Origin of the sequence: Streptomyces sp. NPDC127108 (genome assembly GCF_042677545.1) — a bacterium.
In the GTDB taxonomy this organism is placed as follows: domain Bacteria; phylum Actinomycetota; class Actinomycetes; order Streptomycetales; family Streptomycetaceae; genus Streptomyces.
This window is the reverse complement of the sequence record NZ_JBHXTE010000010.1, coordinates 132,490-190,160: the sequence shown is the minus strand read 5'-3', so window position 1 is coordinate 190,160 and position 57,671 is coordinate 132,490. Positions and strand designations below refer to the sequence as shown.

39 protein-coding genes and 2 pseudogenes (2 of these 41 only partly in view) are annotated in these 57,671 nt (G+C 72.8%); 19 read left to right on the top strand and 22 right to left on the bottom strand.

Going from position 1 to position 57,671, the window contains the following annotated elements; translation table 11 throughout:
* On the top strand, positions 1 to 1,108 hold the 3' portion of the coding sequence (locus ACFVHO_RS11220) for a serine hydrolase domain-containing protein (protein WP_385712398.1). It extends 35 nt beyond the left edge of the window; only the last 1,108 of its 1,143 coding nucleotides appear in the window; its start codon lies off the left edge, out of view; its stop codon occupies positions 1,106 to 1,108.
* Positions 1,109 to 1,138: 30 nt separating this feature from the next.
* On the opposite strand, the gene ACFVHO_RS11215 is transcribed toward ACFVHO_RS11220, so the two are convergent.
* Together ACFVHO_RS11215 and ACFVHO_RS11210 are read right to left on the bottom strand one after the other, a co-directional pair.
* Positions 1,139 to 2,800, bottom strand: a complete 1,662-nt coding sequence (locus ACFVHO_RS11215; protein WP_385712396.1) for an FAD-dependent monooxygenase — start codon at positions 2,798 to 2,800, stop codon at positions 1,139 to 1,141.
* A gap of 114 nt (positions 2,801 to 2,914) precedes the next feature.
* The gene (locus tag ACFVHO_RS11210) at positions 2,915 to 3,973 is read right to left on the bottom strand and encodes an MBL fold metallo-hydrolase (protein WP_385712394.1); all 1,059 of its coding nucleotides are present in this window, start codon (positions 3,971 to 3,973) and stop codon (positions 2,915 to 2,917) included.
* Positions 3,974 to 4,049: 76 nt separating this feature from the next.
* Between ACFVHO_RS11210 and ACFVHO_RS11205 the strand changes: the two genes are divergently transcribed.
* The 3 genes and pseudogenes from ACFVHO_RS11205 (at position 4,050) to ACFVHO_RS11195 (ending at position 9,172) form a co-directional block, all read left to right on the top strand.
* Positions 4,050 to 4,748: a TetR/AcrR family transcriptional regulator gene (locus ACFVHO_RS11205; RefSeq protein ID WP_385712392.1), complete on the top strand. Its 699-nt coding sequence runs from the start codon at positions 4,050 to 4,052 to the stop codon at positions 4,746 to 4,748.
* Positions 4,749 to 5,553: 805 nt separating this feature from the next.
* Positions 5,554 to 7,224, top strand: a pseudogene (locus ACFVHO_RS11200) (M4 family metallopeptidase); the annotation flags it as partial.
* 304 nt (positions 7,225 to 7,528) lie between these two features.
* Positions 7,529 to 9,172 (top strand): M4 family metallopeptidase, encoded by a 1,644-nt coding sequence (locus ACFVHO_RS11195; protein WP_385712390.1) that lies wholly within the window; start codon positions 7,529 to 7,531, stop codon positions 9,170 to 9,172.
* 156 nt (positions 9,173 to 9,328) lie between these two features.
* On the opposite strand, the gene glgP is transcribed toward ACFVHO_RS11195, so the two are convergent.
* The gene (gene glgP, locus ACFVHO_RS11190) at positions 9,329 to 11,959 is read right to left on the bottom strand and encodes an alpha-glucan family phosphorylase (RefSeq protein WP_385712388.1); all 2,631 of its coding nucleotides are present in this window, start codon (positions 11,957 to 11,959) and stop codon (positions 9,329 to 9,331) included.
* Positions 11,960 to 12,159: 200 nt separating this feature from the next.
* Between glgP and ACFVHO_RS11185 the strand changes: the two genes are divergently transcribed.
* Positions 12,160 to 14,742, top strand: a complete 2,583-nt coding sequence (locus ACFVHO_RS11185; RefSeq protein WP_385712386.1) for a protein kinase — start codon at positions 12,160 to 12,162, stop codon at positions 14,740 to 14,742.
* Between the two features lie 102 nt (positions 14,743 to 14,844).
* Positions 14,845 to 17,175 (top strand): protein kinase, encoded by a 2,331-nt coding sequence (locus tag ACFVHO_RS11180; protein ID WP_385712384.1) that lies wholly within the window; start codon positions 14,845 to 14,847, stop codon positions 17,173 to 17,175.
* Between the two features lie 10 nt (positions 17,176 to 17,185).
* Here the strand turns inward: ACFVHO_RS11180 and ACFVHO_RS11175 are convergent, their stop codons facing one another.
* Complete coding sequence (locus tag ACFVHO_RS11175) at positions 17,186 to 17,575, bottom strand: VOC family protein (protein WP_385712432.1); 390 nt, start codon at positions 17,573 to 17,575, stop codon at positions 17,186 to 17,188.
* A gap of 84 nt (positions 17,576 to 17,659) precedes the next feature.
* Positions 17,660 to 18,136 (bottom strand): annotated as a pseudogene (locus tag ACFVHO_RS11170) (hemerythrin domain-containing protein); the annotation flags it as partial.
* A gap of 715 nt (positions 18,137 to 18,851) precedes the next feature.
* On the opposite strand from ACFVHO_RS11170, the gene ACFVHO_RS11165 reads away from it, so the two are divergent.
* The 5 genes from ACFVHO_RS11165 to glgB all read left to right on the top strand — a co-directional run bounded on the left by ACFVHO_RS11165 (position 18,852) and on the right by glgB (position 28,469).
* A complete protein-coding gene (locus ACFVHO_RS11165) occupies positions 18,852 to 20,051 on the top strand; it encodes a S8 family peptidase (protein WP_385712382.1) in 1,200 nt (399 codons plus the stop codon).
* A 288-nt stretch (positions 20,052 to 20,339) separates the two neighbouring features.
* Positions 20,340 to 22,451 carry an alpha-1,4-glucan--maltose-1-phosphate maltosyltransferase gene (locus tag ACFVHO_RS11160; protein WP_385712380.1) on the top strand — a complete coding sequence of 704 codons (2,112 nt, stop codon included), beginning with the start codon at positions 20,340 to 20,342 and terminating at the stop codon, positions 22,449 to 22,451.
* Complete coding sequence (gene treS / locus ACFVHO_RS11155; protein ID WP_385712378.1) at positions 22,448 to 24,166, top strand: maltose alpha-D-glucosyltransferase; 1,719 nt, start codon at positions 22,448 to 22,450, stop codon at positions 24,164 to 24,166. The genes ACFVHO_RS11160 and treS overlap by 4 nt, the downstream gene beginning before the upstream one ends.
* 169 nt (positions 24,167 to 24,335) lie before the next feature.
* Positions 24,336 to 25,829, top strand: coding sequence for a maltokinase (locus tag ACFVHO_RS11150; RefSeq protein ID WP_385712376.1), 1,494 nt, complete (start codon positions 24,336 to 24,338; stop codon positions 25,827 to 25,829).
* A gap of 81 nt (positions 25,830 to 25,910) precedes the next feature.
* A complete protein-coding gene (gene glgB / locus ACFVHO_RS11145; RefSeq protein ID WP_385712374.1) occupies positions 25,911 to 28,469 on the top strand; it encodes a 1,4-alpha-glucan branching enzyme in 2,559 nt (852 codons plus the stop codon).
* A 77-nt stretch (positions 28,470 to 28,546) separates the two neighbouring features.
* Here the strand turns inward: glgB and ACFVHO_RS11140 are convergent, their stop codons facing one another.
* Positions 28,547 to 29,071 (bottom strand): GtrA family protein, encoded by a 525-nt coding sequence (locus ACFVHO_RS11140; protein ID WP_385712372.1) that lies wholly within the window; start codon positions 29,069 to 29,071, stop codon positions 28,547 to 28,549.
* A gap of 390 nt (positions 29,072 to 29,461) precedes the next feature.
* On the opposite strand from ACFVHO_RS11140, the gene ACFVHO_RS11135 reads away from it, so the two are divergent.
* The gene (locus ACFVHO_RS11135) at positions 29,462 to 30,622 is read left to right on the top strand and encodes a serine hydrolase domain-containing protein (RefSeq protein ID WP_385712370.1); all 1,161 of its coding nucleotides are present in this window, start codon (positions 29,462 to 29,464) and stop codon (positions 30,620 to 30,622) included.
* A 170-nt stretch (positions 30,623 to 30,792) separates the two neighbouring features.
* Here the strand turns inward: ACFVHO_RS11135 and ACFVHO_RS11130 are convergent, their stop codons facing one another.
* From ACFVHO_RS11130 to ACFVHO_RS11080, 11 genes are all read right to left on the bottom strand, one after another.
* Positions 30,793 to 33,045: a HelD family protein gene (locus ACFVHO_RS11130; RefSeq protein ID WP_385712368.1), complete on the bottom strand. Its 2,253-nt coding sequence runs from the start codon at positions 33,043 to 33,045 to the stop codon at positions 30,793 to 30,795.
* A gap of 199 nt (positions 33,046 to 33,244) precedes the next feature.
* Positions 33,245 to 33,589: a thioredoxin family protein gene (locus tag ACFVHO_RS11125; RefSeq protein WP_385712366.1), complete on the bottom strand. Its 345-nt coding sequence runs from the start codon at positions 33,587 to 33,589 to the stop codon at positions 33,245 to 33,247.
* The gene (locus tag ACFVHO_RS11120; RefSeq protein WP_385712364.1) at positions 33,586 to 34,038 is read right to left on the bottom strand and encodes a MerR family transcriptional regulator; all 453 of its coding nucleotides are present in this window, start codon (positions 34,036 to 34,038) and stop codon (positions 33,586 to 33,588) included. Before ACFVHO_RS11120 ends, ACFVHO_RS11125 begins: the two co-directional genes overlap by 4 nt.
* A gap of 66 nt (positions 34,039 to 34,104) precedes the next feature.
* Entirely contained in the window at positions 34,105 to 35,019 is a 915-nt protein-coding gene (locus ACFVHO_RS11115; RefSeq protein WP_385712362.1) for an NAD(P)-dependent oxidoreductase, read from the bottom strand.
* Positions 35,020 to 35,061: 42 nt separating this feature from the next.
* Entirely contained in the window at positions 35,062 to 36,003 is a 942-nt protein-coding gene (locus ACFVHO_RS11110; protein ID WP_385712430.1) for a carbohydrate kinase family protein, read from the bottom strand.
* A 91-nt stretch (positions 36,004 to 36,094) separates the two neighbouring features.
* Entirely contained in the window at positions 36,095 to 37,273 is a 1,179-nt protein-coding gene (gene metK, locus ACFVHO_RS11105; protein ID WP_385712360.1) for a methionine adenosyltransferase, read from the bottom strand.
* Between the two features lie 75 nt (positions 37,274 to 37,348).
* Positions 37,349 to 38,137, bottom strand: coding sequence for a CPBP family intramembrane glutamic endopeptidase (locus ACFVHO_RS11100; protein WP_385712358.1), 789 nt, complete (start codon positions 38,135 to 38,137; stop codon positions 37,349 to 37,351).
* A gap of 5 nt (positions 38,138 to 38,142) precedes the next feature.
* Positions 38,143 to 40,716 carry an MMPL family transporter gene (locus ACFVHO_RS11095; RefSeq protein ID WP_385712356.1) on the bottom strand — a complete coding sequence of 858 codons (2,574 nt, stop codon included), beginning with the start codon at positions 40,714 to 40,716 and terminating at the stop codon, positions 38,143 to 38,145.
* The gene (locus tag ACFVHO_RS11090) at positions 40,713 to 41,645 is read right to left on the bottom strand and encodes a class I SAM-dependent methyltransferase (protein ID WP_385712354.1); all 933 of its coding nucleotides are present in this window, start codon (positions 41,643 to 41,645) and stop codon (positions 40,713 to 40,715) included. The genes ACFVHO_RS11095 and ACFVHO_RS11090 overlap by 4 nt, the downstream gene beginning before the upstream one ends.
* Before the next feature lie 345 nt (positions 41,646 to 41,990).
* Positions 41,991 to 42,707 (bottom strand): hypothetical protein, encoded by a 717-nt coding sequence (locus ACFVHO_RS11085; RefSeq protein ID WP_385712352.1) that lies wholly within the window; start codon positions 42,705 to 42,707, stop codon positions 41,991 to 41,993.
* The gene (locus tag ACFVHO_RS11080) at positions 42,704 to 43,855 is read right to left on the bottom strand and encodes an aminotransferase class I/II-fold pyridoxal phosphate-dependent enzyme (RefSeq protein WP_385712350.1); all 1,152 of its coding nucleotides are present in this window, start codon (positions 43,853 to 43,855) and stop codon (positions 42,704 to 42,706) included. The genes ACFVHO_RS11085 and ACFVHO_RS11080 overlap by 4 nt, the downstream gene beginning before the upstream one ends.
* 709 nt (positions 43,856 to 44,564) lie before the next feature.
* Here ACFVHO_RS11080 and ACFVHO_RS11075 point away from each other — a divergent pair.
* From ACFVHO_RS11075 to ACFVHO_RS11060, 4 genes are all read left to right on the top strand, one after another.
* The gene (locus tag ACFVHO_RS11075) at positions 44,565 to 45,185 is read left to right on the top strand and encodes a TetR/AcrR family transcriptional regulator (protein WP_385712348.1); all 621 of its coding nucleotides are present in this window, start codon (positions 44,565 to 44,567) and stop codon (positions 45,183 to 45,185) included.
* Positions 45,185 to 45,511: a DMT family transporter gene (locus ACFVHO_RS11070; RefSeq protein ID WP_385712346.1), complete on the top strand. Its 327-nt coding sequence runs from the start codon at positions 45,185 to 45,187 to the stop codon at positions 45,509 to 45,511. The genes ACFVHO_RS11075 and ACFVHO_RS11070 overlap by 1 nt, the downstream gene beginning before the upstream one ends.
* Positions 45,511 to 45,987, top strand: a complete 477-nt coding sequence (locus tag ACFVHO_RS11065) for a DUF5360 family protein (protein ID WP_385712344.1) — start codon at positions 45,511 to 45,513, stop codon at positions 45,985 to 45,987. Before ACFVHO_RS11070 ends, ACFVHO_RS11065 begins: the two co-directional genes overlap by 1 nt.
* A gap of 103 nt (positions 45,988 to 46,090) precedes the next feature.
* Positions 46,091 to 47,887 (top strand): WD40 repeat domain-containing serine/threonine protein kinase, encoded by a 1,797-nt coding sequence (locus ACFVHO_RS11060; RefSeq protein ID WP_385712342.1) that lies wholly within the window; start codon positions 46,091 to 46,093, stop codon positions 47,885 to 47,887.
* Between the two features lie 37 nt (positions 47,888 to 47,924).
* On the opposite strand, the gene ACFVHO_RS11055 is transcribed toward ACFVHO_RS11060, so the two are convergent.
* Positions 47,925 to 49,592, bottom strand: coding sequence for an AAA family ATPase (locus tag ACFVHO_RS11055; RefSeq protein ID WP_385712340.1), 1,668 nt, complete (start codon positions 49,590 to 49,592; stop codon positions 47,925 to 47,927).
* A gap of 271 nt (positions 49,593 to 49,863) precedes the next feature.
* Here ACFVHO_RS11055 and ACFVHO_RS11050 point away from each other — a divergent pair, with 271 nt between their 5' ends.
* Entirely contained in the window at positions 49,864 to 51,321 is a 1,458-nt protein-coding gene (locus ACFVHO_RS11050; protein ID WP_385712338.1) for a glycoside hydrolase family 16 protein, read from the top strand.
* A 25-nt stretch (positions 51,322 to 51,346) separates the two neighbouring features.
* Here ACFVHO_RS11050 and ACFVHO_RS11045 read toward each other — a convergent pair whose 3' ends face one another.
* Positions 51,347 to 51,754 carry a hypothetical protein gene (locus ACFVHO_RS11045; RefSeq protein ID WP_385712336.1) on the bottom strand — a complete coding sequence of 136 codons (408 nt, stop codon included), beginning with the start codon at positions 51,752 to 51,754 and terminating at the stop codon, positions 51,347 to 51,349.
* A 74-nt stretch (positions 51,755 to 51,828) separates the two neighbouring features.
* A complete protein-coding gene (locus tag ACFVHO_RS11040) occupies positions 51,829 to 53,055 on the bottom strand; it encodes a serine hydrolase domain-containing protein (protein WP_385712334.1) in 1,227 nt (408 codons plus the stop codon).
* Positions 53,056 to 53,319: 264 nt separating this feature from the next.
* Between ACFVHO_RS11040 and ACFVHO_RS11035 the strand changes: the two genes are divergently transcribed.
* A complete protein-coding gene (locus ACFVHO_RS11035) occupies positions 53,320 to 54,051 on the top strand; it encodes a helix-turn-helix domain-containing protein (protein WP_385712332.1) in 732 nt (243 codons plus the stop codon).
* An 84-nt stretch (positions 54,052 to 54,135) separates the two neighbouring features.
* Here the strand turns inward: ACFVHO_RS11035 and ACFVHO_RS11030 are convergent, their stop codons facing one another.
* Positions 54,136 to 55,824, bottom strand: coding sequence for an MFS transporter (locus ACFVHO_RS11030; protein WP_385712330.1), 1,689 nt, complete (start codon positions 55,822 to 55,824; stop codon positions 54,136 to 54,138).
* Positions 55,825 to 56,003: 179 nt separating this feature from the next.
* Between ACFVHO_RS11030 and ACFVHO_RS11025 the strand changes: the two genes are divergently transcribed.
* Positions 56,004 to 56,777 (top strand): TetR/AcrR family transcriptional regulator, encoded by a 774-nt coding sequence (locus ACFVHO_RS11025; RefSeq protein ID WP_385712328.1) that lies wholly within the window; start codon positions 56,004 to 56,006, stop codon positions 56,775 to 56,777.
* Between the two features lie 94 nt (positions 56,778 to 56,871).
* Here the strand turns inward: ACFVHO_RS11025 and ACFVHO_RS11020 are convergent, their stop codons facing one another.
* Positions 56,872 to 57,671 carry the 3' end of a helix-turn-helix domain-containing protein gene (locus tag ACFVHO_RS11020; RefSeq protein ID WP_385712326.1) on the bottom strand. The gene runs 949 nt beyond the window's last position, so only the last 800 of its 1,749 coding nucleotides appear in the window; its start codon lies off the right edge, out of view; it ends in the stop codon at positions 56,872 to 56,874.

Genomic DNA, 57,671 nt, shown 5'->3' with positions numbered 1-57,671 from the left:
GGCGCCCTCCGCGACCGCCGCCCCCCTGGCGACCTCCGCGCCCCTGGCGACCGCGGCGCCCTCCGCCACCGCGACGCCCGAGCCCGACCCCGTACAACACAGCCTCGACCGACTGGTGCGCGCCGACCACATGCCCGCGGCGCTCGCCGCCGTCAAGAAGGCCGGCGGCCCGACCCGGGCCAGCACCGCCGGGGTCGGTGACCTGGCCACCGGCGCGAAGGTGCCGAAGAACGGTCAGATACGGATCGGCAGCAACACCAAGACGTTCACGGCTGTCGTCATGCTGCAGCTCGTCGCCGAGAAGAAGGTCCGCCTGGACGCCCGGGTCGACACCTACCTGCTCGGCCTCCTGCGCGGTGACGGCATCGACGGGCGGCGCGTCACCGTCCGCCAGCTCCTCCAGCACACGAGCGGCCTGCCCGACTACATGGCGTCCCCGCGGCTCGCGGACTTCGTCGCCGTACAGCACCGGTACTTCGAACCCCGCGACCTCCTCGACCTGGCCCTGGCGCGGAAGGCCGACTTCGCTCCGGGCGAGAAGTGGGAGTACAGCAACACGAATTACCTGGTCGCCGGTCTCATCGTCCAGAAGGTCACCGGCCGTCCGGTCGGCGAGGAGATCACCCGCCGCGTCATCGACCGCGCCGGACTGCGCCACACCTACTTCCCCGCCCCCGGGGACACCACCATCCACGAGGCCCACCCCAAGCACTACTTCAAGAAGGCCGACGGCTCCCTGCACGACTTCACCGACATGGACACGTCCACGGCCTGGGCGACGGGCGCGATCGTCTCCACCAACGCCGACCTCAACCGCTTCTTCACCGTGCTCCTGCGCGGCGACCTGCTCGCCCCGGCGCAGCTCCGGCAGATGCGCGCCACCGTCCCCACGGACACCCCGGGCGAACGGTACGGCCTCGGCCTGCAGAGCAACGTTCTCTCGTGCGGCGGCGTCTACTGGGGCCACGGCGGTACGACTCCGGGCTCACGGACCCGTGGCGGTGTCACCGAGGACGGCCGCGAGGCGAGCATCACCGTGACCACCATTCCGACCGGCGCCGCCGCGCGGCACTTGGAGGACACCGTGGACAAGGCCCTGTGCCGGTGACCCGCGCGGGACCGGCCGGGGCGCGCCGCGTCAGGCGCGCGCCGGGCCGGTCACGGTGGCGAGGGCCTGGTGGAGGGCGTTGTCGGCTGCGGGCCCCGCGGGCCAACGGGCCGCGATATGGCCGTCGGGGCGGATGAGCAGGGCTCCCCGCGGGCCCAGGCCGCAGGCCTCGGCGTACTCCCCCGGCAGCGCCTCGACGCGTAGCGGCCACGTTCCTTCGGCCCCCGGCTCCCAGCGCGCGGGGTCCGGGGCGAGCACGGTGAACCACTCCCCGCACGCGTCGAGCGTGGAGCGGTCGGGGGCGAGCCAGAGGTGGGGCATGCGGCGCCCCGGCCGTGCCAACGGCAGGTAGTCCGTGCCTTCGTCGCCCCCATCGCCCCCATCACCCCCGTTGCCCTCATGCCCCCCGTCCCCCATGCCGGACGGCGATGACGATGACGACGGCTCCGGCGGAGGGCTGCCGTCGGGCAGGACGGCGGCGGAGTCGTAGCTGACGCCGAGGACGAGGCCGAGTTGGGCGAAGTACCGCTCCGACCAGGGGAGTTCCACCCGATCCGGTGTCGCGGCGCCGGACCGGAGCTGTTCGCGGCGCCGGTCCTGCACCGCGAACCCCAGCTTCGTGTTGGCCACCGCCTGGCGCAGCGTCCGGTGGGCGACAGGCAGCCGTTCCGGCTCGTACGAGTCCAGCAGGCCGGGCCCGGCCCAGCCGTGGCGGACGCCCGCCAGTTTCCAGCAGAGGTTGTGGACGTCGGCGAGGCCCGCGTTCATGCCCAGGCCGCCCATGATGGGGAGGGCGTGCGCGGCGTCGCCCGCCAGCAGGATCCGGCCGTGCCGGAAGCGTTCGGCGACGGCCGCGTTCATGGTCCAGTGCTGGACGCGCAGCACGTCGGCGTCGACGTCGGCGCCGAGTGCGCGTGACACGAGGGCGGACCAGTCGGCGCGCGCGGTGTCCTCGGGGGTGGGGGCGAGCCAGGACCAGCCGCCCTCGGGGTAGAGCGGCAGGAAGGTGCCGTGCGCGGTGAAGTAGACGCCCGCGGGCTGCCGGGCCGCCAGGCCGCTCAGGTCGGCGTCGAACACGACGGTGGTGACGCGGGCCAGCTCGCCGGGTCCTGTGGTGCCGATGTCCAGGAGCCGCCGGACGGTGGAGTTGGCGCCGTCGGCGGCGAGGACGTACCGGGCCCGTACGCGGGTCTCCTCGCCGCGCCGATGGTCGACGAGTACGGCCGTGACGCCCTCGGTGTCCTCGCCGAGGCCGACGAGTTCGGCCCCGAAGCGCACGGTCGCGTCCGCCGCGCCGAGGAGGAGGGGTTCGAGCCGGTCCTGCGAGGTGACCGCGCCGGTGACGGGACTCTCCGGTACGGGCGCGCGCACCCCCACTATCGCCGCGCTGGCGAAGTCGCGGCCGGAGAGGGTGTCGCGGAAGCGGATGCGGCCGTACTCCGGCGGGAACGCGGCGTCCGTGATCCGGGTCGCGAGGCCGAGTCCGCGGAAGATCTCCATCGAGCGCACGTTGACGAGGCGGGACCGGGGAAACGGTGACAGCTCGGTGCGCTTCTCGACCAGCGACGTCCGTACGCCCCAGCGTTCCAGGAGGACCCGGGCGGTGAGCCCGACCGGCCCACCGCCCACGATCAACACGTCCACGTCCACGTCGGCGTCCACGTCGGCGTTCGCTTCGGGCACGGCGGCCATCTCCCGCTCACCTCGGTCCGTCGGAGCACGCGGCGAGGGCGCCGCCACGACGCCCATCATCCGCACCCGGCGGCCGACCGCAACGCCCACGCGTCGGCGTACGCCCGAACGTGCTCAGGCAGCGCCCCCGTCCGCGTAGAACGCGCGGGCCGCGAGGCCGATCCACTCCGGCCGCTCCCAAGTGGTCCAACGGGCGCGGGCGGCCTTGTCGACGGCGGCGGCCGTCTCGTCGGCGGAGGCTCCCCGGGCCCGCAGCCGGGCCGTCTCGGCGCGGACGTACACCAGGTAGTCGCGGACGTCGCGGATGAGGGCCGCGTCGGTCACCTCACCGTGGCCGGAGACGACGATCTCCGGGTCGAGGGCGAGGAGTTCGTCGAGCACCGCGATCCAGCGGTCGCCGTCGACGTCGGTGTCGTACGGCGGGAAGTACGGAGCGATCGGAAAGATCCGGGTCTCGATCAAATCGCCGCCGAACAGCACCCGGCCGTCGACGAGGACGGTCTGGTCGGACGCCGTGTGCGCCGGACCGACCGGCCGCAGCTCGGCGACGCGGCCGCCGAGGTCGAGCTCGGCCCGCCCTTCGTAGGTCACGTCGGGGTCGACCAGCGTGACGTCCACCAGCTCGGCCGCCACGGCCTCGCTCAGGCCCTTGAACATGTCGAGGTACGCGGCGCCCTTGCGCCGCAGCTCGTCGCGCTGGCCCCGGTTGTAGAGGATGGTCGCGGCGCCCTTGAACGCCTGGGCCCCGAAGCCGTGTTCGGGGTGGAAGTGGGTGACGGTGAGGTAGAGCTTCCGGTCGCCCGCGAGCTCTCGGGCCCGCTCCAGGACGTACGCGCCGTTGCGCGGGCCGATGCCGGTGTCGATGACGAGCGCGGCGTCCGCGCCCACGACGATGCCCACGTTCGGGACCAGCTCCACGCGCCCGTCGGGGATCACGTGGACGCCGTCGGCCACTTCGACGGGCTCTCCGCGCACGATCGGCGGGGGTGCGGTGGTGAGGTCCGGGGCGTTTCCTCCGGTCGAGGCCCGCGTGTCCTCCGGGGTGCTCCTCGACGCCTCCGTCCGCACCCCCTCGTCGGGCTCCGCCTGCGCCCGCTCCGGCGCCCCCTCCTGCGACCCGCCCGCCTGCGACCGACCCGCCTGCGGGGCCGCCAAAGGTCCCTGCGCGCTCATGACCCCTCCAATCTAAGCAGCGTTCAGATTGCACGGGAACCGTAACACCAATCTGAGCGCTGTTAAGATCCGGCCCATGGGCAAGGGCACGGAGCGAGGGCGTTATCACCACGGAGACCTGCGCGGCGCGCTCCTGGACGCCGCCGAGGCGCTGGTCCGCGAACGCGGCGTCGACGGCTGGTCGTTGCGGGAGGCGTCCAGCCGGGTCGGGGTCAGCCCCAGCGCCGCGTACCACCACTTCGCCTCGCGCGACGCGCTGGTCGGGGCGCTCTCCCAGCGGGTGCTCGGGCAGTTCGGGGAGCGGATGGGGCGGGCCGCCGATCTTCCCGCCACGGCCGACCCGCACGGGCGGCTCGTGGCCGTGGGGCAGGCCTATGTGCGGGCGGCGCTGGAGGATCCGGCGGTGGCGCGGCTTGCCTTCGGGGCGGGGGCCTCGCCGGCCGGGCAGGGGGCGGGGCTCGGGGTCGGCCCGCTCGCCCCGCACCCCCACCGCGTCCTCGACGCCGAGCTCGACCTCCTTGTGGAAACCGGCCACTTGGCGCCCTCGGCCCGTCCCGGAGCCGACTTCGTCGTCTGGACGGCCGTCCACGGGCTCGCCACGCTGCTCGCCGACGGGCTCATCACCGTCGACGGGGCGGGGGCCGCGGATCGGCAGGCGGAGCGCGTAGTCCGGGCGACCCTCACCGGACTCCACCACGAAACACCCCCCTCCGAGCCGTGGCCAACCCCCCACTCAGCCCACACGGACCGCACGACCGGCCACCCCCACCCGTAAGCCCTCGACCTCGCTCGAGCAGAGGCCCACCGCCCTCTCGGCGACCCAGTTGCCCACAGGGTGGGACGGCAGGCACCGCTGGCCCATCGCCCCAAAGGCCGCGCGAGCCCCCCACGTCACGGGCACCGTCGTCGTGGGCTGTGCCCACCCGTTCCGCCCTCTGGGCGGCCCAGCTGCCCACAGCGAGTACCGGCAAAGCAGCCACCCCCACCGGACCGATCCCCGCCATCCGGACCGGAGGGGACGTGCCGGTATGTCCGCGCGCAGCTCGGCTCACCACGATGGACGTACACACAACGCGTACCAGGCCACACACGCGAGCACGGACATACCGGCGCGGCCCCGCCCCACAACCGGACCGAGGGCGAAAAGACCGCAACCCCCACAACCGGACACAGAGCAAAGACCGCCCCAGGAACCGGACACAGGGCGTAGACGCAACACCCCCCGCACCCCCACCGCGCCCCCGCAAGGAACCGCATACCGGACACAAAGATTCGAGCACCGAACGCATTCCAGCCAAAGTGAGTTCACCGACCTGACATGTCCCTGCCCTGAATGGCACCCTTCCCCTCACCAGTCGCACGCGCGCTCACGCGTGAGCGGCTCCCGCGCACAGCACCGTGCGCGGCGCACAGCACCACGGCACGCAGCGTCACGACGCACAGCACCACGCACAGCACCACGCACCACACCACGCACCGCAGCTCACGGCACCACGTACTGCCTGCTCCGCCCCGGACGGTCACCGCCGTCCGGTCGCCCCCTGGCCGCTCGACCAGCGGCCGCGCAGAAGGAGTCCGTGTTGAGCAACTCCCCCACACCCCGCAGACGTTCCGCTCGCAGGCGGGCCACCGCCATAGGCACCTTCACGGCCGTGGCCGCCCTCCTCGGCATGGCCGTGCAGGCGGGCACCGCGTCAGCCGACAACCCGGCCTCGGGCACCAAGGTCGACACCGGCGCCCTGCCCGCGAAGCTCTCCCCGTCGCAGCGCGCCGAGCTGCTGCGCGACGCCGACTCGGCCAAGGCGACGACGGCCGACACCCTCGGCCTCAGTGCCAAGGAGAAGCTGGTCGTCCGCGACGTCATCCAGGACCGCGACGGCACCACGCACACCCGCTACGAGCGCACCTACGCCGGACTCCCCGTCCTCGGCGGCGACATGGTCGTCGCGACCGACAAGAGCGGCAAGGTGACGGACGTCAACCGCGCCTCCAAGGCGAAGCTCGCCGGGACCGGCACCGGGGCCGAGGTGAAGCCCGCCGCGGCGGAGAAGCAGGCGCTGGGCACGGCCAAGTCGCAGAAGTCCACGAAGACCAAGGCGTCGCAGGCACCGCGCAAGGTGGTGTGGCTGGCCGACGGCGCCCCCGTCCTCGCGTACGAGACGGTGATCGGCGGGCTGCAGAAGGACGGCACGCCGAACGAGCTGCACGTCGTCACGGACGCGGCCACGGGCAAGCAGCTCCGCCAGTGGCAGGGCGTGCACAAGGGCACCGGCAACACGCAGTACAGCGGCCAGGTCCCGCTCACCACGCAGCAGTCGGGCTCGCAGTACACGCTGACCGACACCGCGCGCGGCAACCACAAGACGACCAACCTCAACCGCGGCACGTCCGGCAACGGCACGCTGTTCTCCGGGCCCGACGACACGTGGGGCAACGGGCAGGCATCCAACGCCGAGACCGCGGGCGCGGACGCCCACTACGGCGCGGCGCTGACGTGGGACTACTACAAGAGCGTGCACGGCAGGAACGGCATCAGGAACGACGGCCGCGGCGCCACCTCGCGGGTGCACTACGGCAACAACTACGTCAACGCCTTCTGGCAGGACTCCTGCTTCTGCATGACGTACGGGGACGGCTCCGGCAACGCCAAGCCGCTCACGTCGATCGACGTGGCCGCGCACGAGATGACGCACGGCGTCACGGCGGCCACGGGCAACATGCAGTACAGCCGCGAGCCCGGCGGTCTGAACGAGGCGACGAGCGACATCTTCGCCGCGGCCGTCGAGTTCAACGCGAAGAACCCGAGCGACGTGGGCGACTACCTGGTGGGCGAGAAGATCGACATCCGGGGCAACGGCACGCCGCTGCGCTACATGGACAAGCCCTCCAAGGACGGCCGTTCGCTCGACAACTGGAGCAGCAGCGCGGGCAACGTCGACGTGCACTACTCCTCGGGCATCGCCAACCACTTCTTCTACCTGCTCAGCGAGGGCAGCGGGAAGAAGGTCGTGAACGGCGTCTCCTACGACTCGCCGACGTACGACAACAAGCCAGTGACCGGAATTGGTATCGACAAGGCCGCCAAGATCTGGTTCAGGGCACTCACCACGAAGTTCAACACCACCACCAACTACGCGGCGGCGCGCACCGGCACCCTCACGGCCACGAGCGAGCTGTTCGGCGGCACGGGCAGCGCCGAGTACAAGGCGGTCGCGAACGCGTGGGCCGCGGTCAACGTCGGCGCCCGGCCGGCGTCGTAGCGACGACGCGGTAGCCGCGACGCGGCGGCCACGACCGCGTGAGGCAACGCCGTCCCGGGCGCCCCATTACCGCCAACCGCCCGGGACGGCAACCCTCTTCATCCACTGTTCGCATTGCGGACCTTGACCTTCGGCCAACGAACTTCTTTTGGCCAACATTCAATCAAGGTCCTGACATGTACCTGGCCCAAATGGCACGCTTCCCCCGCACGGCACACCAGTTACATCCCGCACAGCACTTAACGGCCCGGGTGGTCCCCCATGCCACCCGGGCTCCCCCACACAAGGAGCTTGCGTGACCCCCCACATATCGAGGAAGCGTTCCACCCTGGTCATCGCCACCGCAGTCGCCGCCGGAGCGCTGCTCACCGCCGGGCTGACCACCGGCGCCTCCGCACAGCCGGACGTCAGCGCCACCAAGGCCGACGCCCCCGCCGCCTCGCCGATGCAGCTCTCCGCCTCCGTCCGCACGGGCCTCATCAAGGACGCCGAGACGAAGACGGCGGCCACCGCCGAGAAGATCGGCCTCGGCGCCAAGGAGAAGCTCGTCGTCCGCGACGTCGTCAAGGACCGCGACGGCACCACGCACACCCGCTACGAGCGCACCTACGACGGCCTGCCCGTCCTCGGCGGCGACCTGGTCGTGCACACCGCCAAGAGCGGCGCGGTCAAGGGTGTCAGCAAGGCCACCAAGGCGGCCGTGAAGGTCAGGTCGACCAGCGCGAAGCTCGCGCCGAAGGCGGTCGCGAAGGCGGCCGAGTCGACGGCGGCGAAGACCGGCGAGACGAAGAAGGCGGACGCGAACGCGCCGCGCAAGGTGGTCTGGGCGGCCGAGGGCAAGCCGACCCTGGCCTTCGAGACGGTCGTCACCGGCACGCAGAAGGACGGCACGCCGAGCGAGCTGCACGTCATCACGGACGCGGCCACCGGCAAGAAGCTGTTCCAGTACCAGGCCGTCGAGAACGGCAAGGGCCACAGCCAGTACAGCGGTGACGTCGAGGTGGGCTCCACCAAGGCGGCGAGCGGCTTCGAGCTGACCGACGGCGGGCGCGGCGGCCACAAGACGCTCGACCTGAACCACGGCTCCAGCGGCGGCAAGCTGTACACCGACGCGGACGACACCTGGGGCACCGGCAAGCCGGCCGACACCCAGACCGCGGCCGTCGACGCCGCCTACGGCGCCGGTCTCACCTGGGACTACTACAAGGACGTGCACGGCCGCAGCGGCATCAAGGGCGACGGCAAGGGCGCCACGTCCCGCGTGCACTACGGCAACAACTACGTCAACGCCTTCTGGCAGGACTCCTGCTTCTGCATGACGTACGGCGACGGCGAGGGCAACGCCAAGCCGCTCACGTCCATCGACGTGGCCGCGCACGAGATGACCCACGGCGTCACCTCGGCCACCGGCAACATGGAGTACAGCGGCGAGTCCGGCGGCCTGAACGAGGCGACCAGCGACATCTTCGCCGCCGCCGTCGAGTTCAAGGCGGACAACGCCCAGGACAAGGGTGACTACCTGGTCGGCGAGAAGATCGACATCAACGGCGACGGCACCCCGCTGCGCTACATGGACAAGCCCTCCAAGGACGGCAACTCCCTGGACTACTGGGACACCAACGCCGGAAACGTCGACGTGCACTACTCGTCCGGCATCGCCAACCACTTCTTCTACCTGCTGAGCGAGGGCAGCGGCGCGAAGGAGATCAACGGCGTCAAGTACGACAGCCCGACCAAGGACGGCTCCAAGGTCGAGGGCATCGGGCGTGAGAAGGCCGAGAAGATCTGGTTCAAGGCGCTGACCGCGTACTTCACGACGACGACGGACTACGCGCAGGCGCGCAAGGACACCGTCAAGGCCGCGGGCGACCTGTATGGGGCCGGGTCGGCCGAGGTGAAGGCCGTCGAAGCCGCGTGGACCGGAGTGAACGTCAAGTGATCTGGCCCCTGGGCCTGTAGAGCCGGGCGGTACCCGAGGGAGCTGTCCCCCGGGTACCGCCCGCACCACGTTGTTCTTTTGCCTGCGGGTCCGCTGTGGCTTGTCGCGCAGTTCCCCGCGCCCCTTTCAGGGGCACCTCCTCCGCCGCACATGCAGTTACCGCATCAGGACGCCCGCTCCCTCCCCCGTACCCTCCAGCGGCACCGCCACCAAGCCCATTTCCGCGCCGTCCGCCAGCAGCCGATGAGTCGGCAGGACTCGGACCGTGTAGCCGAACGGGCCCGTGCGGTCCAGGGCGAGCGGGCCCTCGTACAGGAGGCGGCCTTCCGTGTCGGGGCGGCTCGCGGCCTTGAGCGGCACCGGGGTGGCGTCGGTGATGTGGTCCTCGGGGTCGACGCGGCCCGCGATGGCCTGCACCTCGACGTCGTCGGGGGTGAGGTCGCCGAGGTCGACGCGGACGCGCAGCGAGAGCGTGGCGCCCAGTTCGGCGGTGGCGCCGGTCGCGGAGGCCTCCACGTGGTCGACGGCGACGCCCGGCCAGGCCGCGCGGACCCGGGACTTCCAGGCGGCGAGGGCGGTGGCGGCGTCCGGCGCGAGGAGACGGTGGGCGCGGGCGGCGGGGACGTACAGACGCTCCACGTACTCGCGCACCATGCGGCCCGCGAGCACCTTCGGGCCGAGCCGGGTCAGGGTCCTGCGGACCATCTCGATCCAGCGGTCGGGCAGGCCGCCGGGGCCGTGCTCGTAGAAGCGGGGGGTGACGCGCCGCTCCAGGAGGTCGTAGAGCGCGGCGGCCTCCAGGTCGTCGCGGCGGTGGTCGTCGGTGGCGGCGCCGTCGGCGGTGGGGATGGCCCAGCCGAAGTCGGGCTCGAACCACTCGTCCCACCAGCCGTCGAGGACGGACAGGTTGAGGCAGCCGTTGAGGGCGGCCTTCATGCCGGAGGTCCCGCAGGCCTCCAGGGGGCGCAGCGGGTTGTTGAGCCAGACGTCGCAGCCCGCGTAGAGCTTCTGCGCCATGGCCATGCCGTAGTCCGGCAGGAACACGATGCGATGGCGCACGCGCGGGTCGTCGGTGAAGCGCACCAGGTCCTGGATGAGCCGCTTGCCGCCGTCGTCGGCGGGGTGCGCCTTGCCCGCGACGACGATCTGCACGGGCCGCTCGGGGTGGGTGAGCAGGTCCATGAGCCGGTCGCGGTCGCGCAGCATCAGGGTCAGGCGTTTGTACGAGGGGACGCGGCGGGCGAAGCCGATGGTGAGGACGTCGGGGTCGAGGACCTCGTCGATCCAGCCCAGTTCGGCGGTGGCGGCGCCGCGCTGGCGCCAGGAGAGGTGCAGCCGCCGCCGGACCTCGTCGACGAGCTGGGCGCGCAGTTCGCGGCGCAGCAGCCAGATGTCGCCGTCCTGGATGTCGGCGACGGCGTCCCAGCGATCGGAGCCGCCGACGGACAGGGCCCGGTCGATGCGCTGTCGGCCGATCTGGCGGGCGCCGAGCCGGATCACCTCGGGGGCCGCCCAGGTCGGGGCGTGCACGCCGTTGGTGACGGAGACGATGGGGACCTCCTCGGCGTCGAACCCGGGCCACAGGCCCTGGAACATCTCCCGGCTGACCTTGCCGTGCAGGGTGGAGACGCCGTTGGCGCGGCGGCCGAGGCGCAGTCCCATGACGGCCATGTTGAAGAGGTTGGGCTCGCCGCCGGGGTAGGTCTCCATGCCGAGGCGCAGGATCAACTCGACGTCGATGCGGGGCAGTTCGGCGTCGGGGCCGAAGTGGTGGGCGACCAGTTCGCGGTCGAAGCGGTCGATGCCCGCGGGCACGGGGGTGTGGGTGGTGAAGACGGTGCCGCCGCGCACGGACTCCAGGGCCGCGTCGAAGCCGAGCCCCTCGCCGACGCGTTCGTGGATGCGTTCCAGGCCGAGGAACCCGGCGTGGCCCTCGTTGGTGTGGAAGACCTCGGGTTCGGCGTGCCCGGTGAGCCGGCAGTAGGCGCGCACGGCCCGCACGCCGCCGATGCCGAGCAGCATCTCCTGGAGGAGCCGGTGTTCGCTGCCGCCGCCGTAGAGCCGGTCGGTCACCTCGCGGGCGGCCGGGTCGTTCTCCTCGACGTCGGAGTCGAGCAGGAGCAGCGGTACGCGGCCGACCTGCGCCTGCCAGACGTGTGCGCGGAGGTCCCGGCCGCCGGGCAGGGCGAGCCGCACCACCGTCGGGGTGCCGTCGGTCTCGCGGAGGAGGGTGAGGGGCAGTTCGTTGGGGTCGAGCACGGGGTAGTGCTCCTGCTGCCAGCCGTCGCGGGTCAGGGACTGGCGGAAGTAGCCGTGGCGGTAGAGCAGCCCGACGCCGACGAGGGGGACGCCGAGGTCGCTGGCGGCCTTCAGGTGGTCGCCGGCGAGGATGCCGAGCCCGCCGGAGTACTGCGGCAGGGCGGCGGTGACGCCGAACTCGGGCGAGAAGTAGGCGATGGCGTCGGGCAGTTCGCCGCCGGGCTCGCCTCGTCGCTCCTGGTACCAGCGCTCTCCGGTGACGTACTCGCTCAGGTCGTCGGCGGCCTCGCGAAGGCGGCGCAGATAGCCGTCGTCGGCGGCGAGCGCGGTGAGCCGCGCGGACGGCACCGAGCCGAGCAGCCGCACGGGGTCGCCGCCCGCGGCCTCCCACAGGGCCGGGTCGACGTCGCGGAACAGGTCGCGGGTCGCTGGGTGCCAGGACCAGCGCAGATTGCGGGCGAGCTCGGCGAGCGGGCCGAGCGGGGCGGGCAGGACGGGACGTACGGTGAATCGACGGATGGCTTTCACGGGGCACCTCTGTCGGAAAGGCGTACGTGACGTTTTCGGCGTATCGACGGTAGCGGCGCGGGGGCTCGGCAACCACGGCGCACGGGGCGCGCCCGAGGCGCCCCATTTTGTCGTGGACCTGCCGCTGCCATGGTCCCGCCGTAGGGATAACGTGACCCCCGGTCACGAGAGTTCACGCGGTCACAGGGGGTACGGGGCGGATGATCGGCCAACTTCGGGAGTCGTCACCACGCCGGATCGGCCCGTACGAGACGCTGGCGCGGCTCGGCGCGGGCGGCATGGGCGAGGTGTTCCTCGCGCGCCCGCTGGAGCTGTCCGGGTACGGGCCCGGGGACCTGGTCGCCGTCAAGGCCATCCGCAACGAGCTGGCGACGGACGCGGTGTTCCAGCGCCGCTTCCGGCGGGAGGCCGAGGTGGCCGCCTCGATCCGCAACCCGTACGTGGCGCGCCTGGTCGGCAGCGACACCGACGGCGAACAGCCCTGGCTGGCCACGGAGTACGTCGCCGGCCCCACCCTCGCCGAGGCCGTGCGCCGCCACGGACCGCTGCCCGCGGGCGCCGTCGCCTCCCTCGGCGAGGGCATGGCGCGGGCCCTGGCCGCGGTGCACGACGCGGGGGCGCTGCACCGCGACCTCAAGCCCGCGAACGTCCTGCTCGCCCTCGACGGGCCCAAGATGATCGACTTCGGTGTGGCCCGGGTGCAGGCGGCGTCCACCATGACGTCGACGGGGCTCCTCGTGGGCACGCCGGGCTTCATGTCGCCCGAGCACGTGGCAGGCGGCAGACACGTGGTGGCCGCGTCCGACGTGTTCTGCCTCGCGTCCGTGCTCACCTACGCGGTGACCGGGCGCGATCCCTTCGGCGACGGTCCGGTGGCGGCCGTCCTCTACCGGGTCTCGCAGGCCGAGACCGACCTCTCCGGCATGCCCGGGGAACTGCGGTCGCTGCTCGCGGCCTGTCTCGTGCGCGACCCCGGCGAGCGGCCCGCCCCGGCCGACCTCGTCGAGCGCTTCGGCGCGCTCCGGGAGGCGGCGGCCGCGCCCGAGTGGCCCGAGCCCGTCCGCGGGCAGATAGCCGAGGCGCGGCGGGACGTGGAGCAACTGTGCGCCTCGGGGCGGCCGTTGCTGCCGGTGCCGGTGTGGCCGGAGGCGGCGGCCGGGGCGGGGCATCCGGCGACGGCTCAGGACGGGCCCGCGACGGCGCCGGGTCCCGGCGGTGCCGGGCGGACGGCCGGGGCGGGGCACGGCCCGGGCGGCGCCCACCAGTTGCCGACGATGAGCGGCTCCCCGCCGTCCGTGCCGGGGGACGGCTCCGGTCCCGCCCGCCCCCGGCGTCGCCGCCGTGCCGTCCTCGGCGTCGTCGCCGTCGGCGTGGTGGCGGCGGCGCTCGGCGGGGTGCTCGCGGTGTGGGGTCCCGGGGCCTCGGACGAGGGCGGAGGCGGGGGCGACGGCGGGAACGCCGGGAGCCCGGGGAACAGCGCGGAGCGCGGCTGGGTCGAGCCAGGACCGAAGGACCCCGCGGCCGTCAGGAAGCTGATCGCGCGGGCCGAGGCGAGCGGCGGCGGCACGGCGGACGCGTCGGGCACCGTGCCGCAGATCGCGACCCAGCGCCCCAAGGGCTGGAAGGCCTGGCAGGGCAAGCTCAGCCACGCCCCGATGGGCTGCTCCGCCGACACCCGCGCCCTGGTGTGTCTGCTCACGAACGGCACGTACGAGGCCGTGCGCACGAGCGACGGCAAGCGGCTGTGGACGTCCGGGAAGGTCGACGCGGAGGGCTCCGTGGACGAGGCGTACTACGGGCCGAGCGGTTCCTTCTTCATGCCCGGCGACCGGCTCGAACCCGGCGTCAGGGGCGGCAGGGCGGCCATCGCCAGTGACGGCGCCCTGCAACTGCGCGACTCCACGACGGGCAGGGTGCTCTGGGATGCCGAACCCCCGGGCGATCACCGCGCGTTCGGCCAGGCGCCGCTTCTCGACGACCAGGTCGTCGTGGCCATCGAGGGAGTGACGTTCGTCCAGGAGGGCGCCCGGGCGTCGGTCCTGCACGCGTACGACGCCGCCACCGGCCGCCCCCTCTGGGAGAAGCCGCTCGGCGAGGCCCCGAAGTCCAAGGCGGAGCTCAATCTGTACGCGGTACGGGCCCTGCGCGACGGAGTCGTCTACGCCGACCAGAAGGAGGGCTTGGCCGCGTACGACGCCAGGACCGGTGACCTCCTCGGCCAGTCCGCCGAGACGTGCGGCGCGGTCCTCGCGACCGCGAAGGCGGTGCTGTGCGTCACCGACGACGAGAGCGGCGGCGCGGCGCGCACGGCGATGGTGCGCCTGACGCCGCGCACCCTCAAGAGGATGGACGGCAAGCTGCCGTACCCGTCGTCGCAGGGCAACGGCCCCGCACCCTTCGTGACCGCCGTGGACAACGCCGTCGCGGTGGTCAAGGACACCCGCGCGGGCCGGGTCCTCGTGCTCGACGTGCGCACGGGGAAGTCCCTGTACGCCGAGCGGACGCCGAAGGACAACGTCCCGCCGTCGGCGCCGCTCATCCTCGGCAAGCGCGTCGTCTACGCCAGCAACGAGGCGCTGTACGCGCTTCCGCTCGGCGACGGCGGCGGCAAGGCGACCCGCCTCCCGGTGCCGGGCGCGCCCGGCGACCGCCCCGAGCCGCCGCCGAACGCGGCCGGCACGGTCATCTCCGAGACCCTGCGCCCGCCGACCGTCCTGGCCCTCGGCGGCGTGGCGCACATCGTGTACGACGAGGGCAGGATCTCGTCGGTGGCCATCCCGTAGCGGGCCCGTCCCGCTGCCCTGAACCGGCCCTGAACCGGCCCTGAGCCGCGCCCGATCACCGTCGCCCCACCGCCCCGCCGCCCCGCCGACCCGAGGAGCCCCATGCTCGCCCCCCTCCCCCCGGGCACCCCCCGCCGCATCGGCCCGCACACCCTGCTCGCCAGGATCGGCGCGGGCGGCATGGGCGAGGTGTTCCTCGCGCGCAGGGACGGCCAGGGCGGCGGGGCGGGGCAGGGCGCGTCCGCGCTGGTCGCGGTGAAGGTCGTACGGCAGGACCTGGACCTCGACGACGCGTTCCGGGCGCGGTTCCGGCGGGAGATCGCCGCGGCGCGCGCCGTGACGGGCCCGTTCACCGCGGCCCTGGTGGACGCCGACGCGGACGCCGAACGCCCCTGGCTGGCCACGGAGTACATACCGGGCCCGTCGCTGGCCGACGTGGTCGAGCGCTGCGGTCCGCTGCCCGTGCCCGCGGTGCGCGCGCTGGGTGCCGCGCTCGCCCGCGCGCTCACGGCGGTGCACGGGGCGCGGGTCCTGCACCGGGACCTGAAGCCGGGCAACGTGCTGCTCACGCCGGAGGGACCGCGCCTGATCGACTTCGGGATCGCCCAGGCCTTCGAGGCGACGGCCCTGACCATGACGGGTGTCCTGGTGGGCACGCCGGGCTTCCTCGCCCCGGAGCAGATCGAGGGTTCGCACGCGGTCGTGCCCGCGTCGGACGTGTTCTCGCTCGGCGCGGTCCTGTGCCACGCGGCGACCGGCCACGGCCCCTTCGACGACCCGGAGGCCGCCGCCGTCATCTTCCGCATCGTGCGGGGCGACGCCGACCTGTCCGGCGTACCGCCCGAGCTGCGCGACCCCCTCGCCGCCTGCCTGCACCCGACCCCGGACGGCCGCCCCACCCCGGCGGACCTGGCCACAACCCTGTCCGGACCCGAGGGCCCCGCGTCCCCCTTCCCCTGGCCCGCCGGCGTCCTGTCGCTCTTCGCCGAGTACCGGGAGGCCGTCGCGGCGAGCGAACGCGCCCACGACCAGGGCGGGTTCGCCGACGCCGCGACCACGGCGGGCAGCTCGGGGCCCCGGCTGCGGGCCGAGCCGTCCCCGACGCTGGGCGCGGCTCCGGCGCCACAGCCGGTCCCGCCACCGCCCGCCACCGCACCCCGGCGCGGCCGCCGTCGCCTGTGGGTCCTCGCGGCGGCGCTCACCACGGCCGGACTCGCGGTGGCCGCCGTGACGCTGCCGGACGCGCTGCGGGACCGCCCCGGCGACGACCCGTCGAAGAAGCCGCCGAGCGCCCCCCGGGCCGTGGCCGACCGGGTGGTCACCGCGTACGGGAACCAGGACCACTCCGGCGAGTTCGGCCCGTCGGCGGCCGACCGTGCCGAGCGCCCGGACGACTGGCGGTTCTGGTCCCGCGAGCGGTCCCGGGGCATGGACGGCATGGGGAAGGGCTGCGTCCTGTCCGGGGAGAGCCTGGTGTGCCGGGACGGGCGTGGCGCCGCGCGGGCCCTGAACACGGCCACGGGCGCCGACCGCTGGTCGACGCCCGGCTTCTCCGGCACCCCGAGCGGCTTCCAGGAGCTGCCGCCCGAGGCCGACGCCGAGCGGGTCTTCGTCCCGAGCGAACTGGGCGTCAGCGCGCTCGGCGTGCGGCGGGGCGACGTGGTCTGGCGGCACCGGACGCCCCGGTACGCGGGCCTGATCTCGATGACGTACGCCCAAGGGGTGGTGTACACCGCCGAGTTCAACCTCGACGGCGCCCCCGACCCGTACACCACCACCGTGCGCGCCAGGAACGCCGTGACGGGCGACGAGCTCTGGCGGACCCGGATCGAGGGCAAGCCCCAGGGGACACCTCTCGTCCGGGGCGGCGTGCTGTACACCGCCCTGGAGAACGGCGGCGTGGTCGCGTTGTCCGCGAAGGACGGCGACCGGACCGCCCGCGTCGCGAAGCCGCGGTGCGACAGCCTCCTCGGCCATCGCGACGCGGTGGTGTGCTGGTCACGGACGGAGGACGGGGTGCGGGTCCTGGATCCGGACACCCTCGCCGTGCGCCGGACCATCGGGACGGGCAAGCCGCTCGCCCCGCCGGTCGTGGGGAGCGCCGACGTCCTGGTCATCTCCCATTCCCCCGGCCCACGGACCCCCAACCGCCTGACGGGCTACGCCTGGCGGTCGGGGAAGCGGCTGTGGGACCTGCCCGCGGGCGGCGACGCCACGGCGCTCGCCCTGTCCAAGGACCGGGTGTTCGTCGCGAACTCCCACGACGTCCGCGGCGTTCCGCTCGACGGCGACGCGGAGCGGGTCACCACCTGGTCGATCCCCTACTCCGCCACGGGCCCCGAACCCAAGACGCTGTACACGCCCCTGTTCCTGGGCGGCACGGTGTTCGCCGAGTCCGGCAAGGGACCGATCGTCTCGGGCCGGGTCCTGTGAGCCCCGTCGCTCACCGGTCCTCGGGGTACCAGCGCAGCTCCACGGAGTTCCCGTCCGGGTCCCGTACGTAGATCGACTGGGCGTCGCCCCGGGCGCCGAACCGGCCGACCGGGCCCTCCAGGACGGTGAAGCTGCCGGAGTCGATGACCTCCTGCCAGTCCAGCGGCTCCACGACCAGGCAGATGTGGTCGACGTTCGACTCCTCGGCCTCGCCGCGCTCGCCGGAGACCAGGTCGATGATGGTCACGGGGCTGACCCGCGCCGAGGGGAACGGGACCTTCCCGGCGCGCCACTCCTCGACCCGGACCGGTTCCAGGCCGAGGGTGCCGCAGTAGAACTGCAGGGCTCGCTCGACGTCCCCGACGTTCAGGACGAGGTGGTCGAAGTCCTTGACGCGCACGGCGCTTCTCTCAGTGGTCACTGCCGATCCTTCCTCCGGTGCGGGCGCTACCGGCGGGAACGCTACCTCGGCGAGCACCGGAACCAGCCAGGTCTCCTCGTACTCCAGGTGCCGCGTCAGGTCCGCCGCGAGCCGGTCGAACTCCCCGAGGAACTCCGCGGGGTCGGCCGCGGCGAGGTCGGCGAGCAGCCCGACCAGGCTCTCCTTGAGCCTGGCGATGGCGCGGTGCTCCTCGCTCAGCCGGGCCAGGGCGGGCCGCAGGTGCGGGTGGTACTCGGCGACGCCGGGGAAGACGTGGTCGTCCTCGCTGGTGTGGTGGAAGGTCAGCGCGTCGCAGAACTCCAGGCAGCGCTGTCGGATCTGGAGGCCGAGGCCGGGCGCGGGCGGGCGGCCGGGGCCCTGGTGGGCGGAGCGTTCGGCGAAGTGGGCCGCGGCCTCGGCGCGCAGCTGGACCAGCTGGTCGCGCAGCCAGTCGTGCACTTCGAGGAGCTTGTCGGCGAGGGTGTTGATCTCCCGGGGGGCCTGCGGGGCGGGCGCGGGCGAGGTGGTGGGCGTGGGCATGCGGAAGGGGTTCTCCAGACAGGTGTGTGCGCGGCGAAGAGACCGCGGAAAGGAAGCGGGAAGAGCGCGGGAAAAGCGCTGGAAGAGAAGGAAGAGCGAAGGAGGAGCGAAGAACGGGAGGTGCGCGGGGCGCGCTCAGGCTCGAAGGGCCCGGCGCGCGGGCACGGTCACGTCGAGGACGTCGTGCCGGTGCGCGGCGAGGTGAAGTGATCAGTACACAAGGTCATGTCCCTTGGTGTGGGTGCTCGCCCGGTCACCGGCCCGCCCACTGCTCTTCGGCCGGTGCCACGCGGCACTCACCCATTACAAACGGCGTTCGCGCGTCCTGTCAACGCGGATCGGGGCGCCCCGCCGACGCTCCGGTCCGAGCCGTTCCGGGACGGGTCGGCACCCGCCCGCTCCCCTGCCGGAGTCCGGACTCCGGCAGGGATCCGGGACGGGTTGCCGCCCAGGGCCCTGCCGTGATCTTCCCGAACCCCCAAACCCCAAGTCAATCCTCGGAATTGCTCGTACGAACCCAAGCTCAAGCTTGGGCTGATGGCGCTTTGATCATGCTTCGTGGCGATACCACCCGTTCCACCCGCCGGTGCGGCCTTGTCGCACCTTCTCCCCGCACGAGACGCTGCGGGGGACGGCGTCGCCGAACACCGTGCCCGCGGACGCGCGCGCACCCCCGGCGGGACCTGTCGTCGAACCCAGGGGAGGGAACCCAGTCATGGCTGAACCACGGGCAAGACACCTACGCCTCACAGGAGTTCTGGCGGCGGCCGGCACCGCGGCCGCGCTCTCGATCGTCCCGACCGCCGCCCACGGCGCACCCGCCGGACCCGACACGCCCACCGGCCCGGGGGCGGCCCGGAACGGCTACGTCGTGACGCTCGCGCCGGGCACGCACGCCGCGTCCGACGCGGGCAGGGACCTCGCCGAGCGGTACGGGGCGAGCATCGACCGCACGTACAGCGCGGCGCTGAACGGCTTCGCCGTGCGGGCGGACGCCGCCCAGGCGGCCCGCCTCGCCGCCGACCCGGGGGTCGCGTCCGTCGTCCCGGACACACGGGTGCGCACGGGCGCGCGGCAGCCGAACCCGCCGTCCTGGGGCCTGGACCGCATCGACCAGAAGCGGCTGCCGCTCGACAAGTCGTACACCGCGCCGCGGGGAGCGGGCGCGGGCGTCACGGTGTACGTCATCGACACCGGCGTCCGCACCTCGCACCGCGACTTCGGCGGACGCGCCCGCTCCGGGCGGGACTTCGTGCAGAACGACGGGGTCGCGCAGGACGGCAACGGCCACGGCACGCATGTGGCCGCGACGGTCGCGGGCACCAAGTACGGCGTCGCGAAGAAGGCGAAGGTCGTGGCCGTGCGGGTGCTCGACGACGAGGGCAGCGGCACCCTCGCCCAGGTCCTCGCGGGCATCGACTGGGTGACCCGGCACGCGCGCAAGCCCGCGGTCGCCAACCTGAGCCTCGGCGGCCCGACCAACGCCCAACTCGACGCGGCCGTCCGCGCGTCCATCGCGTCGGGCGTGACGTACGCGGTCGCCGCGGGCAACGACAACGAGCCCGTGAGCCGGTCCTCACCGGCCCGCGTCAAGCAGGCCCTGACGGTCGGCGCCACCGACGGCCGCGACGCCCGCGCCACGTTCTCCAACCGGGGTGCGGGCCTCGACCTGTTCGCGCCCGGCGTGGCGATCCGGTCCGCGTCGATCAGGAACGACACCGCGTCCACGGTCTCGTCGGGTACGTCGATGGCGGCGCCGCACGTCGCGGGCGCGGCCGCGCTGTATCTCTCCGGCCATCCGTCGGCGCGGCCCGCCGATGTCGCCAAGGCGCTCGTCGCACGCTCCGTCAAGGACCGCGTGTCCGGCCCGGGAGCCGGGTCGCCCAACAGGTTGCTGCAGGTGAGCGGCCTGTAGTCGGCGATCTCACGAAGCTCGCGCCGGTGCCGCACGCTCGCGGGGACCGGCTCCGCCCACCCGGGCGGAGCCGGTTTCACGCCTTCCGGACCAGGCCCGGACAGCGGCTGGCCTTGTGCGTGCCATTACGCGCGAGTAGTTAACAAAGCGCCGGATTGCCCACCCGAGGAGCGTGGGAAGGCTCCTCCGGTACGCACCCGCACACGCCCCCTCGGGCCCGGCGCGGGTGCGCCGCGGAACCCCTCCACGACTCACCTCCGCCCACTCGCACGCGGAACAGGAGCGGTCATGCCTCAACCCCGTAAGGCCCCAAGGGAGTTCGCCGTCCGACCCCGTACCGGACGGATACCCGTCCTGGACGTGACACCGGTCGTGCACGGCGGCCGCGCCCCCGCCAAAGCCGTCGTCGGTGAGACGTTCCAGGTCACCGCCACCCTCTTCCGCGAAGGGCACGACGCGGTGGGCGGCAACGTCGTGCTGCGGGATCCCTCGGGGCGCCCGGGGCCCTGGACCCCGATGCGGGAGCTCGCGCCGGGCACCGACCGGTGGGGCGCGCGGGTCACGCCCGACCGGGAGGGCGAGTGGACCTTCGCCGTGCAGGCGTGGGGCGACCCGGTGACGACCTGGCGGCACCACGCGGGGATCAAGATACCCGCAGGCATCGACACCGAACTGGTCCTGGAGGAGGGCGCCCGGCTGTACGAACGCGCCGCCGCGGAAGCGCCCGCGCCGCCGGCCACCACGACCGCCCCCGCCGCCACGGCCACCCCCGCGACCGCGCACGCCCCCGCCCTCGGCCCCGCCGGGATCCTCCGCGCCGCCGCCGAGGCCCTGCGCGACCGCACCCGCCCGCCCGCCGCCAGGCTCGCCGCCGCCCTCACCCCCGAGGTGGACGCCGTCCTCGCCCGCCATCCGCTGCGCGAACTCCTCACGTCCACCGAGGAGTTCCCGCTGCGGGTCGACCGCGAGCGGGCGCTCTTCGGGTCCTGGTACGAGTTCTTCCCACGCTCGGAGGGGGCCGTGGTGCGCCCGGGCGCCCCGCCCGTCAGCGGCACCTTCCGCACGGCCGCCGGGCGCCTGCCCGCGATCGCGGACATGGGCTTCGACATCGTGTACCTGCCGCCGATCCACCCCATCGGCAGCACCTTCCGCAAAGGGCCCAACAACTCCCTGTCGGCCGGCCCCGACGACGTCGGCGTGCCCTGGGCCATCGGCTCCCCGGAGGGCGGCCACGACGCCGTCCACCCGGACCTCGGCACCCTGGACGACTTCGACGCGTTCGTGGGCGAGGCGGCGCGGCTCGGCCTGGAGGTGGCTCTGGACTTCGCGCTCCAGTGCTCGCCGGACCACCCGTGGGTGGACAAGCACCCCGACTGGTTCGCCCACCGGGCCGACGGCACCATCGCGTACGCGGAGAACCCCCCGAAGAAGTACCAGGACATCTACCCCCTGGCCTTCGACCGGGACCTGCCGGGCCTGGTGGCCGAGACCGTCCGCCTGCTGCGGTTCTGGATCGGCCACGGCGTGCGGGTCTTCCGCGTCGACAACCCGCACACCAAACCCGTCGTGTTCTGGGAGGAGGTGCTCGCCGAGATCCACCGCACCGATCCGGACGTCCTGTTCCTCGCGGAGGCCTTCACCCGCCCCGCGATGCTGCGCACCCTCGCGGCGATCGGCTTCCACCAGTCGTACACGTACTTCACCTGGCGCAACACGAAGGGAGAACTCACCGACTACCTACGGGAGTTGGCGGGCGAGACCGCGCACTACCTGCGGCCCAACTTCTTCGTGAACACCCCGGACATCCTGCACGCCTACCTCCAGGACGGCGGACGGCCCGCGTTCGCGGCGCGCGCGGTGCTCGCCGCGACGCTCTCGCCCACCTGGGGCGTGTACAGCGGCTTCGAGCTGTGCGAGAACACCCCGGCGCGCCCCGGCAGCGAGGAGTACCTGGACTCGGAGAAGTACCAGCTGCGCCCGCGCGACTGGGCGGCCGCCGAGCGCACGGGCAGCACCATCGCGCCCCTGATCGGCACCCTGAACCGGGTCAGGCGCGCCAACCCGGCCCTCGCCACCCTCCGCGACCTGCACTTCCACGACGTCGACAACGACTCGGTGATCGCCTACTCCAAGTCGGCGGCGGGCACCGGCGGTTCGAACACGGTTCTGGTGGTCGTCAACCTCGACCCCCACCACACCCAGGAAGCCACCGTCTCGTTGGACATGCCACAGCTCGGGCTCCAATGGCACGAGTCCGTGCCGGTGCGCGACGAGCTCACCGGCGAGACCTACCACTGGGGCAGGACCAACTACGTGCGCCTCGACCCGGCCCGGGCGCCCGCGCACGTGCTCGTCCTGCGACCGTCCTCACCGCTGATCGGAGGGTCACCCACACCATGATCTTCAACGAGCCCGTCCAGGACACCTTCGAGGACACGCCCACCAAGGACCGCGACCCCGACTGGTTCAAACGCGCCGTCTTCTACGAGGTGCTCGTCCGCTCCTTCCAGGACAGCAACGGCGACGGCATCGGGGACCTCAAGGGCCTCACCGCCAAGCTGGACTACCTCCAGTGGCTGGGCGTGGACTGCCTGTGGCTGCCGCCGTTCTTCAAGTCGCCGCTGCGCGACGGCGGTTACGACGTGTCGGACTACACGGCGGTCCTTCCCGAGTTCGGCGACCTCGCGGACTTCGTGGAGTTCGTGGACTGCGCGCACCAGCGCGGCATGCGCGTGATCATCGACTTCGTGATGAACCACACCAGCGACCAGCACCCGTGGTTCCAGGCCTCCCGCAACGACCCCGAGGGCCCCTACGGCGACTACTACGTCTGGGCGGACGACGACAAGCAGTACCAGGACGCCCGCATCATCTTCGTCGACACCGAGGCCTCCAACTGGACCTTCGACCCGGTCCGCAAGCAGTACTACTGGCACCGCTTCTTCTCCCACCAGCCGGACCTCAACTTCGAGAACCCGGCCGTCCAGGAGGAGATCGTCTCGGCCCTGCGGTTCTGGCTCGACCTCGGCATCGACGGCTTCCGCCTGGACGCCGTGCCCTATCTGTACGCGGAGGAGGGCACCAACTGCGAGAACCTGCCGCGCACCCACGACCTGCTCAAGCGGGTCCGCGCGGAGATCGACGCACACTATCCCGACACGGTGCTGCTCGCCGAGGCCAACCAGTGGCCCGAGGACGTCGTCGACTACTTCGGCGACTTCGCGGAGGGCGGCGACGAGTGCCACATGGCGTTCCACTTCCCGGTGATGCCGCGGATCTTCATGGCGGTGCGGCGCGAGTCCCGCTACCCGGTCTCGGAGATCCTCGCCAAGACCCCCGCCATCCCCTCCGGCTGCCAGTGGGGCATCTTCCTGCGCAACCACGACGAGCTGACCCTGGAGATGGTCACCGACGAGGAGCGCGACTACATGTACGCGGAGTACGCCAAGGACCCGCGCATGCGCGCCAACATCGGCATCCGCCGCCGTCTGGCCCCGCTCCTCGACAACGACCGCAACCAGATCGAGCTCTTCACCGCCCTGCTCCTGTCGCTGCCCGGCTCGCCGATCCTTTACTACGGCGACGAGATCGGCATGGGCGACAACATCTGGCTCGGCGACCGGGACGCGGTGCGCACCCCGATGCAGTGGACGCCCGACCGCAACGCGGGCTTCTCCTCCTGCGACCCGGGCCGCCTCTATCTGCCCACGATCATGGATCCGGTCTACGGCTACCAGGTCACGAACGTCGAGGCGGCCATGTCGTCGCCGTCGTCGCTCCTGCACTGGACCCGCCGGATGATCGAGATCCGCAAGCAGAACCCGGCGTTCGGCCTCGGCTCGTACACCGAACTGCCCTCGTCCAACCCGGCGGTGCTCGCGTTCCTGCGCGAGGCGCCCTCCACCGGTGAGGACGGCGACGACCTGGTGCTGTGCGTGCACAACTTCTCCCGCTTCGCCCAGCCCACCGAGCTCGACCTGCAGGCCTTCAACGGCCGCCATCCCGTCGAACTCATCGGCGGAGTGCGCTTTCCGGCCATCGGTGAACTGCCGTACCTGCTGACACTCGCGGGACACGGGTTCTACTGGTTCCGACTGCGCGACGACTCGGCGTAAGGTCGCCGTGACGGGCGGCGTGAGTCGGCCTCTCCCGGCGTGACCCACCCCGCACGGGGCACTCGTACACGGCACGTCCCTGCTCGGCATCTCCCGCACACGGCACCTCCCCTGCTCGGCACCTCCCTCCGTACCTGACTTGTCCGCGCCGCGGAAAGGACGGGACATCATGTCGGAAGCCGCCACCCGCCCCAGTGCCGACCCCGGCGCGCTCCTCGCGTCGCTCGATCCGCTGCTGCGCGGCTGGCTGCCGCGCCAGCGGTGGTTCGCGGGCAAGGGCCGCCCGGTCGCGGGGTTCGATCTGGTGGCGGCGACGGAACTCCTTCCGCCCGGTGCCGAGCAGGGGCTGCTGCACCTGCTCGTCCGCGTACGCCAGTCGCTGCCGGGGGCCGCCCCGGCAGCCGAGCACGAACTTCCCGCCGACTGCTACCAGTTGCTGCTCGGCGTCCGCACCGAACTCCCGCCCCGGCTCGCGCCCGCCCTGATCGGCCATGTGACCGGCGGCGCGCTGGCCGGGCGCACCGTGTACGAGGCGCTGCACGACCCGCGTCTGGCCGGGCTGCTCCTGGAGCGGCTGCGGCTGCCGGGACGGCTCGGCGTGCTGCGGTTCCTGCGGGCACGGGCGAACGGGGGCGCCCCTGGCGCCCAGGGCCCGGACGGCGCCGGAAACGCTCACGGCGTCGACATACCGTCGGGCCTCGTGCCCCGCCCGCTCGGTGTGGAGCAGTCCAACTCCTCACTCGTGTACGGAGATACGTTCATCCTGAAGCTGTTCCGGCGGGTGATGCCCGGCGTCAACCCCGACCTGGAGCTGCCGCTCGCCCTGGCCGCGCAGGGCTGCCGCCGGGTGCCGCCGCCCGCCGCCTGGATGACGGCCGAAGGCGCCGACGAACCGCTGGTCCTCGGAGTCCTCCAGCCGTATGTGGCCGGGGCGACGGACGGCTGGGAGCTGGCCCTCCAACTCCGCGCCAAGGGCGCCGACTTCAGCTCCGAGGCCCGCGCGCTCGGCCGCGCCACCGCCGAGGTGCACGCCGCCCTCGCCGCCGCGCTGCCCACGGTGACGCTCGGCCGCGCGCAGGTCGAGCTGCTCGCCCGGGGCATGGCGGAGCGCCTGGACGCCGCGGCGCGGGCCGTCCCCGCGCTGCGCCCGTACGCGCCCGCGCTGCGCACCGCCTACGACGCGCTCGCCGACCTCGCCACCGAGGGCGACACCGGGCTCATGGCCCAGCGCGTCCACGGCGATCTGCACCTGGGCCAGTGCCTGCGCGCGCCGTCCGGCACCTGGTCCCTCATCGACTTCGAGGGCGAGCCCGCGCGCCCGCTCACCGAACGCCGTCTGCCGCAGCCGGCCGCCCGTGACGTGGCGGGCATGCTCCGCTCCTTCGACTACGCCGCCCGCGTCCAGCGCCCCTGGTCCCCGGAGTGGGCCGACACCTGCCGCGCGGCGTACTGCTCCGGCTACGCCGACGTCTGCGGCCGCGACCCCCGGACGTCCCCGGTGCTCCTGCGCGCCCACGAGACGGACAAGGCCGTGTACGAAGCCGTGTACGAGGCCCGGCACCGCCCGGACTGGCTGTCCGTACCGCTGGCCGCCCTCGACCGGCTCGCCGCGGGGTCGGCGCGGGAGCAGGCCGCCGACCCCGGCACCGACGCCTCCCTCTGACCGCCCCACCGCCCCACCGCCCCACCGCCCCGCCGCCCCGACCCACCGCGCATCCCCGCCCGCTGACAGGAGGCCGCCCCCGTGACCCGCCGCCCCACCTCCCGCACCCCGTCGGACCAGCCCGAACACCAGCCCGAGAGCACTCCCCCGCAGCCGGAACCGGCGCGGTCGACGAGGGCACCGAAGGCGGCCAAGAAGACGGCGAAGAAGGCTGCCAAGAAGACGGCCAAGAAGGTCGCCAAGAAGGTCACCGAGAAGGCGGCCAGGTCGGCCGAGGCCGCGGGGCCCGTGAAGGCGAAGAGCCGCAGGACCTCGACGCCCGCCGCCGAGGCGCCCCGCACGACGGCGACCGCGACAGCGACGGCCGAGGCGGCGCCCTCCCCCACCGCCCCCGCCACTCCCACCACCGCCGACACTCCCACCACCCCTGCCACCCCCTCCCCCTCCCCTTCCAAGTCTTCCGTCCCCGAATCCGACCGCGCCCGGCTGCTCGACGGGACCCACCACGACCCGCACTCCGTGCTCGGCGCCCACCTCAGCGGCGACGGCGTGGCGTTCCGCGCGCTGCGGCCGTACGCCCGTGCCGTGACCGTCGTCGTCGGGGAGCTGCGCGCCGAACTGGCCGACGACGGGGACGGGTTCTTCTCGGCCGTGGTGCCGCTGCGCGCCGTACCGGACTCCTATCGGCTGCGGGTGGCGTACGACGGGGCGGAGCTGGAGGTCCCCGACGCGTACGGATTCCTGCCCTCGCTCGGCGAGTTCGATCTGCATCTGCTCGGCGAGGGTCGGCACGAGCGGCTGTGGGACGCGCTCGGGGCACGGCCGATGACGCACCAGGGGGTGCGCGGCACCCGGTTCACGGTGTGGGCGCCGAACGCCCGGGGCGTGCGGGTCGTGGGGGACTTCAACTTCTGGGACGGCGTCGGCTTCCCGATGCGGTCGCTCGGCGGCAGCGGGGTGTGGGAGCTGTTCGTGCCGGGGCTCGCCGCGGGTGAGCTGTACAAGTTCCAGATCACGCGGCCGGACGGTGGCATGACGTTCCGCGCGGACCCGGTGGCGCGCCGCACGGAGGTGCCGCCCGCGAACTCGTCCGTCATCGATGAGTCGGCCCACGTGTGGGGGGACGAGGAGTGGCTGCGGCGGCGCGGCGAGACCCCCGTGCACGAGGCGCCGTTCTCGGTGTACGAGGTGCACCTGGCGTCCTGGCGGCCCGGGCTCTCGTACCGCGAGCTCGCCGACCAACTGCCCGCCTATGTGGCCGACCTGGGCTTCACGCACGTGGAGCTGATGCCGGTCGCCGAGCACCCCTTCGGCGGCTCCTGGGGCTACCAGGTCACCGGCTTCTACGCACCGACGGCCCGCCTCGGCTCGCCCGACGACTTCAAGCATCTGATCGACGCGCTGCACCGGGCCGGGATCGGCGTCCTCATGGACTGGGTGCCCGCGCACTTCCCGCGCGACGACTGGGCGCTCGCCGAGTTCGACGGGCGGCCGCTGTACGAGCACGAGGATCCGGCGCGGGCGGCGCACCCCGACTGGGGCACCCTGGAGTTCGACTACGGGCGCAAGGAGGTGCGCAACTTCCTCGTCGCCAACGCGACGTACTGGTGCGAGGAGTTCCACATCGACGGCCTTCGCGTGGACGCGGTCGCCTCGATGCTCTACCTCGACTACTCGCGGGAGCACGGCGAGTGGTCGCCGAACGAGCACGGCGGCCGGGAGAACCTGGACGCGGTGGCGTTCCTCCAGGAGATGAACGCCACCGTCTACCGGCGCTGCCCCGGCGTCGTCACCATCGCCGAGGAGTCCACGGCCTGGGACGGCGTGACGCGGGCCACCCATCACACCGGCCCGGGTGGCTTCGGCGGCCTCGGCTTCGGGCTGAAGTGGAACATGGGCTGGATGCACGACTCGCTGGGCTACATGTCCAAGGACCCGGTGCACCGCAAGCACCACCACAACGAGATGACGTTCTCGATGGTGTACGCGTACAGCGAGAACTACGTCCTGCCGATCTCGCACGACGAGGTGGTGCACGGCAAGCGGGCGCTGGTGTCGAAGATGCCGGGCGACTGGTGGCAGCAGCGCGCCGACCACCGTGCCTACCTGGGCTTCATGTGGGCCCACCCGGGCAAGCAACTCCTCTTCATGGGGCAGGAGTTCGCGCAGGGCGCGGAGTGGTCGGAGGGGCACGGGCCCGACTGGTGGCTGCTCGACCCGGCGTACGGCGCGGAGGCCGACCACCGGGGCGTCCGCGATCTGGTCCGCGACCTGAACGCCCTGTACCGGGCGACGCCCGCGCTCTGGCAGCGGGACACCGACCCGGGCGGGTTCGCGTGGGTCGACGGGGACGCCGCCGAGGACAACGTGTTCGCGTTCCTCCGCCATGACGCGCAGGGCGCGCCGCTGCTCGCGGTGTCCCACTTCTCGCCGGTGGTCCGGCAGGACTACCGCCTCGGCGTCCCCGAGGAGTACGCGGCCTGGCAGGAGGTCCTCAATACCGACGCCGCCCGGTACGGCGGCAGCGACGTCCTCAACCCCCACGCCCTCAAGCCGGACGCGACCCCGTCCCACGGCCGTCCCACGTCCCTGCGCCTGACGCTGCCCCCGCTCGCCACGATCTGGCTCCGCCCGGCCTAGGTCGGGCCCGACGCCGACGGCGCCGCCCCCGGCCGGGGGCGGCGCCGTCAAGTGCGGTGTCGTCAAGGGCGGTGCCGTCAGGCGGCGTAGCAGAGCGCCGCGGGCTCGGCCGGGGCCGAGGTGCGGGCCACGGTCGCGGGGACCGGCAGGGCGGGGCGGGGGGCGGCCGGGGCCTGGGTGCGGTTCCGGGCGAAGACGACGAGGCGGAGGACCACGAACCGCGCGACACCGGCGAGCGCGGAGGCGGACAGGTAGACGACCTGCTCGACGACCGCGCCGGGCGTCGCCACCAGCTGCTGCAGGACGAGCATCGCCGCGCTGGTCACCACGTACGCGGCCGCCGCGGACCCGGCCGACTGCGTGTGCTGGCGCCAGGTCGCGCGCCCGCCCGCGCCGAAGGTGAAGCGGGCGTGCAGCTCGGTGGCGAGGAGCGTGGAGACCACGGTGATCAGGGCGTTGGCCAGGACCCAGGGGATCCAGGAGGCGAGGGCCGCCACGGCGAAGCTGGAGGCGACTCCCACCCCGCCGCCGCAGAGCACGAAGCGGGCGAAGGCGGTGAAGGCGCCGGGTGCCGCCTGCTCCTGGCTCTGCGCTGTCTCCATGATCCGACCCCTTCGACTCACTCCGCGAAACGCGCGCCCCCCCGACCGTGCGGCCGAGGGGTGCGCTGCTCATGACGCCATCATGGCACACTCATGGCGCCATGGCGAGCCACTTATGGCACCACTGATGTCATCAATGGCGCCACGCCCCGACTGGTGTCATAAATACGCAGGTCAGCGAAGTGGCACGGCTTTGGCGCACTGGCGCCATCTGAGCCGACCGGGGCGTCCCGGTGGCACCATCCTCTGCCGAGAGCACCGTCCGGCGACATGGGGCTAGCCCCACCTGCAGGCGGCGGGGTGGCCGGATCGCCCGGAGGCACCACACCCGGACAAGCTGATTCCGGCGGTGATCATCCGCCGGTTCCGCACCTTTCCGGGAGTTGGCACATGCGTGAGCAGAGGCGACAGAGCGTTCATCCGGCCGGGCGGCGGCGCGTCGTGACGGCGGCGGCAGCGGCTGCGGTCGGCGCCCTTGTCGCGAGCGCACTGGCGCCGTCCGCAGCGACAGCGGCCACCAGGCCCGACCCCGTGCGGCAGGGCCTGAACAAACTCGTGCGCGACGACGGCGTGCCCGCGGCGCTGGCGAGCGTCAAGGACCCGGCGGGCCGCACCCGCACCTACACCGCGGGGGTCGGCGACCTCGCCACCGGCGCGAAGGTGCCCCGGGACGGCCAGGTGAGGGTGGGCAGCAACACGAAGGCGTTCACCGCCGTGGTCGTCCTGCAACTGGTGGCCGAGGGGAGGCTCCGCCTCGACGACCCGGTCGGCGAACACCTCCCCGGCCTCCTGCGCGGCGACGGCATCGACGGCGACGCCATCAAGGTCCGCCACCTCCTGCAACAGACCAGCGGCCTGCCCAACTACACCGAGTACGACCTCCCGCTCAAGCACTACGAGCCCAAGGACCTCGTCGACATCGCACTGAAGCACAAGGCGAACTTCGCGCCCGGCGCCAAGTGGCAGTACAGCAACACCAATTACGTCCTGGCCGGCATGATCATCGAGAAGGTCACCCACCACTCGTACGCCGAGGAGCTGGACCGCCGCGTCATCAAGCGCGCCGGGCTGCGCCACACCTACTTCCCCGCTCCCCGTGACGCCACCATCCGGGAGCCCCACCCCAAGGGCTACATCCAGGAGAAGCCGGGCGCGCCGCTGCGGGACGTCACGGAGATGGACCCCTCCTGGACCTGGGCGGCGGGCCAGCTCGTCTCCACCAACTCCGACCTCAACCGCTTCTACTCCGCCCTCCTGGGCGGCCGCCTCCTCAAGAAGCCCCAGCTGGACCAGATGCGCACGACCGTCAAGGGCGCCGACAAGACCTTCGGCCCCGGCGCCCGCTACGGCCTCGGCCTGGTCAGCAAGCCCCTCCCGTGCCGCCCCGGCGAGGTCTACTGGGGCCACGGCGGCAGCTTCCCCGGCTACGAGACCCGAGGCGGCGCCACACCCGACGGCCACGCGGCGAACGTGGCGATGACGACCCAGCCGACCGACAAGACGACAATCCCCCACGTGGACAAGGTCATCGAGAAAGCCCTGTGCGCCTGACTCCCCATCGCACCTCCCCCTCCAGGGCGCGACTGGTCCAACAGCAACACCCCACCCACCCACCCACCGCACCCTGCCGAACCACCGCAACACCGCACTCCCCGACAGTGCGACTGGTCCGACAGAAACGGGTGGGCGGGTGGGAAAAACCCGCCGCGCTAGCGGCGGGACTAAAGCAGCGACGCCAGGGCGTCCGGCAGCACCCCCGCCGAAAGGATCCCAAGCCGCTGCGTAGCCCGAGTAAGGGCAACGTACAGATCACTGGTCCCGTACAAGGCAGGCTCAACGACCAGCACTGAGTCGAACTCGAGCCCCTTGGCCTGCCGAGGATCGATGAGGACGACCCCCCGCGTCAGATCGACCTCGGCCCCGGGCCCAGGCACGTCCGGCAGCTTCCCCGCAAGGGCCCCGTGCAGCTCGCGAGGAGCGATCACGGCAAGCCGCCCCACCCCCGAGGCCTCCTCGGCGACGGCGTCAGCGACGGCGGCGGCGAGATCGTCGACCCGCCGCGCCCACGGCCGCACGCCAGTGCTCCGCACCGACGACGGCGGCTCGAACCCGGCCACCCCCGCGGCCCGCGGCACCCGCGCCGCGACGTCCATGATCTCGGCGGGCGTACGGTAGTTGACGCCGAGACGCGCGTACTCCCAACGGTCCTCGACGTACGGCGCGAGGATCTCGCTCCAGGAGCCGACGCCACCGGACTCGGCGGTCTGCGCCGGGTCCCCGACGAGCGTCATCGACCGCGTCGGACTGCGCCGCATGAGCAGCCGCCAGGCCATCGCGGACAGCTCCTGCGCCTCGTCGACGATGATGTGCCCGAACGCCCAGGTCCGATCGGCGGCGGCCCGCTCGGCGGCGCTGCGGTGGTCGGCCTCCTCCTGGCGCTCGGCCATCCGCTCGGCGTCCACGATGTCGTGCGCGAGCAGCACCTCGGCGCCGTCGGGGTCGGTCTCCTCCTTGTCCTCGAACTCGTAGGTACGGGAGGCGTACGACACGTCGAGCACACCCTGCGCGTACGCGACCTCGCGCTGCCACCGGGCCTCCGCGCGGGCGCGCGCGGCACTGTCGTCGACGCCGAGGAGCTCCGCGGCCTCGTCGAGGAGCGGTACGTCGGCGGACGTCCAGTCGGCACCCGGCGCCCGCCGGACCGCGGCGGCGTCCTCGTCGGACAGGTGCACGGGCTCGGCGAGGAACTCGGTGACGAACTGCTGCGGCGTCAGCGTGGGCCACAGCTCCTCGATGGCGGCGTGCACCTCGGCGCTGACGGCGACGGCCTTGCCGAGCTGGGCGATGTCGTCGGGCCCGAGGAAGTTGGGCCCGCCGTACGGGTCGTGGCCGATGCGCTCGGCCAGCTGCCGGGTGAGCGCGTCGATGACGTGGAAGGCGAACGTGGGCCGGGCGAGGTTGTGCGGCTGGTCCGCCGCGCGCGCCGCGTCCCGCGCCTCGTACGCGATCGACCAGTCGAGGACCAGCTCGCCGTCGTCGTGCTCGATGACCAACGGCGCCCCGGGCTCCGGCAGTCCCTGCCGGTCGCGCAGCGCCCGCGCGAGCACGTCGGCCATCTCCACCCGGCCCTTGACCTCGGCGGCGGCGGGCGAGTCGGCCCCGGTCGCGGTCACCCCGGGGAACAGTTCGCCGAGCGTCGCGAGCAGCACCCCGGTCTCGCCGAGCGCGGGAAGCACCTCGCCGATGTAGCCGAGGAACGCCGGGTTGGGCCCGACGACCAGGACGGCCCGCTTGGCGAGCTGCTCCCGGTGCGCGTACAGCAGGAACGCCGCCCGGTGCAGCGCGACGACCGTCTTGCCGGTGCCGGGCCCGCCCTCGACGACGAGCACCCCCTGGTGCGGGGCGCGGATCACGCGGTCCTGCTCGGCCTGGATGGTCTGCACGATGTCGTGCATGCGGCCGGTGCGCGCGGAGTCGAGCGCGGCGAGCAGTACCTCGTCGGCGTCGGCGGCCTCGTGCCCGGTGCGGGTGGTGTCGGTGAGGTCCAGGATCTCGTCGTGCAGGGCCGTGACCCGGCGGCCCTCGCTGGTGATGTGCCGGCGTCGCCGCAGGCCCATCGGGGTGTGTCCGGTGGCGAGATAGAAGGGTCGCGCCACCTCCGCCCGCCAGTCGATGACCAAAGGCGTGCGCTCGATGTCGGACGCGCGGATTCCGATGCGTCCGATGTGATGGTCCCGGCCGTCCCTGAATTCCAGGCGCCCGAAACAGAGACCGTTCTCGCCCGCGTCGAAGGCGGCGAGCAGTCCGGACTGCTCGGCCACCATCACATCGCGCTCAAGACGTGCCTGTGACCCGTTGCCCACCTGCGCCAATGACGCCTGTACGGCGGACTCGGCCTCCTCGCGCAGCGCGTCGAGGCGCGCGTACAGCCCGGAGACGAATTGCTGCTCTTCCCGCAATTCCTCGCTTGACAATTCAGCCCCTCGCCAGTTACAGTGCTCTTATACAGATTCCCGCGTTGCCCCCGCACGCAGAGATGCATGCGAATAGGCAGGGCTTCGCGAAAGAATCCAATATACGCAGAGAAAAGCCCCGGAGGTCAATTCCTCCGGGGCTTTTCTCATGAAGCGGCCCGCGGCCGGCCCGCCCGCGAGGACCGGCCCTGCTGCCGGGCTACAGCACCCCCGCGCCCGCCAGCTCCCCCACCAGCCGCCGCTTCGCCCGCGCCCCCACGACCTGCCACACCGGCTCGCCGTCGCGGAACGCCATCAACGTCGGCGTGGCCAGCACCCCGTACGCCGCCGTCGTCTCCGGATTGCGGTCCACGTCCACCTGCACCACCTTCAGCCGGTCCGCCTCCTCCCGGGCGATCTCGCCGAGGACCGGCGTGAGCTGCCGGCACGGCCCGCACCACTCGGCCGTGAACTGCACGAGCACCGGCCGACCCCCGGAAAGCACCTCGAACCCGAAGTCCGCGTCCGTCGCCTCACCGACACCCTCGGCCTTCACCACGCTCATCCCGCCACACCCCTCACGTCACTCGGTTCGCCGTCACTCAGTTCGCACCGGGGCTCCGGACCCCCCGGCGCCTCCGCGTCGGCGGCGAGCCCCGCCATCGCCTCCTCGGCCCGCGCCAACTGCGCGCCGACCTGTGCCCGCACGGAACTCAACTCGCCGATCAGCGCGTCGAGTTCACCGAGCTTGCGGTGGTAGACGGCGACGGACGCCGGACACGAGTCCCCGGCCGGATGCCCGGAGCGCAGACACTCCACGAACGGGCGCGTCTCCTCCAACTCGAACCCGAAGTCCTGCAAGGTCCTGATCTGCTGGAGAAGACGCACGTCGTCCTCCCCGTACGTGCGATATCCGTTGCCGTCGCGCCGCGCGGGCAGCAACCCGCGCGACTCGTAGTAACGCAGCGTCCGCGTGGTCGTCCCCACCCGGTCCGCGAGCTCGCCGATTCGCATGCGTCCGACGGTAATCCTTGACGTCGGGGTCAAGGCCAGCGCTCGGGACCGGGGAGGGGGCGGGACTCACGCGCCGGGGTTGCGGACCCCCTCGACCGTCGCCGTCCAGCTGTCCGCGCCGTGGCCCAGGTCCACCGCCCGCTTGGCGACGTCCCGCACCCCGCGCAGCACGGAGACGTCCAGGCCGCGGCGCTCCGCGGCGTGCAGGATGTGCTCGACGCCCTCCAGCTCCATGGCGAGGTTCCCCTGCTCGCCCGGGTACACGCCCGCGTCCACGTCCTTGGCCGTCTCGCCGATCAGCATCGCGAGGAGCGAGAAGTGGGACTGCAGGAACGGGGCGATCGCCGAGGCCGGGACGCCGTCCTTGGCGGCGAGGGCGTAGCCGTGCACCAGACCCGCCATCGACGTCCAGAAGAAGTCGAGCATCGACAGGTCGTACACGGCGGCGAGGCCGTGGTCCGCGCCGACGTAGGCGGACTGGCCGCCGAGGGACTTCAGGAGCGCCTCGTGCTTCTTGTACGCGGCCTCGTCACCGGAGTAGAAGAGCAGCGCCTCCGGGGTGCCGACCATCACGGTCGGGATCATGACCGCGCCGTCCAGATAGGCGATGTCGTGCTCGGCCGCCCACTTCGCCGCCGCGCGGGCACGCTCCGGGGAGTCCGAGGTGACGTTCACGAGGACGCGCCCGGAGAGGTCGGCGGCGAGCGGTTCCAGGATGGCCTGGGAGGCGTCGTAGTCGACGACGCACACGAGGACGAGCTCGCCCGCGCGCACCGCGTCCGCCGCGCTCGCGGCCCGGGTGGCGCCCCGGGCGACCAAGTCGTCGCCCTTGCCCGCCGAACGGTTCCAGATGGTCGTCGGGTGACCGGCCTCGAGGAAGGCCCCCGCGAGGGCCTGGCCCATGGCACCGAGGCCGAGGACGGTGACGGGGGTCGGGTTGTCGGAGGTCGGGGAGGGGGCGGAGTTCGTTTCGTTGGGCATGCCCCCATCCTTGGATCGCGCCACCCATCCCACAAGTACCTACTATTTGGTCAGGTACTCACCAAAAGGTAAGTAAGCCGTCTCGCGCACGCGTGAGGGCTCGTACTCCTGCGTGCCCACCGACTCCAGGGCCAGCGCGGCGAGCGCGCACCCGAGCCGCGCCGACCGGTCCGCCGGCCAGCCCCGCGCGACCCCCGCGAGATACCCGGCACGGAAGGCGTCGCCCGCGCCCGTCGGGTCGGCGATCCGGCGTGCGGGCACCGCGGGCAGGCGAAGCGGCGGCCTGCCCGCGCGGGCGATGCTCACGCCGTCCGCACCGAGCGTGGTGATCCAGGAGCCGACGCGGGTGAGGACCTCGTCCTCGCTCCAGCCCGTGCGCTTGCACAGCAGCCCCGCCTCGTAGGCGTTGGTGAACAACAGGCTTGCCCCGAAGACGAGTTGGCGGGTCTGGGTCTCGTCGAGCCGGGCGAGCTGCTGGGCCGGGTCGGCCGCGAACGGGATGCCGAGGGCCCGGCAGGTCGTCGTGTGCCGCAGCATCGCCGCCGGGTCGTCCGCGCCGATGTGCGCGAGGAGCAGGCCGCCGGGGCGCGGGACGAGGGTGGCGAGGTCGATGGCGCGGGCCTCGGTCATCGCCCCGGCGTAGAAGGTGGCGATCTGGTTCTGGTCGCGGTCGGTGGTGCAGACGAAGCGGGCGGTGTGCCGCTCGGCGCTGACGCGCACGCCGGAGGTGTCGACCCCGGCGGCGCGCAGGCGGGCGGCGTACTCGGCGAAGTCCCGCCCGGCCGCGCCCACGAGCAGCGGCCTGAGGCCGAGCCCGGCGAGCCCGAAGGCGATGTTGGCGGCCACACCTCCGTGCCGCACCTCCAGGTCGTCGGCCAGGAAGGACAGCGAGACGCGGTCGAGCCGGTCGGCGACGAGCTGGTCGGTGAACCGGCCGGGGAAGGTGAGGAGGTGGTCGGTGGCGATGGATCCGGTGACGGCGATCCGCGCGTCGGGGCCCGTCGGGGTCACCGCTCCCAGCGGCGTCGCGGGCAGGGCGTCGCCCACCGGGGCCCGTGTCGGGGCGGACACCGGCTCAGACCCCGGCCGCCGCGCGCAGCGCGACCGCGCGCAGCGCGTCCGCGCGGTCGGTGCGTTCCCAGGTGAAGTCGGGCAGTTCGCGCCCGAAGTGCCCGTACGCCGAGGTCTGCGCGTAGATCGGGCGCAGCAGGTCGAGGTCGCGGATGAGGGCGGCGGGACGCAGGTCGAAGACGTCGGCGATGGCCTGCTCGATGCGGGCCTGGGACACCGTCGCGGTGCCGAAGGTCTCCACGAACAGGCCGACCGGCTCCGCGCGCCCGATGGCGTACGCGACCTGCGCCTCGCAGCGCCGCGCGAGCCCGGCGGCGACGACGTTCTTGGCGACCCAGCGCATCGCGTACGCCGCCGAACGGTCCACCTTGGAGGGGTCCTTGCCGGAGAACGCGCCGCCGCCGTGGCGGGCCATCCCGCCGTACGTGTCGATGATGATCTTCCGGCCGGTCAGGCCCGCGTCGCCCATCGGCCCGCCGATCTCGAACCGGCCCGTGGGGTTCACCAGGAGCCGGTAGCCCTCGGTCCCGAGCTCCGTTCCCTCGTCGTGCAGTTCCTCCAGGACGTGGTCCACGACGAACTTGCGTATGTCGGGCAGGAGCAGCGCGTCCAGGTCGATATGGGCGGCGTGCTGGGAGGAGACGACGACGGTGTCGAGGCGCACCGGGCGGCTGCCCTCGTACTCGATGGTGACCTGGGTCTTGCCGTCGGGGCGCAGATACGGCACGGAGCCGTTCTTGCGGACCTCGGTGAGGCGGCGGGCGAGCCGGTGCGCGAGCTGGATCGGCAGCGGCATGTACGTCGCCGTCTCGTCGGTGGCGTAGCCGAACATCATGCCCTGGTCGCCCGCGCCGCCGGTGTCCACGCCCTGGGCGATGTCGGGCGACTGGGCGCCGATGGACAGCGAGACCCCGCAGGACGTGCCGTCGAAGCCCTTGGCGGAGGAGTCGTAGCCGATGTCGACGACGGCTTCGCGGACGAGCTGCGCCATGGGGGCGTACGCGGTGGTGGTGACCTCGCCCGCGAGGTGCACCAGGCCCGTGGTGACCAGGGTCTCCACGGCCACGCGTGCCCTGGGGTCGGCGCGCAGCAGGGCGTCGAGGACGGTATCGCTGATCCGGTCGGCGATCTTGTCGGGGTGGCCCTCGGTGACGGACTCGGAGGTGAACAGGCGGCGCGGCATGGACTTTCCTTTCGTGTCGGGGTGTTGAGGCGATTCCGGGTGTCGATGCGGACCCGGAGGTCGGTGGGGCGGCGGTCACAGCCAGGCGGCCGCCGCCCCGAGGAGCAGCAGGTTGCAGACGCCCTGCGCGACGGCGCAGGCGAGCGCGGAGCCGGTGACGGCTCTGAGGACGCCGAGGGCGAGGCCCATCAGGAACACCGAGGGCAGCAGCCCGCAGAGCACCTTCAGGTTGAACGGGTTGAGGCCGTAGTCGCCGACGTGGACCGCCGCCCACCCGGCGGCCGTGGTCACGACGGCCGCGTAGCCGCCCCAGCGCACCTCGACGGCCCGGTAGAGGACACCCCGGTAGCAGACCTCCTCCACCAGCGGGACGAGCACGCCGAGGGCGAGCACCATCGCGACGACGTCCGCCCAGGGCGCGCCCGGCACCATGCCCTCGAAGAGCTTCGGCATCCACGTGGTCCAGTTGTCGTCGCCGTCGCCGAAGGCGTCGCGGGTGGCGAGGAACGTCTGGCCGTAGACGACGGCGACCAGGGCGGTGCCGAGGACGGCGGGCACGAGGGCGAACCGGCGCACCCCGGCGGCGGCCCAGTCCGTGCGCGGCAGGACCAGGAGCACGGCCGCGCTCAGCGCCACGGAGAGGACCATCACCACGAAGGTGAAGGCCCCGGCGACGCGCACCGCCGCGAGCACCGCGAACAGTGCGGCGGCGGAGGTCACCGGGTACGCGGCGTGGTGCAGCCGCAGCCGGTCGAGCCTGCCGGGGCGGGGCGCGCCGGGGCGGGGCGCGCCGGGCCCGGGGGCCCCGGGTCCGGGCGTGCCGGATCCCGGGGTGCCGGGCTCGTCGTGGATCTCCAGCGTCATGCGCGTCACCCCGCCGTCGCCTTGTCCAGGCGGCGCCCGCGGACGCCGATGCTGGGCAGCCACCAGTTGTACTTGCGCAGGAGCAGCAGGGTGGCCGGGACGAAGAGCATGCGGATGACGGTGGCGTCCAGCAGGACGGCGAGGCCGAGCCCGGCGCCGTACTCCTGGAGCATCAGCGTGGACGACAGGGCCATCGTGCCGAGGCTGCCCGCCATCACGAGACCCGCCGCGTTGATGACGCGCCCGGTGTCGACGACGGCCCGCATGGTGGCCTCCTCCTGCGAGAGGCCGCTGCGCAGCAGGTCGCGGACGCGGGTGACGAGGAAGATCTCGTAGTCCATGCCGAGCCCCATCATCAGGACGGTGAGGAAGATCGGCAGATCGTCGATGATCGCCTCGCCGCGCCAGTGGTGGAAGATCAGCACGGTGAGGCCGACGGCCCAGACGTTGCTGAGCATGATGGTGGCGATCAGGCGCAGCGGTACGAGCAGCGAGCGCAGCGTGAACATCAGCATCACGAAGACGCCGACGCTGACGAGCGCGACCATCTGCCAGAAGCTGGAGCTGAGCGCGGACCCGTACTGCCGGTCGACCTGGGTGGTGCCGCCGACCTCCAACTCCCCTACGCTGCCGCCCGCTTCGGCGGTGACGCGTTCGACGCGGTCGACCGTGGCGCCGGCGGCCTTGGCGTACGGGTCGCCGTCGAGGGCGATCACGAAGCGCAGGGTGCCGTCGCGGGAGACGTAGTCGTCGAGGCGGCCCGCGTCCGCGAGCTGCCGGTCGGACCAGCGCGTACCGAAGGGGTGGGTCGCCGAGTCCACGGAGGCGACGCCGGGGACGGCGGCGATGCGGTCGGTGAGCCGGGCCACCGCCGTCTGCCCCTCGGGTGTGAGGCGTCCGTCGCGGACGACGCCGGACTCGGCGCGGCCGACGGCGATCGTCGGCATGACGGCCGCGTCGCCCCACTCCCGCGCGACGGTCTCGAAGCCGTCGCGGGAGTCGGTGGCCGGGCTGAGCGCGACCGGGTCGGACGTGGAGCGGTTCCCCGCGACGAGCAGGGCGAAGGGGATGGTCGCGGCGAGGAAGGCCACCACGATCCACACCTTGCGGCGGCGTGCGAACTCCGCCGTGCGGCGCAGGTGCTTGCCCATCGCACCCTTGTGCTCCAGGTCGGACAGCGGGTCGCGGCCCACCGCGAAGAACCGGTCGCCGAGCAGCACGAGCAGGCAGGGCGTGAGGGTGAGCGCGGCGGCGAGCACGATGGGGATGCCGATGAGGCCGCCGTAGCCGAGCGGCGGGATCCAGTCCACCGGCGAGAGCAGCGTCGCGCCGAAGGCGAGGGCCACCGCGACGGCGGCGAGCAGCATGCTCTCGCCCGCGTGCACGGTGGCGTGCACGGCCGCTTCGCGCGGCGGGCGTCCCGCGAGGCGTTCCTGCCGGTAGCGCGAGGAGAGCAGCATGCTGTAGTCGACGCCCGCTCCCAGCATCACGAACGTCATGATGGTGACAGTGAACTGAGTGAGCGTCACTTGTTCGCCGAGCAGCCGCAGCCCCGCCTGGCTGACGTTCATGGACAGGCCGATGACGGCGAGCGTGAGGATCGCGGGGACCAGAGCGCGGAAGAACACCAGCAGAATGACGAAGATGATGACGTACGCCACCGACTCCATCAGCGAGTTGTCGGCCTCCGCCTGCTCGTACGTGTCGTGGATGAGGGCGAGTTCCCCGGTGACGTGCACCTCGGCGGACTTCCCGAGGCCGCTGTCGGCGAGCAGCTCGCGGGCGGTGTCGCGCAGCCACTCCACGTCCGGGTCGGCGCCCGCCTTGTCCGTGTAACTCACGGACGCGAGGGCGGACTTGCCGTCATCGGAGATGAGCCGCGCGACCGCGTCGCCCGGCACCGGCAGCGGGTAGCCGCGCCAGTCGGTGGCCGCCGCGAACTTCCCCGCGATCCGGGTGACGGCGGCCTTGCCGGACGCCTCGACGGCCTCCCCGGCGGGCCCGGCGAGCGCGGCGGGGATCCGGCCCTTTTCCCGCTCACGGTCCACGTACGCGCGCCGCCCCTTCGCGTCGTCCGCCGCGGCCCGGGCCCCGTCGCGCATCTGGGTGAGGAACGCGGCGGTCGCGTCCCGGTACAGGGTGTACGCGGACGACGTGCGCTCGACCTCGCCGGTGCCGCGCAGCTTCGCGATCCTGCCGTCCAGCGCGGCGAACAGGGACCGCACTTCACCGGCGCGCACGTCGGGCGCCTCGACGACGACGGTCACCTCCCGCTCGGAGCGGTGCGGGAAGGCCTTCTTCGTCAGCTCGTCGGCGCGGGCGCTGCTGGTGCCGGGGACGACCTTGGACGCGCCCTGGTCGGTGAGGACCGAGTCGAGGCCGAGGGCGTAGGGCGTGCACACGGCGATGAGCAGCGCCCACACCGCGATCACGGTCTTGGGCCGGGCGGCCAGTCTCTCGGCGAAGCGGTGCAGGGCCCGTTGCACGGCGCCGCGCGCCGGGCCGGGACGGGCCCGGTCGCCGTCCCCCGGCGGCGGTGTCGACGCGGGCGGTCCCGCTGCCCTGGTCGGGTTCGTCATGCGACGCCGGCCTCCTCGCCGGTGCGGGCCCCGTGCCGGGCGCGGGGGGCCACGGGCTTGGCGCCGGTGACCACGACGAAGGTGTGCTGGATGTCCAACGCGCCCTTGCGGGCGAGGAGTTCGGCGAGGGCCGCCTCGACGCGGTCGAGGACGAGCTGCTGGCGTCCGTTGTCCACGGCGGTCTTGAAGCCCGCGGCCGCGCCGGATCGCTGCACCCACTCCAGGACGGCCGCCGGGGTGTGCGCCGGGATGATCTGGGCGCCGTCGCGCTGCCCGGTGACGGTCAGGCCCGCCTTGCCGAACCAGCCGGCCACCGCCGCCGCGTTCTTCGGCAGCGACACCCGGATGAGGCTGGTCAGGAGCGAGGGGTCGTCGGCGAAGACCCGCTCCAGGCCCTCGGTGAGCGCCTGGTGGGCGTCGGCCCTGGTCTCGATGACCATGACCCGGCCGCCCGGCCTGAGCACCCGCACGATCTCCGCGAGCAGCCGCGTCGGCTTCGTGTAGCAGATGGCCCAGCCCACCACGACCAGGTCGGCGCTCTGGTCGGGCTGGGACCGGATGAACGCGTCCATGTCGTCCACGAACAGCCGGACGTCCAGACCGGGCCTGCCCTCGGTGAGCGCGTCCACCTTCCGCCGGGCGACGTCCAGCATCCCCGGCGACTTGTCGATGGCCCGCACGGAGCCCTTGCCGTCGAGCCTCCGGATGATCTCGGCCGTCAAGTGCCCGGTACCACAGGCGAGTTCGACGACCCGGTCACCGGGCGCGATGGGCACCTCGGCGAGGGCCGCGGTGGAGTGCCCGCCCATCACCGGGCTGAAGAACGTGTCGTAGTCGGAACTGGCCGCGTCGTAGTCCGCGGTCGGATCGGCATGCGCCCGATTCAACGCGAGACGCAGGGCACGGGCGGCTAGACGTATGCGGGACATGTGCGGCTCCCTGGGTGAGTTCTCGGTGGTGGTCGGTGGGGTGGTGGTCGGGCGATTCGTGTGCGGGCGGGTGGTGGGTCGGCGGGGTGGTGCGGGTCCCGGCGGTGGGCGGTACGTCGGCGGGCTGGTGCCGGTCCCGGCGGTGGCGGTACGTCGGCGGGGTCGGCGCCCGCACTTGTGGTGGCCGTGCTTCGGCGCGCCGGTCTCCGTCCTTGCGGTGGGCCGTACTTCGGCGGACCGGGGTCCGCCGTCGCGGTGGCCCCTGCGCAAGCGGTCGGGCGTCGGAGGTCCGGGTCCGCGCGGGGCCAGGCACCGGCGGTCCGGTCCCCGCGCGGAGGTCGTGCGTCAGCGGGACGGTCTCGGCGCCGGGGCCGCACGGGCGAGGTACAGGAGTCCGGCCGCGCAGGCCAGGGCGCCCGCCGCGCCCTGCGCCTGCGGCAGCCACCAGGCGGCGGTGAGGGCGCCCGCGGCGAGGGCGACGACGGTCTGGGCGGCGTACCGGGACACCACGGCCCCACCGAGGCCGGACACCCGCGACGCCCCGGGCGCCGCTGACACCCCAGGCGCCGCTGACACCCCGGGCGCCGCCGATGCCCCGGACACCCCGGCCATCCCCGACACCGCCGGTACCCCGGACACCCCGGACACCCCAGCCACCGCCGCCACGCCCACGAACCCCACCCCCGCCCCGCACACGCACAGCGCCGCCACCGCCGCGGCGACCGCTCCCCCGCCGCCCGCGCACAGCAGCGCCGTGCCGAGGACGAGGAGCGCGGCGGCGACAACGGGGCGGAGGTCGCCGCCGCGCGGACCAAGGGCACTGCGGTGGGCGACACGGCTCCGGCCGACGAAGCCGCCCCGCCGGGCCAGCACCGCGCCCGCCGCGAGCGCGAGGGCCCAGCCCAGCAGCGAGAGCCTCGGCACGCCGGGGCCGCCCGCCGGGTCGAAGCAGGCCGCGGCGGACACCCCGGCCGCGCCCGCCGCGGCGACCAGGGCGAGACCAGGACCGGAGGAGTCGGCGCCCCCCGGACCCACGCGCCCCGCCTCAGCCGAGGAGTTCACGCCACGCTCACCGACGAGGCGACCCGGTCCCCGGCGCGCCGCAACTCCGGCTCGGAGCCGAGGACTTCGACGACGCGGTCGAGCTGGGCCCGGGTGTGGGTGGCCATGTAGCTGGTCCGCAGTCGGGGCGTGGCGGCGGGCGGGAGGACCGGGTTGACGTAGACGCCCGCGCGGACCAGGCGTTCCCAGATGGCGAGGGTCCCGGCGGCGTCGGGCACCGGCACGGGGATGATCGGCGTGGTGCTGTCGCCGGTGCCGACCCCGGCGGCGGTGAGCCCGCGCCGGACGTGGTCGGCCTTGGCGCGGACGTCGGTGGTGAGGTGCGGTTCGGCGCGCAGTATCCGCAGCGCGGTGAGCGCGGCGGCGGTGCTCGTGGGCGTCATGGAGGCGCTGAACATCAGGCTGCGGGCCTTGTGCTTGAGGTAGTGGATGGCTTCCTCGCTGCCGACGACGGCGCCGCCGAGGGAGGCGAGGGCCTTGCTGAAGGTGACGGTGATCAGGTCGACCTGGTCGGTGAGGTCGAAGTGGGCGGCGGTGCCGCGGCCGCCCGCGAGGACGCCGAGGCCGTGCGCGTCGTCGACCAGGAGCCGGGCGCCGTACTGGGCGCAGACCTTGGTGATGGCGGGCAGGTCGCAGATGTCTCCTTCCATGGAGTAGACGCCGTCGACGATGACTAACCGGGCGGCGCTGTCGGGCAGTTGCTCCAGGGTGCGCCGCAGGCCCTCCGCGTCGTTGTGCGGGAACCTGCGCACCTTGGCGCCGCTGAGCCGGCAGCCGTCGACGAGGGAGGCGTGGGCGTCCCGGTCGACGACGGCGTAGTCGCGCGGGGTGAGCAGTCCGGCGAGGGCGCCGAGGTTGGCCTGGTAGCCGGTGGAGAGGACCAGGGCGGCGGGCTTGCCGAGGAAGTCGGCGAGTTCGGCCTCCAGTTCCTCGTGCAGGTCGGTGTTGCCGTTGAGGAAGCGGGATCCGGTGCTTGAACTCCCGTACCGGTCGAGGGCGGCGCGGGCGGCGGCGTGGACACGCGGGTCCGCGGTGAGGCCCAGGTAGTTGTTCGAGCCGCACATGATCAGTTCCCGTCCGCTCCTGCGCACGGTCGCTCCCTCCTGGCCGGCGAGCGGCAGGAAGTAGGGGTAGAGACCGGCCTTCATCAGGTCGGACGCCTCGGTATAACTCGCGCAGCGGGAGAATAGGTCGGGCGGTTCAGATGCATTGAACATTTATTTCCCTCTGTGAATTCAGGCGCATCACGGAAAGCAAAGCGGCACGGTACGGCCGCACCGGATTCAGAGATGCGCGCAGGACTTTGCATGCCACCGGATTCACCTGGGCACGGGCAGACACAGGCGCCCTCGGCGGAAACATCCGAAGCATGGGAGCGAACCGGTACGGGCATCCGCGGCTGCCGCAGCGGACTCGAAAGGTCGCCTTTGACCTGGGCAGATACCGGCCCCTGCGGGCAGCGTGAAGCCCGCGGGCAACGGGCGTCAGGGGCCCGTCCACCGGCTGACACAGAGAGTTAATACGCAGATGACTCGAACATGCAGCCCCCGATTGATGATCAATTCTGGCCGGGATTCGTCGATCGAATCAGCCAGGCAGCGACTTTAGACAACCTTCGACGAAAGCGTCAACCAATCTTTTGACCAACTCGGTGCGGTGAAATGCAGAATTAACCGTTCCGCTTCCCCCGCGCCCCCCGCGGAATGCTCACGCACCCCGCTCTCGGGCCATGCTAGCCTGCATTCGACCGTCCAGACGGTCGGAAACTCGGAACATGACCACGGAAAACAAGATCAGCGATCTTTTGAAAGTGATCAGAGAAGAAGAACGACCGGCTACCGAAAGACGGTGTGAGGCGTGCGCAACCGGCTCCTGAACGCGGCGGAGAGACTCCTGGTCAAGCAGGGTGTGGACGCCATCCGCCTGGACGCGGTGGCGGCGGAGGCAGGCGTCAGCAAGGGTGGCCTGCTCTACCACTTCCCGACCAAGCTGGCCCTCGTACAGGGCGTGGTGGAGCGGCTCGCGGACCGCTTCGAAGAAGTACTGCCCGGCCCGGACGCGCCACCGGGCGCGTTCGCGCGCGCCTGGCTGGACGCCTCGATCCCGGCCGACGCCCCCGAGGGCGAGGCCACCGCGTCCGACTCGGTCCCGGTCGCCCTGCTCGCGGCGGCCAATGGCCCGGAGGTGCTCGACATCCTCCAGGAGCGTTATCGGACCTGGCAGGCGCGCCTGGAGCAGGACGGTCTGCCCCCGGGCGTCGCCACCCTCGTCCGCATGGCCGTCGACGGCTGGTGGACCGCCCGCCTGCTGGGCCTCGCCGACCCCAAGGGCGAGGACCACCGCCGACTGCGGCGACTGCTCACCGACTTGACCGAGGAGCCCGGCTTGCCCGAGCAGACCACGAAGACCGACGCGGCCGACGTGGCCGACGAGACCGGCCCGACCGTGGGGACCGACCTGACCGGGGAGGCCGGCTGATGGGCATCCTCCTGGTCGCGGGCGCCATAGTCTCCGAGATCGCCGCCACCCTCTCCCTGCGCGCCTCGCACGGCCTCACCCGCCTCTGCCCGAGCATCCTCGTGGTCCTCGGCTATGGCGCCGCGTTCGTGTTCCTCGCCCAGGCACTCAAGACCCTCGACGTCGGCCCCGTGTACGCGGTGTGGTCCGGTCTCGGCACGATCGGCGCGCTGGTCGGCGGGGTGCTCCTGTTCGACGAGAGCGTCCGCCTGGCCACGGTCGCGGGCGCCCTGCTCATCGCGCTCGGAGTGGCGGTCATGTATGTGGGCGGAGGCCTGGAGCACTGATGGTCCAGGCGACGCCACAGCCACGCACCGACCGTCCCGCCACCCCCGGTTTCACCGCCGTCAAGGTGGCGATGCTGGTCACCGACGTCGGCTTCCTCGTGTACTGGAGCGCGGCACTCCTTGGCCTGATCCCGGCCGAGTACGCGTACAAGGACTACGACGATCCGGTGATGAGCGACTGGAACTACTCGTTCCTGCCGCTGGACGTCGCCGCGAGCGCCACCGGACTCGCGTCCCTCTACCTGTGCCGCCGCGAGCGCTGCGACGACCGCCCGCACCGGATCGCCTGGCGCCCCCTCATGCTGGTCTCCCTCACGCTCACCAGCACGGCCGGGCTCCAGGCGGTCGTCTTCTGGGCGCTGCGCGGCGACTGGTCCCCGACGTGGTGGATCCCGAACCTGGCGCTGCTCCTGTTCCCCGTCCCGGCGATCGCGCGACTGCTGCGCCAGGAGGGTCCGGCGGCGCGGGTGCGGTGAGCGGACCCGTCGGTGCGACGACCCGAAGATCCCGCCAAGTCCCTTTCCCCGTCCCCCTCATGTCGTACGTTCATGGCATCCGGGAGTACTACGGGGAGCGCGCATGGAACTGTCCGGGGTGACGCTGGCCGGGCGCTACGAGCTGAAGGAGCTGCTCGGCCGCGGGGGCATGGGCGAGGTGTGGCTGGGCCGCGACCGTTCGCTGCTGCGCCGTGACGTCGCCGTCAAGGTTCTGCCGACGCCGGTCCGCACGGACGCGGTGCGGCGCTTCCAGCGGGAGGCGGCGACCCTCGCGGGGCTCCAGCATCCCGGGATCACCGTGGTGCACGACGCCGGGGAGCACGACGGGTTCCTGTTCATCGTCATGGAGCTGCTGCGCGGCCAGGACGTGGCGCGCCTGATGGCCGGGCACCGCGCGGGTCTGCCCGTCGGGCGGGCCGTCGACCTGGCGCGGCAGACGGCCGTCGCCCTCGCCGCCGCGCACGAGAGCGGCGTCGTCCACCGCGACCTCAAGCCGGGCAACCTCTTCGTGCGGCCCGGCGACCAGATCAAGATCTGCGACTTCGGCATCGCCCGCTCCGCCGATGCCTCCGCCGTGCTCACCACGGTCGGCCGTGTCGTGGGCACGCCGCTGTACATGGCGCCGGAGCAGTGGCGCGCCGAGGACCCGGCCGCCCCGGCCGACCTGTACTCCCTGGGCTGCGTCCTGTACGAACTGCTCACGGGACGCCCGCCGTTCACGGCCGACGCGTCCCTCTACGCCCTGATGCACCACCATGTGACGGAGGTGCCGCGGCCGCCGCGCGAGCTGCGGCCCGAACTCCCCGCGCCACTGGCCGACTTGGTCCTTGCGCTGCTCGCCAAGGATCCCGGGGACCGGCCGGACGCGGCCGCGCTGGCCCGTGAACTGGCCGCGCCGAGCGGCACGGCCGAGGGCGCCGCCGACGCGCGGCCGACCGCCCCCGCTCCCGCCCCCCGGCGACGCGCCCGAGGGAGTGTGCTGACAGCCATGGGCCGCAGCACCCTCTCCGGGCACCGCACCGCGGTGCTGTCACTCGCGTTCAGCCCCGACGGCGGCCTCCTCGCGTCCGGCGGCGGCGGCAACTGCGTGCGCCTGTGGGACCCGGACATCGGCGAAGCACACAATCCGCTCCCCATGGGCAGCTCCCACAACGCGCTCGTGGTCTTCAGCCCGGACGGCCGGACCCTCGCGACCGGTTGCGGAAGGTACGCACGCCTCTGGGACAGGCAGGCGTTCGTGGAGCGTATGGCCGTGAAGTATCCGGGCTGGTCCAGGGTGGTGAGTTCCGTGGCGTTCAGCCCGGACGGCCGCACCCTCGCCACCGGCGGCAGCGACGGGGCGATCCGGCTCTGGGACGCGCACACCGGGTTCGCGGGGCGGGAGATGCGCTGGCCCGGTGGCTGGGTGACGCGGGTCGCGTTCAGTCCCGACGGCCTCGGCGTCGCCGGTGGCGGCCAGAACAAGACCACCCTGCTCTGGGACGTCGCCACGGGCGAGCCGCGCTGGGAGATCCCCGGGCGGACGGCCGACACCGCCCTCGCCTTCAGCCCGGACGGCACCGTCCTCGCCACCGCCCCGCGCGGCGACCTGCTCGTCCACCTCAAGGATCCGGACACGGGCAAGGACCGCCGCGCCGTGGACGCGCACGCCCAAGGGGCGACGGCCCTGGCCTTCAGCCCGGACGGTCATATCCTCGCCACCGCGGGACGCGACGGCCTGATCTGCCTCTGGGACCCGGACACCGGCGACCAGCGCATCGCCCTGACCGGGCACGCGGGCGAGGTGCTCTGTCTGGCCTTCAGCCCCGACGGCCGCACCCTCGCCAGCGGCGGCCAGGACCGGGTGATCCGTCTGTGGGACATCACCACCGGCCAGTAGCCGTCACCCCACCGAGGGCGTCACCGCACCACGACCGTCACGGCAGCCGCCGGGGCGGCGGACGGTACGACGCCGCCGTGAAGAACCCGCCGCCGTTCTCGCCCAGGCGCCCCGGGCCGGGACGATGGGGGCGCGGGCGTCGGCCACCGCCCCCACCGCCGTCATCGTCATCGTCGTCATCACCCTCGTCCTCGAAGGCGAAGTCGTCCTCCGGCTCGTCGGGGTCCTCGTCCGCCGGGACGCCGAGCAGCCGACGCGTCAACTGGTCCCGGTCCGACAGGAGTTCGCCGACGGCCGCGCGGACGTCCTCGGCGTCGGTGTCCGCGTCCCGCTCGGCGGCGATGAGCACGGCCCGCCGCACCAGCTCCTTCGCGAACGACGCCGTGGTGCCCTCCGTGCGCTCGACGGTCTCCGCGAGGACCTCCTCGTCGAGGCCGAGCGCGCCGCCGTACAGGTCGAGCAGGCGGCGCCGTCCCAGGGGGTCGGGCAGCGGGATCTCGACGGCGAGGTCGACGCGGCCGGGGCGCTGGGCGAGGGCGGGCTCCAGGAGGTCGGCGCGGTTGGTGGTGAGCAGGAAGGCCACGTCGGCGTCGTCGCCGATGCCGTCCATCTCGTTCAACACCTGGAAGAGCAGGGGCTGTTCGCCGCCGCCGAAGTCGCGGGACTCGGCGATGAGGTCGCAGTCCTCAAGGATCACGAGGGCGGGCTGGAGCATCCGGGCGAGGGCGCAGGCCGGGCCGATGGCGCCGATGGTGGTGCCGGAGAGCAGGACGACGGTGAAGTCGGGCAGGCCGGAGAGGAGGTAGCGGATCGTGTGGGTCTTGCCGGTGCCGGGCGGCCCGTACAGGAGCAGGCCGCGGCGCAGGTGCTGGCCCGCCGCGCGCAGCCGCTCGCGCTGCCGGGCGACGCCCACGACCTGGCGTTCCACCCGGTCGAGCAGGCCGTCGGGGAGCACGATGCCGTCGCGGGTCAGGCCCGGGCGGCGGTGGAAGCGGAACGGGCCGAGGCCCTCGCCGAAGGCGTCGCCCTGGAAGGACAGGACCTGGCCGCGGAAGATGTTGTGCTCGCTCAGGTACGCGTCGATGCCGGCGAGCAGCCGCCGGGCGGTGTCGCGGGACGCGGCGAGCACCTCCAGCTGGACCTTCTCGCGGCCGAAGTCCTCGCTCGTGCCGCGCAGCAGGGCGACACAGCGCTCCTCGCGGCCGTCGGGGGTGCGCTCCGTGCCGAGGTAGAACCCGAAGGACACGCAGGCGAGTTCGTCGTCCGGTGAGATCGGCAGGTGGGTGTAGTCGACGGCGCCGACCACGAACTTGTCGTAGCGGTCGGCGGATTCGATGATCTCCGAGAGCGAGTAGTGGTTGCGGTGGTCGGAGCCCGTCATGCCGAGCAGTTCGTACGAGCGCGAATCGGCCGTGAACCAGCGCTCCAGGGCGAGGTGGACGTTCGGGTGGTCGTACGCCGCGTAGGTGGCCTTGACCACGGGGGCCTCGCCGGGCTCGATGCCGAGGTGGGCGCGCAGGCGCGCGGTGAGGTCCCGGTCCGTGCCGTCGGTCCTGGCCGGGCGGGCGACGGCTTCGAGGAACTCCTCGAACAGCTGGCTCACGCGCTCCAGGCCGCCGTTCCCGTTCCCGTTCCCGCCCCCGTCCCCGTTCCCGTCCGGGCGCTCCGCCCCGATCTTCGTCACCCTGTCTTCCCCCTGGTCCATTCGTCCACTCCCTGTGAGGCCGCGTCCGGCCGCCGCTGGTCAGGCGGCACGCCGGTGATGACCTCTCAGCCTGCGGGGCGGCCGGGGCGGGGCGCAACCGGATTGTGGGCCGGGGAGGCCGCGCGGACTCCGCACGACGTACTCCCCGCCCCCTTCGGGAAGTTGACGGCGTACAGCCATTGACGGCACCGCCGCCCACAACTACAAAACCCTGAGAGCGCTCTCAGCGAACAGCCCCGCCCCACCACCCCCAGCCTCACGGAGGTGCCCCATGGGCACGAGCCGCACGAGCCGCCTCTTCCGTTTCCGTACGAGACGCACGACCCCGCTCCTCGCCGGGCTCGCCGCGGCGGGCCTGTGCGCCGCGCTGCTGAGCCCCGCCGAAGCGCGCGGCGACGTCCCCCCGGCCCCCGGCTGGACCCTGCAGTGGAGCGACGACTTCAACGGCCCCGCCCGCTCGCTGCCCTCCGCCGCGAACTGGCAGATCGACACCGGCCACAACTACCCCGGCGGCCCCGCGAACTGGGGCACGGGCGAGATCCAGAACTACACCTCCTCCCCCGACAACCTGAGCTTGGACGGCAACGGCAATCTGCGCATCACCCCGCTGCGGGACGGCGCGGGCAACTGGACCTCGGCCCGGATCGAGACCAAGCGCGCCGACTTCAAGGCACCGGCGGGCGGCACCCTCGCCATCGAGGGCCGCGTCCAGATGCCGAACGTCACCGGCGAGCAGGCGCTCGGCTACTGGCCCGCGTTCTGGGCGCTCGGCGCGCCCTACCGGGGCAACTACTGGAACTGGCCGGGCATCGGCGAGTTCGACGTGATGGAGAACGTCAACGGCATCAACTCGGTGTGGGGCGTGCTGCACTGCGGGGTGAACCCGGGCGGCCCGTGCAACGAGACGAACGGCATCGGCGCGAGCCGCGCCTGCCCGGGCGCCTCCTGCCAGTCGGCCTTCCACACGTACCGCTTCGAGTGGGACCGGGCGGCGAGCCCCAACGTGCTGCGCTGGTACGTCGACGGGCAGCTGTACCACAGCGTCGACCAGAACCGGGTGGGCGCCGAGGCGTGGAACAACATGACGAACCACGCGGGCTACTTCATCCTCCTGAACGTGGCGATGGGCGGCGCGTTCCCCGACGGCGTCGCGGGCCGGGCGACGCCGGTGGCGGCCACCGTGCCGGGCCGCGCGATGGCCGTGGACTACGTGGCGGTGTGGACGCGCGGCGGCGGGGGCGGCGACCCCGACCCCGGCACGCCCTCCACCCTGCATCTGCGCCCGGGCGGCAGCCTCGGCCCGGCGACGGGCGCCGCGGCGGCCACCACCCTCGCCTCGGCGGGCGGCGCCAACCACGACGGCGCCCCGCACAGTCCACAGACGTTCACGGCCACCGGCGTGAACGGCGCCTACGGCGGCGGGTCCACGCAGTTCGACCTGCTCGTCGACGCGGGCTCGGCGGTCGCCAACGGCCAGCAGGTGCGGGTGAGTTACGACCGGACGGGCGACGGCTCCTGGGAACGCACCGAGACGTATCAGTACTTCGCCACCGATCCGGTACCGGGTTACGAGCACTACACCCAGTCCAAAGGGCTCAAATCAGCCACCGGCGCGCACGGCGCCATGACGAACGGCACCGTGCGCGTCGAGGTGTGGAACGCGATCGGGAACGCGGCGAGCACGGTCGGGACCGGCAACCAGTCGTTCGTACGGATCCCGTACGCGTAGCCCCGACTGGTCACCCCGGCCGCCGTCAGGCGGCGTCGAGGGCCTCGGTGATCTTGCGGTCCATGTCGACCAGGACCGGGCTCGGCTGCCCCTTGGTGGCCCGGGCCGCGGTCTCGACGGCGACGAGGACGGCCGTGCGGTAGTTGTCGGCCTCGGCCTGGTCCTGCTTCTTGAGCAGGGCCATGGCCGCCGTCAGGTTCGGCAGCACGCGGTCGGCCAGGTCGGCCACGGACGTGCCGCTGAGGTCGCTGTCCTTGGGGTACTCGGCGAGGACGTGTCCGACCACGCCGGTCGCGGCGGTCAGGGCGACGGAGCCCTCGGCGGCGACCTTGCCGGGCTTGCCGGTGGCGTCGGCGGCGGCCATCAGCGCGACGGCGCCGTACGCGGCGGTGCGGAGGGTGGACTTGTCCTGGTCGGTGAGGGTGACGGACATGGTGGTGTGCTCCTTCGATTCGGTAAGAGAAAGGTTCTGAAAGGGAGTTCTCGCGTACGGGTCCGGGCCGGGGCTCAGTCCTCGATCGCCTGGTAGAGCGTGGTCCAGAAGTCGTGGATGAGCCGCGCCGGGTGCGGCGTGGTCAGGCCGACCTGGGTCAGCAGGATCCCGGTGAGGCCCGTGTGCGGATCGGCGTACGTGGAGGTGCCGGTGCCGCCGTCCCAGCCGAACTGGCCGATGGGCGCGTAGTCACCGCGGTAGGTGCGCACCGCCATGCCGAAGCCCCAACCTCCTTGCTGCCCCTGCCCGAAGGACACCTGGACGCTGTCGCGGGCCAGGGCGGTGCGGGCGGCCTCCTGCTCGGGCGTGAGGCAGTTGGTGGTCATCAGCTCGACGGCGGGCCGGGACAGGATCCGTTCGGTGCCGTGCGTGCCGCCGTCGAGCAGCATCCGGAAGAACGCGTGGTAGTCGTCGGCGGTGGAGACGAGGCCGCCGCCGCACGCCTGGAACGGCGGGGGCGAGCTGTACTGCCCGCCCACGGCCTCGTCCCAGACGTTGAACTTGCCGGACTCGGGGTCGGGGGCGTAGCTGGGCGGCAGCCGGTCGATCTTGTCGGCGGGGACGTGGAAGCCGGTGTCCTTCATCCCCAGCGGGTCGAGGACGCGTTCGCGCAGGAACGTCTCGAACGGCTGCCCCGTGACCCGGGCGACGAGCACGCCGAGCACGTCGTGGCTGAGGTGGTACTGCCAGCGCTCTCCGGGCTGCCCCATCAGCGGCAGTTCGCCGAGGCCGCGCATCCACGCGTCAGGACCGGGCAGCGGCGACGCGCCCTGGCTGAAGACGCCGCTCTCGAAGATCGCGTTCATGATCGGGGTGCCGATGGCCGTCAGGTCGATGCCGAGCCCGAACGTGGAGGTGACCAGGTCGCGGACGGTGATCGGCCGGCGCGCGGGCTCGGTGTCGTCCAGCGGGCCGTCGATCCGCTTGAGCACCCGGCGGTCGGCGAGTTCGGGCAGCCACTCGTCGACCGGGTCGTCCAGGCGCAGCCTGCACTCGTCGAGCAGGACCATCACCGGCGCCATCGTGACCGGCTTGGACGTGGACGCCATCCGGAAGATCGTGTCCCGGGCCATCGGCGCGCCGCCCTCGTGGCGCATGGTGCCGACCGTCTCGACGTGCGTCTCGTCGCCCCGGCCGACCAGGGCGACGAGCCCGGGGATCCTGCCGGACTCGACGTGCCGTGCCAGTACCTCGCGCAGCCGGTCGAGCCCTGCCTCGGAGAAGCCGTTGCCCTTGCCCATCACGAACCCCCTTGCGTACCGTCGCCTTCGTTCAGCAATCACTGAACGAGCACGAAGGTACATTGCATTCACCGATCCGTCAAAGGTCAAAAAGGGCCGACTCCCCATCTCACATCGGGAAGTGCGGATTGCTATTGCAATGGGCATGGAGCTGAACGCAACGGGCGGCCCGGACCGTGATTGCAATGGGCTGTGAATGAACGCATACTTCGCAGGTGCGGGCACCGAGCCCCGCGCAGGGCGACAGACCGGAGAGGAACACCGATGCCCGGAGGCAGGCTCACCAATGAGGAGCGCCGATTCATCGCCGCGGGACTGGCGGAGGGGCTCGGATACACGGAGATCGGCCGCCGCCTGGAGCGGCCCGCCTCGACGATCATGCGGGAGGTCTCCCGCAACGGCGGCCCCGAGAGCTACGGCGCGGACCGGGCGCAGGAGGCCACCCGGCACCGCGCGCGCCGCCAGAGACAGGACGCGCCGCCCGCGCCGCCGCTGCCCGACAGCAGCCATGGGCGCGACCCGCGGGCGGTCCAGGACTTCACGGAGTCCTTCACCGAACTCCTTTTACAGCAGGGTCTCCCCCGGATGATGGCCCGGGTGCTCGCCTGTCTGCTCGTCGCCGACTCCGGCACGCTCACCGCGGCCGAGCTGGTCCAACGGCTGCGCGTGAGCCCGGCGTCCGTCTCGCACGCGGTCACGTTCCTGGAGGAGCAGGGGATGATCACGCGGGACCGGGCTCCCGGCGCGCGCCGCGAACGCTATGTCGTCGACGACGAGATCTGGCTGCGGTCCACGCTCGCGGCGCTGCAGATGAACGACGTGCTGGCGGCGGCGTCGCAGCGCGGCGCCGATGTGCTCGGTGCCGCGACCCCGGCCGGGGCCCGCTTCGGATCGTCCGCCGAGTTCCTGCTGCTCGTGAACGAGGCGCTGCGGAACGTCATGGAGCAGTGGCGGCGGAGCCAGGCCGCCGCGCGTTCCGACGCGCCCCAGGACTGAGGCCGAGGCCTGGCCTCAGCCCCCTGACCTCAGCCCCTTGGCGTCAGGCCCCTGGCGTCAGGCCCTTGGCCCCCGACCCCGCCCTCAGGCCACCGGCTCCTTGACCGCATCCCCGGCGTTCGCGGGCGCCGCATCGACGGGCTGCCGCTTCTCCTGCCCCTTCCTCGGCAGCAGGAAGGCCACGATCACCGTGCCGGTGCCGAGGACCAGCGCCCCGACGAGGCTCGTGTGCGCCACCGCGTCGGAGAACGCCGAGCCCACCGCGTGCTTCATCTGCTCGGCGTTCTGGGCGAGTTCGCCTGCCTGGGCCTTCAGTTCGGCGGCTTTCTGGGGCGTGGTGCCGGGCGCCGCGGCCTGCTCGGCGAGCTTGCGGGCCTGGCCGCCGACGGCCTGGGCGACGCCGCCGCCCGCGCCCACGGAGTCCTGCGCCTGCTCAAGGGCGTACGCCGGCAGCTTGCTGCCCTTGGTCTCGTCGGCGAGCCCGTCGGCGTACGAGGTGGCGAGCACCGAGCCGAGGACGGCGATGCCGAGGGAGCCGCCGAGTTCGAGGGAGGTGTCGTTGACGGCGCCGCCGACGCCGAGTTCGGACTCCGGGAAGGCGCCCATGATGGCGTCCGTGCACGGCGAGACGGCGAAGCCGAGGGAGACGCCGAGGATGATCAGGGAGGGCACGAAGTCGGCGTACGTGGAGCCCTCGTCGGTGGCCGTGAGCAGGGCGAGGGCCGTGGTGCCGCCGACCATACCCGCCGTCACCATGACCTTCGCACCGAGGCGCGGGGTGAGGAAGCCGGTGAGGGCCGTGCCGACGAACACCGCTCCGGCCAGCGGCAGCATGCGGACACCGGTCTCCAGCGGGTCGTACAGGAGGACGAACTGGAGGTGCTGGGTGAGGTAGAGGAAGGCACCGAAGACGGCGACGAAGAACAGGGCGACGGCGAGGTTGGCGCCGGAGAAGCCGCGCTCGGCGAACTTGCGCACGTCCAGGACGGGCCGCGGGTGCCGCAGCTCCCAGACGACGAACAGGGCGAGGCCCACGGCGGCGATCACGGCCGCCGTCACCGCGCTGGCGCCCCAGCCGAAGCCCGGACCCTCGATGATCATGTAGATGAGCGCGCCGATCCAGACGACGGAGAGCAGCCCGCCCACATAGTCGATGCGCCCCCGGGCCGCGGCCTTCGATGGCGGTACGAGGGCGAAGGCGCCGACGATCGCGACCACCGCCACCGGGACGTCGATGAGGAACGTCGAGGCCCAGCCGTAGTGCTCCAGGAGCGCACCCGCGATCAGGGGCCCGGCGGCGATGGCGATGCCGGACGTCGCCGCCCACAGCGTGATCGCCTTGGCCCGCTCCTCGCGCGGGAACGTCGAGGCCAGCAGCGAGAGGGTCGCGGGCATGATCATGGCCGCGCCCACGCCCATCACCGCGCGTGCGGCGATCACGGCGGTCGAGCTGTCCGCGAGCGCCCCGGCCCCGGCTCCCGCGCTCAGCACCACGAGCCCGAGAACGAGGGCGCCGCGACGGCTGTACTTGTCGCCGATCGCGCCGAACAGCAGCATCAGGGCGGCGTACGGGACGGTGTACGCGTCGATGACCCACTGCAGGTCGGAGCTGGACAGGTCGAGGTCGCGGGTCATGTCCGGGGCCGCGACCGTGAGCGCCGTGTTCGCCATGACGGCGATCAGCAGGCTCAGGCACAGCACACCCAGCGCCCACCAGCGGCGGGCGTAGGGCCGGTCCATCCGCTCGACCGGCTCCCTGATCAGCAAAGGCATCGGGTCCACCCCTCACGATTTCCGCCGTCGCCCGCAGGGCGCGCACGGCACACATCGGATCTCGCACAACGCAGATCTTGCACAGCGCTGTGCAATTGCACGCACCTGTGCAATGTACGTGATGAACGGCCATGTTGCACATCGGTGTGCAAGCACGGGAAGCGCGGCAGAATGAGCGCATGAGCCGTACGCAGCCGACGCCGACGCCGTCCGTGCCCCCCGAGGGGCCGACCTCCACGGAGGTCGCCTCCTCGGGGATCGCCTCCACGGGAGCCACCGCCGCGCCTGCCGCCGTGTCCGCCGCACCTGCCGCCGTGTCCGCCGCGCAGGCCCGCGCCGACGCCAACCGGCGCCGCATCCTGAACGTCGCCTTCGCCGAGCTGACCCGGGACCCGGACGCGTCGATGGACCAGATCGCCCGCGCCGCCGGTGTCGTACGCCGCACCGTGTACGGCCACTTCCCGAGCCGCGACGCCCTCGTCACCGCGATCCTCGACGAGGCCGTCGAGGCGGTCACCGCCGCGCACGCCGCCGGGTACGAGGGCGTCGACGACCCGCCCCGCGCGGTCGCCAGCGCGATGCTCGCCGTCTGGGACGTCACCGACCGCTACCGCCTGCTGATCTCCCTCGCCCAGCGCGCCATCGCCATGGAGGGCATCCGCGAACGTCTCGCCCCCGTCCACGAGCGGGGCACGGCAATGCTCCAACGGGGCCTGGACGAGGGCCGGTTCGTCTCCCCGATGCCCGCGAACGCCCTCGCCTACGTCGTCGAGAACATCATGTTCGCCCTGATGGAGTCCGCGAACGACGGCCTCATGGAACCGGCGGATGCCGGACGTGCGGCGGCGGTCACGTTCCTGTGCGCGGCGGGGTTGCCTCCGGCGGAGGCGGAGGAGTTGGTGGCGGAGGTGGCCGCCGAGCAGACGTCCGGGGGCGCGCCGGGACGGGCGTAGGAGCGGGGCGCCTGCTCCTCACCCTCCCCGCCTGGAAGTCGTTCCTGACCGGGCCCTGAGGCCCCCTCCCCCCTGGTCCGGGCACCCCGGGCGTTCACGCGCGGTACTCCACCAGCACCGGCGACTCCCCGTATACCACCCGCTCCCCCGCCCGCACCCGCTCCACCCCGCCGTCCATCCGGCGCAGCCGATGGGCCCCCTTCCCCAACTCGGCTGCCGCGCGGCCCTGTTGGGTCCAGCGGATGGAGAAGCGCGGGCCCGCCGGATCGGGTTCGCGGGTGCCGCCGGGGCGGAAGACGCATTCGTAGACGCCGTCCGGGAGGCCGACTCCAGTGCCCTTGCCGCAGGAGGTGATCTGTTTGTCGGCGAGCCAGCCGTGCAGGCGGCCGATGCGGCGGCCGGGTTCCGCGGGGGGACCGCCCACGGGCTGGACGACCAGGGGGATGTTCCTGCCGCCCCAGGCGTAGAAGTACATCCTTTCGATGAAGGATTTACGGGCATAGAGGCCGACCAGGTAGAAGCGCACGGCGTAGTCGTTGGCGCGGCGGGCGGAGAGGCGGGCGCCGTCGTCGATCTCCGCGCCCGGGCCGGTGTTCCACACCCGCCGGCCCACGTTGTGTCTGCGGAAGACGTCCTCCGCCTTCTCCGCGAGTTCGATGATCTCCTCGGGCGGCCCGTCGGCCCGGCGCGGGTGCAGCTTGAGCGCCGCGGTGTCGCAGAACTCGTACGCCCCGGTGCGCACGAACTTCGCAAGCAGTTCCCTGCCTTCGGGCTCCCACAGCTTGCCGAAGGAGGGGCACGCGAGTTTCGCGTCCGGGTCGACGCGCCGGATGATCCGTGCCGCCCCGCGCACCATCTTGGCCAGCGTGGCCATGCTCCCGGTGTAGTGGGACG

Excerpts from the sequence above, each read along its gene's own strand:
- ACFVHO_RS11035 (WP_385712332.1), top strand. The coding sequence starts at position 53,320 with ATGCCCGGAGGCAGGCTCACCAATGAGGAGCGCCGATTCATCGCCGCG.
- ACFVHO_RS11080 (WP_385712350.1), bottom strand. The coding sequence starts at position 43,855 with ATGAAGGCCGGTCTCTACCCCTACTTCCTGCCGCTCGCCGGCCAGGAG.
- ACFVHO_RS11210 (WP_385712394.1), bottom strand. The coding sequence starts at position 3,973 with ATGAGCGCGCAGGGACCTTTGGCGGCCCCGCAGGCGGGTCGGTCGCAG.
- ACFVHO_RS11215 (WP_385712396.1), bottom strand. The coding sequence starts at position 2,800 with ATGGCCGCCGTGCCCGAAGCGAACGCCGACGTGGACGCCGACGTGGAC.
- treS (WP_385712378.1), top strand. The coding sequence starts at position 22,448 with ATGATCTTCAACGAGCCCGTCCAGGACACCTTCGAGGACACGCCCACC.
- ACFVHO_RS11095 (WP_385712356.1), bottom strand. The coding sequence starts at position 40,716 with ATGACGAACCCGACCAGGGCAGCGGGACCGCCCGCGTCGACACCGCCG.
- ACFVHO_RS11205 (WP_385712392.1), top strand. The coding sequence starts at position 4,050 with ATGGGCAAGGGCACGGAGCGAGGGCGTTATCACCACGGAGACCTGCGC.
- ACFVHO_RS11140 (WP_385712372.1), bottom strand. The coding sequence starts at position 29,071 with ATGGAGACAGCGCAGAGCCAGGAGCAGGCGGCACCCGGCGCCTTCACC.
- ACFVHO_RS11070 (WP_385712346.1), top strand. The coding sequence starts at position 45,185 with ATGGGCATCCTCCTGGTCGCGGGCGCCATAGTCTCCGAGATCGCCGCC.
- ACFVHO_RS11185 (WP_385712386.1), top strand. The coding sequence starts at position 12,160 with ATGATCGGCCAACTTCGGGAGTCGTCACCACGCCGGATCGGCCCGTAC.
- ACFVHO_RS11115 (WP_385712362.1), bottom strand. The coding sequence starts at position 35,019 with ATGCCCAACGAAACGAACTCCGCCCCCTCCCCGACCTCCGACAACCCG.
- ACFVHO_RS11150 (WP_385712376.1), top strand. The coding sequence starts at position 24,336 with ATGTCGGAAGCCGCCACCCGCCCCAGTGCCGACCCCGGCGCGCTCCTC.
- ACFVHO_RS11045 (WP_385712336.1), bottom strand. The coding sequence starts at position 51,754 with ATGTCCGTCACCCTCACCGACCAGGACAAGTCCACCCTCCGCACCGCC.
- ACFVHO_RS11030 (WP_385712330.1), bottom strand. The coding sequence starts at position 55,824 with ATGCCTTTGCTGATCAGGGAGCCGGTCGAGCGGATGGACCGGCCCTAC.
- ACFVHO_RS11025 (WP_385712328.1), top strand. The coding sequence starts at position 56,004 with ATGAGCCGTACGCAGCCGACGCCGACGCCGTCCGTGCCCCCCGAGGGG.
- ACFVHO_RS11055 (WP_385712340.1), bottom strand. The coding sequence starts at position 49,592 with ATGGACCAGGGGGAAGACAGGGTGACGAAGATCGGGGCGGAGCGCCCG.
- ACFVHO_RS11060 (WP_385712342.1), top strand. The coding sequence starts at position 46,091 with ATGGAACTGTCCGGGGTGACGCTGGCCGGGCGCTACGAGCTGAAGGAG.
- ACFVHO_RS11050 (WP_385712338.1), top strand. The coding sequence starts at position 49,864 with ATGGGCACGAGCCGCACGAGCCGCCTCTTCCGTTTCCGTACGAGACGC.
- ACFVHO_RS11135 (WP_385712370.1), top strand. The coding sequence starts at position 29,462 with ATGCGTGAGCAGAGGCGACAGAGCGTTCATCCGGCCGGGCGGCGGCGC.
- ACFVHO_RS11120 (WP_385712364.1), bottom strand. The coding sequence starts at position 34,038 with ATGCGAATCGGCGAGCTCGCGGACCGGGTGGGGACGACCACGCGGACG.
- metK (WP_385712360.1), bottom strand. The coding sequence starts at position 37,273 with ATGCCGCGCCGCCTGTTCACCTCCGAGTCCGTCACCGAGGGCCACCCC.
- ACFVHO_RS11065 (WP_385712344.1), top strand. The coding sequence starts at position 45,511 with ATGGTCCAGGCGACGCCACAGCCACGCACCGACCGTCCCGCCACCCCC.
- ACFVHO_RS11160 (WP_385712380.1), top strand. The coding sequence starts at position 20,340 with ATGCCTCAACCCCGTAAGGCCCCAAGGGAGTTCGCCGTCCGACCCCGT.
- ACFVHO_RS11125 (WP_385712366.1), bottom strand. The coding sequence starts at position 33,589 with ATGAGCGTGGTGAAGGCCGAGGGTGTCGGTGAGGCGACGGACGCGGAC.
- ACFVHO_RS11090 (WP_385712354.1), bottom strand. The coding sequence starts at position 41,645 with ATGTCCCGCATACGTCTAGCCGCCCGTGCCCTGCGTCTCGCGTTGAAT.
- ACFVHO_RS11165 (WP_385712382.1), top strand. The coding sequence starts at position 18,852 with ATGGCTGAACCACGGGCAAGACACCTACGCCTCACAGGAGTTCTGGCG.
- ACFVHO_RS11180 (WP_385712384.1), top strand. The coding sequence starts at position 14,845 with ATGCTCGCCCCCCTCCCCCCGGGCACCCCCCGCCGCATCGGCCCGCAC.
- ACFVHO_RS11040 (WP_385712334.1), bottom strand. The coding sequence starts at position 53,055 with ATGGGCAAGGGCAACGGCTTCTCCGAGGCAGGGCTCGACCGGCTGCGC.
- ACFVHO_RS11100 (WP_385712358.1), bottom strand. The coding sequence starts at position 38,137 with ATGACGCTGGAGATCCACGACGAGCCCGGCACCCCGGGATCCGGCACG.